48 protein-coding genes and 4 tRNA genes (2 of these 52 only partly in view) are annotated in these 57,671 nt (G+C 63.1%); 7 read left to right on the forward strand and 45 right to left on the reverse strand.

Annotated features, from left to right (window positions below; all coding sequences use genetic code 11):
* From rplC to V6V88_RS27300, 8 genes are all read right to left on the reverse strand, one after another.
* A protein-coding gene (rplC, locus tag V6V88_RS27265; protein ID WP_056327035.1) for a 50S ribosomal protein L3 crosses the window boundary here: on the reverse strand, nt 1-641 show its 5' portion. Its footprint begins 49 nt before the window's first position; 641 of the gene's 690 nt are visible here — the first part of the coding sequence; it begins with the start codon at nt 639-641; its stop codon lies off the left edge, out of view.
* A gap of 417 nt (nt 642-1,058) precedes the next feature.
* On the reverse strand, nt 1,059-1,370 hold the full coding sequence (rpsJ, locus tag V6V88_RS27270; protein ID WP_003806903.1) for a 30S ribosomal protein S10: 312 nt from the start codon (nt 1,368-1,370) through the stop codon (nt 1,059-1,061).
* Between the two features lie 74 nt (nt 1,371-1,444).
* Complete coding sequence (tuf, locus tag V6V88_RS27275) at nt 1,445-2,635, reverse strand: elongation factor Tu (protein WP_062839263.1); 1,191 nt, start codon at nt 2,633-2,635, stop codon at nt 1,445-1,447.
* 77 nt (nt 2,636-2,712) lie between these two features.
* Nucleotides 2,713-4,815: an elongation factor G gene (fusA, locus tag V6V88_RS27280; RefSeq protein WP_056320702.1), complete on the reverse strand. Its 2,103-nt coding sequence runs from the start codon at nt 4,813-4,815 to the stop codon at nt 2,713-2,715.
* 18 nt (nt 4,816-4,833) lie between these two features.
* Nucleotides 4,834-5,304 (reverse strand): 30S ribosomal protein S7, encoded by a 471-nt coding sequence (rpsG, locus tag V6V88_RS27285; protein ID WP_006389600.1) that lies wholly within the window; start codon nt 5,302-5,304, stop codon nt 4,834-4,836.
* 166 nt (nt 5,305-5,470) lie between these two features.
* On the reverse strand, nt 5,471-5,848 hold the full coding sequence (gene rpsL / locus V6V88_RS27290) for a 30S ribosomal protein S12 (protein ID WP_005017264.1): 378 nt from the start codon (nt 5,846-5,848) through the stop codon (nt 5,471-5,473).
* A 107-nt stretch (nt 5,849-5,955) separates the two neighbouring features.
* The gene (locus V6V88_RS27295) at nt 5,956-6,252 is read right to left on the reverse strand and encodes a hypothetical protein (protein ID WP_223573694.1); all 297 of its coding nucleotides are present in this window, start codon (nt 6,250-6,252) and stop codon (nt 5,956-5,958) included.
* 142 nt (nt 6,253-6,394) lie between these two features.
* The gene (locus V6V88_RS27300) at nt 6,395-7,096 is read right to left on the reverse strand and encodes a response regulator transcription factor (RefSeq protein ID WP_062839264.1); all 702 of its coding nucleotides are present in this window, start codon (nt 7,094-7,096) and stop codon (nt 6,395-6,397) included.
* A gap of 260 nt (nt 7,097-7,356) precedes the next feature.
* On the opposite strand from V6V88_RS27300, the gene V6V88_RS27305 reads away from it, so the two are divergent.
* The 3 genes from V6V88_RS27305 to V6V88_RS27315 are packed head-to-tail and all read left to right on the forward strand — an operon-like array spanning nt 7,357 to nt 11,528.
* Nucleotides 7,357-8,073: a response regulator transcription factor gene (locus tag V6V88_RS27305; protein WP_223573695.1), complete on the forward strand. Its 717-nt coding sequence runs from the start codon at nt 7,357-7,359 to the stop codon at nt 8,071-8,073.
* A 34-nt stretch (nt 8,074-8,107) separates the two neighbouring features.
* The gene (locus V6V88_RS27310) at nt 8,108-9,214 is read left to right on the forward strand and encodes a FecR domain-containing protein (RefSeq protein ID WP_223573696.1); all 1,107 of its coding nucleotides are present in this window, start codon (nt 8,108-8,110) and stop codon (nt 9,212-9,214) included.
* Between the two features lie 10 nt (nt 9,215-9,224).
* Entirely contained in the window at nt 9,225-11,528 is a 2,304-nt protein-coding gene (locus V6V88_RS27315) for a CHASE2 domain-containing protein (protein ID WP_223573703.1), read from the forward strand.
* Between the two features lie 9 nt (nt 11,529-11,537).
* On the opposite strand, the gene V6V88_RS27320 is transcribed toward V6V88_RS27315, so the two are convergent.
* Nucleotides 11,538-12,839, reverse strand: a complete 1,302-nt coding sequence (locus tag V6V88_RS27320; protein WP_223573705.1) for a serine/threonine protein kinase — start codon at nt 12,837-12,839, stop codon at nt 11,538-11,540.
* A gap of 156 nt (nt 12,840-12,995) precedes the next feature.
* Between V6V88_RS27320 and V6V88_RS27325 the strand changes: the two genes are divergently transcribed.
* Complete coding sequence (locus tag V6V88_RS27325; protein WP_056320715.1) at nt 12,996-13,391, forward strand: TssQ family T6SS-associated lipoprotein; 396 nt, start codon at nt 12,996-12,998, stop codon at nt 13,389-13,391.
* A gap of 114 nt (nt 13,392-13,505) precedes the next feature.
* On the opposite strand, the gene rpoC is transcribed toward V6V88_RS27325, so the two are convergent.
* The 21 genes from rpoC to V6V88_RS27430 form a co-directional block, all read right to left on the reverse strand.
* Nucleotides 13,506-17,750, reverse strand: a complete 4,245-nt coding sequence (gene rpoC, locus V6V88_RS27330) for a DNA-directed RNA polymerase subunit beta' (RefSeq protein WP_056320718.1) — start codon at nt 17,748-17,750, stop codon at nt 13,506-13,508.
* Complete coding sequence (gene rpoB, locus V6V88_RS27335) at nt 17,750-21,862, reverse strand: DNA-directed RNA polymerase subunit beta (protein ID WP_062839269.1); 4,113 nt, start codon at nt 21,860-21,862, stop codon at nt 17,750-17,752. The genes rpoC and rpoB overlap by 1 nt, the downstream gene beginning before the upstream one ends.
* Before the next feature lie 161 nt (nt 21,863-22,023).
* Entirely contained in the window at nt 22,024-22,404 is a 381-nt protein-coding gene (rplL, locus tag V6V88_RS27340; protein WP_008157777.1) for a 50S ribosomal protein L7/L12, read from the reverse strand.
* Nucleotides 22,405-22,485: 81 nt separating this feature from the next.
* Entirely contained in the window at nt 22,486-23,010 is a 525-nt protein-coding gene (gene rplJ, locus V6V88_RS27345; protein WP_056320723.1) for a 50S ribosomal protein L10, read from the reverse strand.
* A gap of 274 nt (nt 23,011-23,284) precedes the next feature.
* Nucleotides 23,285-23,986, reverse strand: a complete 702-nt coding sequence (gene rplA / locus V6V88_RS27350) for a 50S ribosomal protein L1 (RefSeq protein WP_056320726.1) — start codon at nt 23,984-23,986, stop codon at nt 23,285-23,287.
* A 2-nt stretch (nt 23,987-23,988) separates the two neighbouring features.
* Nucleotides 23,989-24,420 (reverse strand): 50S ribosomal protein L11, encoded by a 432-nt coding sequence (gene rplK / locus V6V88_RS27355; RefSeq protein WP_056320728.1) that lies wholly within the window; start codon nt 24,418-24,420, stop codon nt 23,989-23,991.
* Between the two features lie 63 nt (nt 24,421-24,483).
* The gene (nusG, locus tag V6V88_RS27360; RefSeq protein ID WP_006389586.1) at nt 24,484-25,017 is read right to left on the reverse strand and encodes a transcription termination/antitermination protein NusG; all 534 of its coding nucleotides are present in this window, start codon (nt 25,015-25,017) and stop codon (nt 24,484-24,486) included.
* A gap of 9 nt (nt 25,018-25,026) precedes the next feature.
* Nucleotides 25,027-25,407: a preprotein translocase subunit SecE gene (secE, locus tag V6V88_RS27365; protein ID WP_046806052.1), complete on the reverse strand. Its 381-nt coding sequence runs from the start codon at nt 25,405-25,407 to the stop codon at nt 25,027-25,029.
* A 64-nt stretch (nt 25,408-25,471) separates the two neighbouring features.
* Nucleotides 25,472-25,547: transfer RNA gene (locus V6V88_RS27370), tRNA-Trp, on the reverse strand.
* A gap of 117 nt (nt 25,548-25,664) precedes the next feature.
* A complete protein-coding gene (gene tuf, locus V6V88_RS27375; protein WP_062839263.1) occupies nt 25,665-26,855 on the reverse strand; it encodes an elongation factor Tu in 1,191 nt (396 codons plus the stop codon).
* A gap of 55 nt (nt 26,856-26,910) precedes the next feature.
* Nucleotides 26,911-26,985, reverse strand: a tRNA-Thr gene (locus tag V6V88_RS27380).
* 12 nt (nt 26,986-26,997) lie between these two features.
* Nucleotides 26,998-27,071 (reverse strand) — tRNA-Gly (locus V6V88_RS27385).
* 147 nt (nt 27,072-27,218) lie between these two features.
* A tRNA-Tyr gene (locus V6V88_RS27390) sits at nt 27,219-27,305 on the reverse strand.
* A 113-nt stretch (nt 27,306-27,418) separates the two neighbouring features.
* On the reverse strand, nt 27,419-28,582 hold the full coding sequence (locus V6V88_RS27395) for an iron-containing alcohol dehydrogenase (protein ID WP_223573707.1): 1,164 nt from the start codon (nt 28,580-28,582) through the stop codon (nt 27,419-27,421).
* 25 nt (nt 28,583-28,607) lie between these two features.
* Entirely contained in the window at nt 28,608-30,017 is a 1,410-nt protein-coding gene (locus V6V88_RS27400; protein WP_338617094.1) for an aldehyde dehydrogenase family protein, read from the reverse strand.
* Between the two features lie 26 nt (nt 30,018-30,043).
* A complete protein-coding gene (locus V6V88_RS27405; RefSeq protein WP_223573711.1) occupies nt 30,044-31,429 on the reverse strand; it encodes a glutamine synthetase family protein in 1,386 nt (461 codons plus the stop codon).
* Between the two features lie 57 nt (nt 31,430-31,486).
* Entirely contained in the window at nt 31,487-32,293 is an 807-nt protein-coding gene (gene hisN / locus V6V88_RS27410) for a histidinol-phosphatase (protein ID WP_223573716.1), read from the reverse strand.
* Nucleotides 32,294-32,399: 106 nt separating this feature from the next.
* A complete protein-coding gene (locus V6V88_RS27415; protein WP_223573718.1) occupies nt 32,400-33,401 on the reverse strand; it encodes a tripartite tricarboxylate transporter substrate binding protein in 1,002 nt (333 codons plus the stop codon).
* Between the two features lie 150 nt (nt 33,402-33,551).
* Nucleotides 33,552-35,153, reverse strand: coding sequence for a rhodanese-like domain-containing protein (locus V6V88_RS27420; RefSeq protein WP_223576576.1), 1,602 nt, complete (start codon nt 35,151-35,153; stop codon nt 33,552-33,554).
* Nucleotides 35,153-36,346, reverse strand: a complete 1,194-nt coding sequence (metC, locus tag V6V88_RS27425; RefSeq protein WP_223573720.1) for a cystathionine beta-lyase — start codon at nt 36,344-36,346, stop codon at nt 35,153-35,155. The genes V6V88_RS27420 and metC overlap by 1 nt, the downstream gene beginning before the upstream one ends.
* A 2-nt stretch (nt 36,347-36,348) precedes the next feature.
* Nucleotides 36,349-36,936 (reverse strand): cysteine dioxygenase family protein, encoded by a 588-nt coding sequence (locus V6V88_RS27430; RefSeq protein ID WP_056320567.1) that lies wholly within the window; start codon nt 36,934-36,936, stop codon nt 36,349-36,351.
* A 140-nt stretch (nt 36,937-37,076) separates the two neighbouring features.
* On the opposite strand from V6V88_RS27430, the gene V6V88_RS27435 reads away from it, so the two are divergent.
* On the forward strand, nt 37,077-37,970 hold the full coding sequence (locus tag V6V88_RS27435; protein ID WP_338617096.1) for a LysR substrate-binding domain-containing protein: 894 nt from the start codon (nt 37,077-37,079) through the stop codon (nt 37,968-37,970).
* On the opposite strand, the gene V6V88_RS27440 is transcribed toward V6V88_RS27435, so the two are convergent.
* From V6V88_RS27440 to V6V88_RS27480, 9 genes are all read right to left on the reverse strand, one after another.
* The gene (locus tag V6V88_RS27440; RefSeq protein WP_223573722.1) at nt 37,964-38,968 is read right to left on the reverse strand and encodes an asparaginase; all 1,005 of its coding nucleotides are present in this window, start codon (nt 38,966-38,968) and stop codon (nt 37,964-37,966) included. The two genes, V6V88_RS27435 and V6V88_RS27440, sit on opposite strands and share 7 nt — an antisense overlap.
* Nucleotides 38,961-39,878, reverse strand: coding sequence for a ParB/RepB/Spo0J family partition protein (locus V6V88_RS27445; RefSeq protein ID WP_062839279.1), 918 nt, complete (start codon nt 39,876-39,878; stop codon nt 38,961-38,963). The genes V6V88_RS27440 and V6V88_RS27445 overlap by 8 nt, the downstream gene beginning before the upstream one ends.
* Before the next feature lie 45 nt (nt 39,879-39,923).
* Nucleotides 39,924-40,745: a GNAT family N-acetyltransferase gene (locus tag V6V88_RS27450; protein WP_338617097.1), complete on the reverse strand. Its 822-nt coding sequence runs from the start codon at nt 40,743-40,745 to the stop codon at nt 39,924-39,926.
* 9 nt (nt 40,746-40,754) lie between these two features.
* Complete coding sequence (locus V6V88_RS27455) at nt 40,755-41,555, reverse strand: AAA family ATPase (RefSeq protein ID WP_062839281.1); 801 nt, start codon at nt 41,553-41,555, stop codon at nt 40,755-40,757.
* Nucleotides 41,552-42,241, reverse strand: coding sequence for a 16S rRNA (guanine(527)-N(7))-methyltransferase RsmG (gene rsmG, locus V6V88_RS27460; RefSeq protein WP_062839282.1), 690 nt, complete (start codon nt 42,239-42,241; stop codon nt 41,552-41,554). Before rsmG ends, V6V88_RS27455 begins: the two co-directional genes overlap by 4 nt.
* Nucleotides 42,238-44,157 carry a tRNA uridine-5-carboxymethylaminomethyl(34) synthesis enzyme MnmG gene (gene mnmG, locus V6V88_RS27465; protein ID WP_062839283.1) on the reverse strand — a complete coding sequence of 640 codons (1,920 nt, stop codon included), beginning with the start codon at nt 44,155-44,157 and terminating at the stop codon, nt 42,238-42,240. Before mnmG ends, rsmG begins: the two co-directional genes overlap by 4 nt.
* Before the next feature lie 1,989 nt (nt 44,158-46,146).
* Entirely contained in the window at nt 46,147-46,293 is a 147-nt protein-coding gene (locus V6V88_RS27470; protein ID WP_175156988.1) for a hypothetical protein, read from the reverse strand.
* Between the two features lie 869 nt (nt 46,294-47,162).
* Nucleotides 47,163-47,369: a cold-shock protein gene (locus V6V88_RS27475; RefSeq protein WP_056320589.1), complete on the reverse strand. Its 207-nt coding sequence runs from the start codon at nt 47,367-47,369 to the stop codon at nt 47,163-47,165.
* A 233-nt stretch (nt 47,370-47,602) separates the two neighbouring features.
* The gene (locus tag V6V88_RS27480; protein WP_338617100.1) at nt 47,603-48,625 is read right to left on the reverse strand and encodes an AbrB family transcriptional regulator; all 1,023 of its coding nucleotides are present in this window, start codon (nt 48,623-48,625) and stop codon (nt 47,603-47,605) included.
* 115 nt (nt 48,626-48,740) lie between these two features.
* On the opposite strand from V6V88_RS27480, the gene V6V88_RS27485 reads away from it, so the two are divergent.
* Nucleotides 48,741-49,907, forward strand: coding sequence for a pyridoxal phosphate-dependent aminotransferase (locus V6V88_RS27485; RefSeq protein WP_175235703.1), 1,167 nt, complete (start codon nt 48,741-48,743; stop codon nt 49,905-49,907).
* Nucleotides 49,908-50,058: 151 nt separating this feature from the next.
* On the opposite strand, the gene V6V88_RS27490 is transcribed toward V6V88_RS27485, so the two are convergent.
* From V6V88_RS27490 to V6V88_RS27510, 5 genes are all read right to left on the reverse strand, one after another.
* Nucleotides 50,059-51,585: a tripartite tricarboxylate transporter permease gene (locus tag V6V88_RS27490; protein WP_338617102.1), complete on the reverse strand. Its 1,527-nt coding sequence runs from the start codon at nt 51,583-51,585 to the stop codon at nt 50,059-50,061.
* Nucleotides 51,582-52,019 (reverse strand): tripartite tricarboxylate transporter TctB family protein, encoded by a 438-nt coding sequence (locus V6V88_RS27495; protein ID WP_062839287.1) that lies wholly within the window; start codon nt 52,017-52,019, stop codon nt 51,582-51,584. Before V6V88_RS27495 ends, V6V88_RS27490 begins: the two co-directional genes overlap by 4 nt.
* Nucleotides 52,020-52,134: 115 nt before the next feature.
* Nucleotides 52,135-53,133 carry a tripartite tricarboxylate transporter substrate binding protein gene (locus tag V6V88_RS27500; RefSeq protein ID WP_062839288.1) on the reverse strand — a complete coding sequence of 333 codons (999 nt, stop codon included), beginning with the start codon at nt 53,131-53,133 and terminating at the stop codon, nt 52,135-52,137.
* Nucleotides 53,134-53,251: 118 nt separating this feature from the next.
* Nucleotides 53,252-54,628 (reverse strand): sensor histidine kinase N-terminal domain-containing protein, encoded by a 1,377-nt coding sequence (locus V6V88_RS27505; protein WP_338619739.1) that lies wholly within the window; start codon nt 54,626-54,628, stop codon nt 53,252-53,254.
* A 97-nt stretch (nt 54,629-54,725) separates the two neighbouring features.
* Nucleotides 54,726-55,403, reverse strand: a complete 678-nt coding sequence (locus tag V6V88_RS27510; RefSeq protein ID WP_338617103.1) for a response regulator — start codon at nt 55,401-55,403, stop codon at nt 54,726-54,728.
* Between the two features lie 489 nt (nt 55,404-55,892).
* Between V6V88_RS27510 and V6V88_RS27515 the strand changes: the two genes are divergently transcribed.
* The gene (locus tag V6V88_RS27515; RefSeq protein ID WP_338617105.1) at nt 55,893-57,272 is read left to right on the forward strand and encodes a ClcB-like voltage-gated chloride channel protein; all 1,380 of its coding nucleotides are present in this window, start codon (nt 55,893-55,895) and stop codon (nt 57,270-57,272) included.
* Nucleotides 57,273-57,329: 57 nt separating this feature from the next.
* Here the strand turns inward: V6V88_RS27515 and V6V88_RS27520 are convergent, their stop codons facing one another.
* Nucleotides 57,330-57,671, reverse strand: the 3' portion of a protein-coding gene (locus V6V88_RS27520; RefSeq protein WP_223573732.1) for a GNAT family N-acetyltransferase. 132 nt of this gene lie beyond the right edge of the window; the window shows 342 of its 474 coding nt (coding positions 133-474); its start codon lies beyond the right edge, outside the window; its stop codon occupies nt 57,330-57,332.

Here is a 57,671-nt window from a genome sequence, read left to right on the forward strand (position 1 = left end):
TCGGCGCCAGCGTGGCCGGGGACAGCGCCCTTGACCAGCAGCAGGCCGCGCTCAACGTCAACGCGAACGACGTCGAGGTTTTGAACGGTGCGGGTGACGTCACCCAGGTGACCAGCCATGCGCTTACCCGGGAAAATACGACCCGGATCCTGAGCTTGACCAATCGAGCCGGGAACGCGGTGCGAACGGGAGTTACCGTGCGACGCGCGCTGCGAACCGAAGTTGTGACGCTTGATGGTACCGGCAAAGCCCTTACCAATGGTCGTGCCCGTGACGTCGACCTGTTGGCCGGCTTCGAACACGGATTCCACGGCGATCACGGAACCGGCCGAAAATTCAGCGGCGCGAGCGGGATCAAGGCGGAATTCTTTGAGGATGCTACCGGCTTCAGCGCCGGCTTTGGCGTAGTGGCCCGTTTGCGGCTGAGCCACACGCGAGGCACGACGAGTGCCATAAGCCACCTGGATAGCGGCGTAGCCGTCAGTTTCCAGCGACTTAACTTGGGTCACGCGGTTGTTGGACACGTCCAGCACGGTCACCGGGATGGATTCACCTTCCTCGGTAAAAATGCGGGTCATGCCGACCTTGCGACCCACCAGCCCCAGCCGGTGAGCGGCGGGCGTGGGTGTCGAATTCGACATCGTTTTCTCCATTCCCGACTGCGATTGGTCGGGGCTAATCAGGCAAAAGGTAACGGCCTTTGCCCTACGACTATGTTCAACCTGGACTTGGCGCGCCGACCTCGAACTGCAGGGCGGTTTTCGCTTTATCCATAGTTAGACTTGCCACAAAATGGCAAGCTTCGCATATTAGCATGTTTTTTCTAAGCGGCACAAGCACTTAGCGGATTCAGGGCATGCCGCGGTGGGCATTTTTGCCACGGTTTGCGTACCCGGATCTGCGGCCAGGTACGCGCATGGCCTGGCGGCGCACATTGCACGAGAGTGAGCGCCTGCTCACCTCTGCCACAGCAGCCGCAAAACAAAATGGCCGCCATCCCGAGGGAGTGCGGCCATTCTTGACGAACCTGCCGGCGAAGGTGGCAGGTTCGGAGCGTCTTACTGCAACGCGATTTCGACGTCGACGCCGGCCGGCAGGTCCAGACGCATCAGGGCGTCAACGGTCTTGTCGGTGGGATCAACGATGTCCATCAGGCGCTGATGGGTACGGATTTCGAACTGGTCACGCGACGTCTTGTTGACGTGCGGCGAACGCAGGACGTCATAGCGACGGATACGCGTGGGCAGCGGCACCGGACCGCGGACGACAGCGCCCGTGCGCTTGGCGGTGTCGACGATTTCGGCGGCCGATTGATCGATCAGCTTGTAATCGAAGGCTTTCAAGCGGATGCGGATCTTTTGGTTTTTCATGGCGTTTCCTAAAGAACGAGATGCGAGGGCGGGATCACGCCCTCGCTGGTTGGGTGCTGCTTAGTAGATCCGAATTACTTCAGGATCTTGGCGACGACGCCGGCGCCGACGGTACGACCGCCTTCACGGATGGCGAAACGCAGACCTTCTTCCATGGCGATCGGGGCCAGCAGCTTGACGGTCATCGTCACGTTGTCGCCCGGCAGAACCATTTCCTTGTCGGCCGGCAGGTCGATCGTGCCCGTCACGTCCGTCGTGCGGAAGTAGAACTGGGGACGATAGCCGTTGAAGAACGGGGTGTGGCGGCCGCCTTCTTCCTTGGACAGGATGTACACCTCGGACGTGAAGTCCGTGTGCGGGGTGATCGAGCCCGGCTTGGCCAGAACTTGGCCGCGCTGGACGTCTTCACGCTTGGTGCCGCGCAGCAGGATGCCCACGTTGTCGCCAGCTTGACCTTGGTCCAGCAGCTTGCGGAACATTTCCACGCCCGTGCAGGTCGTCTTGACCGTCGGAACGATACCGACGATTTCGATTTCTTCGCCGACCTTGATGATGCCGCGTTCGATACGGCCGGTCACCACGGTGCCGCGACCCGAGATCGAGAACACGTCTTCAACCGGCATCAGGAACGCGCCGTCGATGGCACGCTCAGGCGTCGGGATGTACGAATCCAGCGCGGCAGCCAGAGCCAGAATGGCCTGTTCGCCCAGTTCGCCCTTGTCGCCTTCCAGCGCCAGCTTGGCCGAACCCTTGACGATCGGGGTGTCGTCGCCCGGGAAGTCGTACTTGGACAGCAGTTCGCGAACTTCCATTTCCACCAGCTCGAGCAGCTCGGCGTCGTCAACCATGTCAGCCTTGTTCAGGAAGACGATGATGTACGGCACGCCAACCTGGCGGCTCAGCAGGATGTGCTCGCGCGTTTGCGGCATGGGGCCGTCAGCGGCCGACACGACCAGGATCGCGCCGTCCATCTGGGCAGCGCCCGTGATCATGTTCTTGACGTAGTCGGCGTGGCCCGGGCAGTCAACGTGCGCGTAGTGACGCGTTTCCGTTTCGTACTCGACGTGAGCCGTGTTGATGGTAATGCCGCGTGCCTTTTCTTCAGGAGCTGCATCGATCTGGTCGTAGCCCTTGGCTTCGCCGCCGAACTTGGTCGACAGAACGGTCGTGATCGCCGCCGTCAACGTCGTTTTGCCGTGGTCAACGTGACCAATCGTACCCACGTTCACGTGCGGCTTGGTACGTTCAAACTTGCCTTTTGCCATGATCTCTATCCTTTGACTTTCAAGGAAACTTGATATCTGCCGGGGCCGTCCGGTTGGACGGACCCGGCAAGGGTTATTTACTTGGCCCGAGCGGCGATGACTTCGTCAGCGACGTTCTTGGGGGCCTCGGAGTAATGCTTGAATTCCATCGTGTACGTGGCACGGCCTTGCGTCAGCGAACGCAGGTTCGTGGCGTAACCGAACATCTCGGCCAGGGGCACTTCGGCCTTGATGGTCTTGCCACCGCCGACCATGTCATCCATGCCTTGGACCATGCCGCGACGCGAGGACAGATCGCCCATCACGGTGCCAGCGTAGTCTTCCGGCGTTTCGACTTCGACGGCCATCATCGGTTCCAGCAGCACGGGGCTAGCCTTGCGCATGCCTTCCTTGAATGCCATCGAACCAGCCATCTTGAACGCGTTTTCGTTCGAGTCCACATCGTGGTACGAACCGAAGAACAGGGTGACCTTGACGTCCACGACCGGGTAGCCGGCCAGGATGCCCGAAGGCAGCGTTTCCTGGATGCCCTTGTCCACCGCGGGGATGTATTCGCGAGGAACCACACCGCCCTTGATGGCGTCGACGAATTCGTAGCCGCCGCCAGGAGCGAGGGGCTCGACCTTCAGGACCACGTGGCCGTACTGGCCGCGACCGCCCGACTGCTTGACGAACTTGCCTTCGACTTCTTCGCAGACCTTGCGGATCGTTTCGCGGTAGGCCACCTGCGGCTTGCCGACGTTGGCTTCCACGCCGAATTCGCGCTTCATGCGGTCGACCAGAATTTCCAGGTGCAGCTCGCCCATGCCGGAAATGATGGTTTGGCCGGATTCTTCGTCGCTGCGCACGCGGAACGACGGATCTTCCTGAGCCAGACGCGACAGCGCCAGACCCATCTTTTCCTGGTCGGCCTTCGACTTCGGCTCGACGGCCTGCGAAATCACGGGCTCCGGGAAAATCATGCGTTCGAGCAGGATGTGGGAGTCGATGTCGCACAGCGTTTCGCCGGTGGTCACGTCCTTCAGGCCGACCACGGCGGCGATGTCGCCAGCCAACACTTCCTTGATTTCTTCGCGGTTGTTCGCGTGCATCTGCAGAATGCGGCCGATACGTTCCTTCTTGCCCTTGATGGGGTTGTAGACCGTATCGCCCGACTTCAGGACGCCCGAGTACACACGCACGAAGGTCAATTGACCCACGAACGGATCGCTCATCAGCTTGAATGCCAGGGCCGAGAACTTCTCGGAGTCGTCGGCATTGCGCTGGATGGCGTTGCCATCGTCGTCCTGACCGTCGACCGGGGGAATGTCCACGGGCGAAGGCAGGTAGTCGATGACCGCGTCCAGCATGCGCTGCACGCCCTTGTTCTTGAAGGCGGTGCCGCACAGCATCGGCTGGATTTCGCCAGCGATGGTGCGTTGACGGATGGCCAGGTTGATTTCGGCTTCTTCCAAGGAACCCGTTTCCAGGTACTTGTTCATCAGCTCTTCCGACGACTCGGCAGCGGCCTCAACCAGCTTTTCGCGCCATTCGTTCGCCAGACCTTCCAGCTCGGCCGGAACGTCCTTGTAGTCGAACTTCGTGCCTTGGCTGGCTTCGTCCCAAATGATCGCCTTCATCTTGACCAGGTCGACCACGCCTTGGAACGTGTCTTCGGCGCCGATGGGAATGACGATCGGCACGGGATTGGCGCGCAGGCGGTTCTTCAGCTGGTCATAGACCTTGAAGAAGTTGGCGCCGGTGCGGTCCATCTTGTTGACGAAGGCCAGACGCGGCACGCCGTACTTGTTGGCTTGGCGCCACACGGTTTCGGACTGGGGCTGAACACCGCCCACCGCGCAGTAGACCATGCAAGCACCGTCCAGGACGCGCATGGAACGTTCCACCTCGATGGTGAAGTCCACGTGTCCCGGGGTGTCGATGATGTTGATGCGGTGCTCGGGGTAGTTGCCGGCCATGCCACGCCAAAACGCCGTCGTAGCAGCCGACGTAATGGTGATGCCACGCTCTTGCTCCTGCTCCATCCAGTCCATGGTGGCTGCGCCATCATGCACTTCGCCAATCTTGTGATTGACGCCGGTGTAGAACAGGATACGTTCGGTCGTGGTGGTCTTCCCTGCATCGATGTGCGCAGAGATACCAATGTTGCGATAGCGCTCGATCGGGGTTTTGCGGGCCATGGTGGATTAATCCTTAAATTACCAGCGGAAATGGCTGAAGGCCTTGTTGGCCTCTGCCATCTTGTGCGTGTCTTCGCGCTTCTTCATCGCGGCGCCACGACCTTCGGAGGCGTCGATCAGTTCGCCAGCAAGACGCAGATCCATCGACTTCTCGCCACGCTTCTTGGCGGCTTCACGGAGCCAACGCATAGCCAGGGCCAGGCGGCGCACGGGGCGCACTTCAACCGGCACTTGGTAGTTGGCACCGCCAACGCGGCGGCTCTTCACTTCGACGATCGGCTTGATGTTGTTGATCGCCAGGCTGAACACCTCGATCGGCTCCTTGCCGGTCTTGGTGGCGACTTGCTCGAGGGCGCCGTAAACGATGCGCTCGGCGACGGCCTTCTTGCCGTCCAGCATGACGACGTTCATGAACTTGGCGAGCTCGACGCTGCCGAACTTGGGATCGGGCAGAATCTCGCGCTTGGGTACTTCGCGACGACGGGGCATTGTTGCTTCCTTGTGTCTGTTCAGTTGAACCGTGTTTCATTACACGGCCATGGCCGCCCATTGGGACGACCCCTTACGTGCCGCGCACCTTCCCATCATCTGGATGGCGCGGTCGCACTTCCCGGGTGACGGACTTCCGTCACGTGGGGGTACTGCTGACTTGTAATTAAGCCTTCTTCGGGCGCTTGGCGCCGTACTTCGAGCGGGCTTGCTTACGGTCCTTGACGCCTTGCAGGTCAAGGGAACCGCGCACGATGTGGTAACGCACACCGGGCAAGTCCTTCACACGGCCGCCACGCACCAGAACCACCGAGTGCTCTTGCAGGTTGTGGCCTTCACCGCCGATGTACGAAATGACTTCGTAACCGTTGGTCAGACGCACTTTGGCAACCTTACGCAGAGCGGAGTTCGGCTTCTTGGGGGTGGTGGTGTACACGCGGGTGCACACGCCGCGGCGTTGCGGGCAGTTTTCGAGCGCGGGGCTCTTGCTTTTGATGATGCTGACTTCGCGCGGCTTGCGCACGAGTTGGCTAATGGTAGGCATGACCTTTGAAATCCCTTTTACGTACCACTGGTAAGTACTTACGTACTCGTCTCCTGGAGCGGGTGAGCTTTCGGAGAAGGCAGTTCGCGCAAAACCGCCTCAAACGTTCAAATACGTAAAAGAGCGGGCTTGCCAACAAACCATGACAAACGCACAAAATCGGGGGCAGCCAGAAAAACAGTTGCTACTAACTGGAGAAGGACAAAAGGCTCGTGACGCACCTTCGACCATGACCCTGAACTGTCTGCCTGAGCGTGCTGATTTTGCGCGCGAAATAAAGCAGTAAGCCCTTTAGCATAACTGAGATGAAGGGCTACTGTCAAAGTTTTTTGTAAGTGTCGCCAAGCCGCGCGTTGCTCGCAAAAGCCGGGCAGTTGGCGGCGGCTGACGAAAAATGGGGCCATGTAAGGGACAAACCCGGCATACAAACCCGGCGGACAGACCTAGCGGCCAACGCCGGTGCTTGATACCACGGTGCTCGCGGCGCGGCCTGCGAGCAATCCCTGCCACACGTCCTGGATTGGAGGAGTGTACCCCTTTGCCCGCTCAGCGATCCGTAAATAGATAGCCGCTGCCGTAGACGGTGCGGATCGGCAACACCACGCCTGCTTGCTCGGCCTTGCGCCGCAACCGGCTGACGATGACGTCGATGCTGCGCGCGCTGCTGGCGCGCGCTCCGCCCCCTTCCGCCTGCAATTCGCTGCCCAGCACGTCGCGGCCCACGGCCTTGCCGGCCACGTTCAGCAACGCCCGCACGATAAGACGTTCGTTGGCAGACAGGGATAGCGTCACGCCAGTCGGCGCCACCAGCGTCCAACCCTGGTCGCGCAGCTCCCATCGCCCGCTGCCCGTCTCGTGCGCGTCGGCCGGCTCCGCGGTGGCGGGCAGTCGGCGCGCGAGGGCGAGAAGGATGCAGACGAGTTCGCGTGGATCCTGGGGGTCTGGCAGACACGCATCGGCGCCGCTCTGAAGACAGCGCAGGCGGTTATCCACCGACATGTTCTTGCCAACGACCACAATGCCTAGCGGCGCGGAGCCATGCAAGCGGGCGACAAGGGCGTAGCCGATTTCACCGGATGCGCCGATGTCCAGGACCACGGCGTCGAAATGCCCGCCGCTGAGCAGGCCGAACAATTCCAGCGTAGTGGAGCACCCGCGGGCCGAGATACCGGCCTGCAGCAGCGTGGATACGGAAGAACCCCGTAAGGCTTCGTCCGGAGACATCACAAGTATGCGCAATTGATTCATATCTGTCCCGATCTGCGTTCCCTCCCCTTGCACCGCCTGCTGTGTCGCGGCTGGTGACATCGTTGGAACAGTGTGGCGCTCGTTAACGCAACAACTCCAGTCAAGATTCGTCAACTTTGCAATGTTTGACAGTTCTTGCCATAACGTAGCCGCTGAAGGGTTTTCCCGAGTTATCATTCGTTTACATAAATCCGCCCTCTTCGTTTTGCTAGGTCGCCACACGCGCGCCTGCGCAGCCAACTTTCGCGAGAACTCGTCTAATGAAAATCGCGTCGCTGGAAGACGACCTGGATCAGGCTCGGCGCATCCAGCAGGTTCTGACCGCCGCCGGCTATGCTTGCACCAGTTATCACCAGAGCCGCGATCTGCTCGCGGCTTTGCGTACCGAAGCGTTCGACCTGGTGCTGCTGGACTGGCACCTGCCCGATATCGACGGCGACGACGTGGTCCGCTGGTTGCGCACCCATATCGGCGCGCGCATCCCTGTGATTTTCCTGACCAACCGATCGGCCGAAGATGACCTGGTCGAGGGCTTGCGCGCGGGCGCGGACGACTACATCGTCAAACCGATGCGTCCCCTGGAACTGCTGGCCCGGGTCGCGGCGCTGCTGCGCCGCAGCCAGATCGCCGAGCCCGTGGACCAGACCATCGAAGTCGCGAGATACCGTGTCGATCCCGCCGCACGCGTCATTACGCTGGACGACGTTGCCATCACGCTGGCGCCGAAGGAATTCGAACTGGCGCTGCTGTTCTTTCGCAACATCGGGCGGCTGATGTCGCGCGATGTGCTGGCCGAGTGCGTCTGGAACCGGGAAATCCCCGCCACCTCGCGCACGCTGGACACCCACCTGTCGAACATCCGGCAAAAGCTCCAGCTTCGTCCGCAGCACGGTGTGCGGCTGACTTCCTCTTATGCACTTGGCTACCGGCTTGAACTGGTCAGCCCGACCGACGACGGCCAGACCCTTTCGCTGTAGCTGCGTTGCCCGACTCCCTGGAGAATCGTTTGCCATGAGCCGCTTCCGCGCGCTTTGTTTGCTTGTCCTGGTTTCCTGCATCACGCTCGCCGCCCCCGCGCGCAGTCAGCCGGCGGGCGCATTGGGCGACGACTTCATCCACCGGGTCCGTCCCGGCGATACGCTGATTGATTTGGCCTCGCGGTACACGCGCAGCCCGGCCAACTGGAACCGGCTGCAGACGCTGAACAGGATCGTCACGCCCGAAACGCTGCCCATCGGGTTGGAGCTGCATATCCCGCTGGCCATGATTCCAGTGCGCGACGCGCAGGCGCAGGTGGTGCACGTGAGCGGCCGCGCAGTCCTGAATGGCAAGCCCGTGCAGCCCGGCGCGCCCGTGACCGAAGGCAGCACGCTGGAGACCGCCCCCGACGGCTTCGTCACGCTGCAACTTGCCGACGGATCCCGCCTCACGCTGCCGTCCAGCGGCGCCGTTGACCTTACCCGCCTGCGGCAGTTCGAAGGCACCGCGCTGACGGATTCGGTGATCAACGTGCGCCGCGGCAGCGTGGAATCCAGCGTCGCGCCCGCGGGTCAGGGGGTTGGCCGTTTCGAGATCCGCACGCCGGTCGCAGTGACGGGTGTGCGCGGAACGCGCTTTCGCGTGCAGCGCAGCGCGCAGGGCGTGCATAGCGAAGTTTTGCAAGGCAGTGTGCGCCTGCAGGCGCATGCGCCCGGCGACGCGCCCGCCAAGCCGGTTGCGGTGGCGCAAGGGTTCGGCGCCGCGGTGGGCGCCGATGGCGCCATGTCGGGCGTACGTCCGCTGCTGGCTGCGCCGCAATTGGGCGAGCCGGTTCGCGTAGGCGGCACGTGGTCGATCCCCTTCGCCCCCGTCGAAGGCGCGCAAAGCTATCTGGTGCGCGTCTCGCGCGATGCCGAAGGCCTGCTGCCCGTTTCTTCCGCCAGCTTTCCGACCCCCGACATCCGCTTTTCCGCCCCCGGCCCCGGCACGTTCTACGTGTCGGTGCGCGCCGTCGATGCCATCGGCCTTCACGGAACGGATTCGGTCCAGTCGTTCGAGGGCGCGAACATGCTGATGACGTCGTACGGGCTTGGCGTGGCCAGTGGCTCCGGCGGTCTTGTGACGCTGACCGCGTACTAAGGCAACCGCCATGCCCGACGCCGCCGACTCGCTCGACCGGTCCTGGCGGTCCGGCCTGTGGCTGACATTGGCGCTGGCGGCGCTGGCGGCGTTTCTGGGCGCGTTCAACGGCCTGGGCCGTCTGGACCAGGTCTTCTATGACCGCGCGGTCATGCTGACGGGCAGGCCCGCCGACCCGGATATCCTGATCGTGGCGATCGACGACGCCAGCATCGACGCGCTGGGCCGCTGGCCGTGGCGGCGCGCCATCCACGCCGCCCTGCTCGACCGGCTGACCGGCGCGCGCGCCGTGGGATTGGATCTCATCTTTGCGGAACCCGACAAGATCAATGCCGACGACGATGCAATCCTTGCGGACAGCATCCGTCGCAATGGGCATACGGTGCTGCCGGTGGTGCTGGACCGCCTGAAGAACCCGACGGCCATCGGATTGCCCATTGCGGAACTGGCGCAAGCGTCCGCTTCCACAGGCTTCATCAATGCGGTCATCGACCCGGACGGCGTCGTGCGCGAAGCCGCCCTCACCGCGCAATTTGCCGGAGATCGCCGCAACCACCTGGCCATCTCGATGCTGGAAGTTGGCGGCCAAGCCGACCGGGCGCAACGTCTGCTCAAGCGCGCCGATGCCGACGGCCGCATCCTGATTCCGTATGCGGGTCCTCCCGGCCATGTGCGGACGGTGTCGTACCTTTCCGTGCTGCGCGGCGACTTGCGGCCGGAAGACCTGCGCGGCAAGTATGTGCTTGTGGGTGCGTGGGCCACCGGCCTGGGCGACGATTACCCGACGCCGGTGTCGCACGACGCCATCGGCATATCGGGCGTGGAGATCGTCGCCAACGTCCTGCAGGCCGCGCGCGACGACATCGCATTCCAGCGGCCGCCGGCTGCGTGGAGCGCGCTGTTCGCGGCGTTGCCGGTGTTGCTGGCCTGCCTGGCCTTGTGGCGTCTGGCGCCCAAGAAGGCGCTGCTCGTCACCCTTGCGCTGCTTGCCGTCATCCCCGCGGCCGCGTGGCTATTACTGGCCCACGCCTATCTCTGGTTCGCGCCCACCGCGGCGCTGGCGGGCGTGGCGCTGTGCTATCCGCTCTGGAGCTGGCGTAACCAGGAAGCCGCGCTGCGCTATATGGACACGGAGCTGCAGCGTTTGCAGCGCGAGTACCCGCCGATCCTGAACGAAGCCCGCGTGCAGCTTGCCAATCCCAGCGCCTCGCTGGAGAGCCGGGTGGGCGAACTTCGGCGCGCGCTGGCGCGGGTCCGCAACCTGCGGCGGTTCCTGGCTGACGGGCTCGACGGCATGCCCGATGCGACGCTGGTGTTCGACCAGGAAGGCCGCGTGCGATTTCGCAACCAGGCCGCCATCATGTTCTTCCAGCAACTTGGCATTCGTCCGCCGCGCATCGGCCGGCCGGCGGCGCATCTGCTTGAACACACCCTTGCCGACGACGCTGCGCGGGCGCGCGTGGCCGACGCGCTGAGCGGCCGTCACCCGGCCGATGCGGCTTCGCCCTGGAGCGCGGACCTGGAAGTGCGCGACCGGGCGGGCCGCGACCTGATCCTGAAATGCGCCCCCATCCACACGGCCGAGGGCCAGTTCGCGGGCACGGTGACCACGCTGACCGACATTTCCAACATCCGTCAGGCCGAGCGGCAGCGCGAAGAGACGTTGCGCTTCATCTCGCATGACATGCGCGCGCCGCAAAGCTCGATCCTCGCATTGGTTGAACTGGCGCAGGAAGGCGGGCAGCAGGAAGTTCGGCACGACACGCTCGCGCGCATTGCGCTGCTGGCCAACCGCACGCTCAGGCTGGTCGACGACTTCGTGCATCTGACCCGCGCCGAATCGATGCCGATCAGCACCATCGAACTGGATCTGGGCGGGTTGCTGCAGGACGCCGTCGACGATCTCTGGCCGTCCGCCAGCAAGCGCGGCATCGCATTGGAAGCCAGCACGCCGCTACCGGTCGCCTACACGCGCGGCGAGCAGACGCTTCTGATGCGCGCGCTGTGCAATCTGGTGGACAACGCCATCAAATACAGCGCGAGCGGCACGCGTGTCGATTGCAGCATCGATGAGCAGCACGGCTTCTGGTGCGTGCGCATCAAGGACCAGGGTCAGGGCATCGCGGCGCAGGACGTGGCCCGGCTGTTCGAGCCCTTTGCCCGTGTCGGCGCCGACAATCGCGACGACGTTGGCGGTGCGGGGCTGGGACTGGCATTCGTGCATACCGTGGCCGGACGGCACGGCGGGCGAATCGAAGTGCAGAGCGAGCTCGGCGCAGGCTCCGAATTCATCCTGCACCTGCCAAAGGCGTAGGTCGCGATCCTATTGGAAGGTGTGCGAGATGACCGCGGGCTTGCCCGGTCTGACCTCGAGCGTCATGCGAAAGGGCGGCAGGTCTGCGTTGCGCACGACCACCTGATACTTGCCCGGAATCAGCTTGAGCTCCTTCACGGGCGGACTGATTCCCCGCGCCACGCCGTTGATCCAGACCTCGCCCCAGGGGCGGATGTCCACCCGCACGGGGACTGGCACCGGTTTGGGCTTGGGCGCCTCTTCGGCAACCGAAGCTGCCGGCGCGGTTTCCTGCGCCGTGGGCGCGGGCGGCGGCTCCGCGGAACTTGGCGTATCCGCCTGCGTGCGCGCAGACGGCGAACCCGGTCCGGCGGCCGGGCCAGTCGCGGTTGCTTGGCCTCCAGCGGCGGCGCCGGCCGTCAAGGGCGGCAGGTCGGCGGGCGCTTGCGATGCCGCCGGCGCGGGTTTAGGCGTGGGCGTTGGCGCGGACACTGGCGCGGCAGGCTGCGGCAAGGGATGCACGACGGGCGGATTTGGCTGTACGACTTCCGAGCGGGTAATGAGCGCATTGGGACTGCCCTTGCCCCAATGGAACCACGCATAGATGCCCGCGCCGATCAGCGCGAGGATCAGCAGCCAGAACGGCAGCGGACCGCGTCGGCGGGCGGGCTCGCGCCGTTGTGCGAAACCGGCCACGGGAGGCGGCTTGGCCGTCTCGACCGATTCGTCTTCCGGCTCGGCCGGTTCGTCGTAGGCCGCGACGCCAAGCAGGCTGGCCAACTCCGCCAACGACTGCGGGCGAGCCCTGGTGTCCATCGCCAGGCCGGCATCGATGACCCGCAGGAAGTCCTGTCCGTACTTGGGCAGTCCCATGTCGGCCAGCGCTTCGTATTCGTCGTGGGCGCGGCGCTCGGGCGCCGGCGGCGGCCGGCTGCCGATCACGAGCGCGTACGCCACGGCGCACAAGGAATAGATGTCGGTCCACGGTCCGCGCGGCCATTCCACGGAATCCGTGTACAGCTCGAACGGCGCGAAGCCGGCTGCCGGCGTCCTGCTGGCCCGGCGCGAGCGCGCCACCACCAGTTCGGGCAGCAGATGCGCCCGCGCGCCTTCATCCATGCCCACGGTTTCGAGCGAGATGTCGCCGCAGATTTCCCCTTGCGCATGCAAAGCGATAAGCGAAGGCAGAAGATCGGACAGGAGCCGCTTGATGCGTGATTCCGGCACCCCGCCCGCCGCGCTGGCGGCAATGGCGCTCAATGGACGAAGCGCCAACGGCGCAGCGCCTGAAAAGGGGCCACGCGGCGTCAACAAGCCGGCGGGAGTAGACATCATCGAAGCTGCGCAGACGCGCCAATAACAGGTTCAGGGGCTATTTAGGCGGAATATTATCCAATCCGCAACGGCAGGACATTGCCGAAAATGTCCGAGCGCATCAGGCTGTGGCACGATAGCGTACCGCGTCACCATCCTACATCTTTGGAAGCCATGAAAATTCGCATCCTGAGCAGTCTGCTTGGCGTATCGGCCCTGTTGGCCGGTTGCACGGGCATCTCCAAATTGCAACCCGAGAGCCCTCCAACGGCCGAAGCCCTGGCCGAGCTGCAGCAGGTGCGCGACCAGTACAGCGCCGGGCGCTACGGAGAAGTCATCCGCGGCGTCGCCCGTTCCGACACCCTGGCCACCTCATCCAAAGCGGTACGCATCGAGGCCTACAAGCTTCAGGCGTTCAGCTACTGCGTCACGCAATATACGCAGCTCTGCGAGGACAGCTTCGCGCGCATCCTGGTCCTGGATCCGGCCTTCGAACTGGCGCCCAACGAAGCTGGCCACCCCGTCTGGGGACCGGCCTTCCAGCGCGCCCGCGCCCAGACGGCCAAATAGTCCTGCCGCACCCTTTCTTTCGCAAGTAAAAAGGCCGCTGATTCTCATCAGCGGCCTTTTGATTTTCAGGCTTGCCCGCGATCCTCGCGGGGCAAGCCTGCCGGAGAATTCCGCTTATTCGGCGGAATCCTCGGTACCCACGTCGGAAGCAGGCGTCTCGGCGTCCGAGCCCACCGTGACCGGCGCGTCCTCGAACGGGTTGGCCTGCTGGCGGGCGGCTTCGCGTTCCGCAGCCTCCAGCAGTTCCTTGTCGCGGCGTGCGTGGTGGTAAGCCAGGCCGGTACCCGCCGGGATGAGGCGGCCGACGATGACGTTTTCCTTCAAGCCGCGCAGGTCGTCGCGCTTGCCCATGATGGCAGCTTCGGTCAGGACCCGGGTGGTTTCCTGGAACGAGGCGGCCGAGATGAACGAGTCGGTCGACAGCGAGGCCTTCGTGATACCCAGCAGCACGTTGTCGTACGTGGCAGGACGCAGGTCGGCAGCCGTGACGCGGTCGTTCTCGTTGAGCAGCTCGGAGCGCTCGACCTGCTCGCCCGGGATGAACTCGGTATCGCCCGCATCGACGATGTTCACACGGCGCAGCATCTGACGAACAATCACTTCGATGTGCTTGTCGTTGATCTTCACGCCCTGCAGACGGTAAACGTCCTGCACTTCGTCGACGATGTACGTCGCCAGCTTCTCGATGCCTTGCAGGCGCAGGATGTCGTGGGGATCGGCCGGGCCGTCCACGATCATTTCGCCCTTGTTCACCACCTGGCCGTCGTGCACCAGAACCTGCTTTTCCTTCGGAATCAGGAACTCGTGGCTCACGCCTTCCAGGTCGGTGATGACCAGACGCTGCTTGCCCTTGGTGTCCTTGCCGAACGAAACCGTACCGGTGACGTCGGCGAGCATGCCGGCGTCCTTCGGCGAACGGGCTTCGAACAGTTCGGCCACACGCGGCAGACCGCCGGTAATGTCGCGGGTCTTTTGCGATTCTTGCGGAATACGCGCCAGAACTTCACCCACGGCAACCTGCTGGCCGTCGCGCACCGTGATCAGGGCGCCGACCGGGAACGAGATGTTCACCGAGTGATCGGTGCCGGCGATCTTGACGTCTTCGCCGTTCTCGTTGACCAGCTTGATCTGCGGACGCATGACGATCTTGCCGCCACGGGTCTTCGGCGTGATGACGACGAGCGTCGACAGGCCGGTGACTTCGTCCACCTGCTTGGCAACGGTCACGCCTTCTTCGATGTTCTCGAAGCGGACGGCGCCGCCGTATTCCGACACGATCGGACGGGTCAGCGGATCCCACGTCGCCAGACGCGCGCCGGCCTTCACGGCCTCGCCATCGCCCACCAGCACGGTCGCGCCGTACGGGATCTTGTGGCGTTCGCGTTCGCGGCCGTTGTCGTCGAAGATCGCCAGTTCGCCCGAGCGCGAGATCGCGACACGTTCGCCCTTGGCGTTCGTGACGTAACGCATCGTGCTGGCAAAGCCGACCGTACCAGTCGACTTCGTTTCCACCGCGCTGGCCAGAGCCGAACGCGACGCCGCGCCACCGATGTGGAACGTACGCATCGTGAGCTGCGTGCCCGGTTCACCGATGGACTGCGCCGCGATGACACCGACGGCCTCGCCCTGGTTGACGGACGAACCGCGGCCCAGGTCACGGCCATAGCAATGCGCGCACAAACCATGACGCGTTTCGCAGGTCAGCGGCGTGCGGACCTTGACTTCGTCCACGCCGATGCGGTCGATGGTGTCGACCAGGTCTTCGTCCAGCAGGGTGCCGGCGACGATGGCCGTTTCCTGCGTGTCCGGATTGACGATGTCCACGGCAGCCACGCGGCCCAGGATACGGTCGCGCAACGGTTCGATGACTTCACCGCCTTCGACCAGGGCCTTCATGTTGTAGCCCTGCGAAGTGCCGCAGTCGTCTTCCGTAATGACCAGATCCTGCGTCACGTCGACCAGACGGCGGGTCAGGTAACCCGAGTTCGCGGTCTTCAGTGCCGTGTCGGCCAGACCCTTACGCGCACCGTGAGTGGAGATGAAGTACTGAAGTACGTTCAGGCCTTCACGGAAGTTCGCGGTAATGGGCGTTTCGATAATCGAGCCGTCCGGCTTGGCCATCAGGCCGCGCATGCCGGCCAGCTGGCGGATCTGGGCGGCCGAACCGCGGGCGCCCGAGTCAGCCATCATGTAGATGGAGTTGAACGATTCCTGGCGCACTTCCTCGCCGTGACGGTTGGTCACGGGCTCGGTGGCCAGTTGTTCCATCATCGCCTTGCCGACCTTGTCGCCAGCCTTGCCCCAGATGTCCACAACGTTGTTGTAGCGCTCTTGGGACGTGACCAGACCCGACGAGTACTGCTTGTCGATTTCCTTCACTTCGCGGCTGGCTTCGGCCAGGATGCCTTCCTTGGCGGTCGGGATCAGCATGTCGCCCATGGCGATCGAGATACCGCCGCGCGTGGCCAGGCGGAAGCCCGACTGCATCAGCTTGTCGGCGAAGATCACCGTGTCGCGCAGGCCGCAGCGGCGGAACGACTGGTTGATCAGACGCGAAATTTCCTTCTTCTTCAGCGCCTTGTTCAGGACGGTGAAGGGCAGGCCCTTGGGCAGGATCTCGGACAGCAGCGCGCGGCCGACCGTCGTCTCGTGACGGCGGATGACCGGTTGCCATTCGCCGTTCTCGTCGCGCTCGTGTTCCTTCAGGCGCACGGTGATGCGGCTTTGCAGCTCGACTTCGTTGTTGTCGTAGGCGCGCTGGACTTCAGCGACGTCCATGAAGAAGATGCCTTCGCCACGGCCGTTGATGCGCTCGCGGGTCGTGTAGTACAGACCCAGCACGATGTCCTGCGACGGCACGATCGACGGTTCGCCGTTGGCGGGGAACAGCACGTTGTTCGAGGCCAGCATCAGCGTACGCGCTTCCAGCTGGGCTTCCAGCGACAGCGGCACGTGAACAGCCATCTGGTCGCCGTCGAAGTCGGCGTTGAACGCCGCGCAAACCAGCGGGTGCAGCTGGATCGCCTTGCCTTCGATCAGCACCGGCTCGAACGCCTGGATGCCCAGACGGTGCAGCGTCGGCGCACGGTTCAGCATGACCGGGTGTTCGCGGATGACTTCTTCCAGGATGTCCCAGACCACCGGTTCCTGGCTTTCGACCAGTTTCTTGGCAGCCTTGATGGTCGTGGCCAGGCCCATCATCTCCAGACGATTGAAGATGAACGGCTTGAACAGTTCCAGGGCCATCAGCTTGGGCAGGCCGCACTGATGCAGCTTGAGCTGCGGACCCACCACGATGACCGAACGGCCCGAGTAGTCGACGCGCTTGCCCAGCAGGTTCTGACGGAAACGACCGCTCTTGCCCTTGATCATGTCGGCCAGCGACTTCAACTGGCGCTTGTTGGCGCCCGTCATGGCCTTGCCACGGCGGCCGTTGTCCAGCAGCGAGTCGACAGCTTCCTGCAGCATGCGCTTTTCGTTGCGCAGGATGATCTCAGGCGCCTTGAGCTCCAAGAGGCGCTTCAGGCGGTTGTTGCGGTTGATGACGCGGCGGTACAGGTCGTTCAGGTCGGAGGTCGCGAAGCGGCCGCCGTCCAGCGGCACCAGCGGACGCAGGTCCGGCGGCAGCACGGGCAGCACTTCCATGACCATCCACTCGGCCTTGATGCCGGACTTCTGGAAGCCTTCCAGCACCTTCAGGCGCTTGGAGATCTTCTTGATCTTGGCTTCCGAGCTGGTGGCCTTCAGTTCGCCGCGCAGCGTTTCCACTTCGCGATCGATGTCGATGGTGCGCAGCAGTTCACGCACGGCTTCGGCGCCCATCAGAGCACGGAAGTCGTCGCCGTATTCCTCGGTCTTGGCCAGGAAATCGTCGTCCGACATGATCTGGCCGCGCTTGAGCGGCGTCATGCCGGGTTCGATCACGCACCAGGCTTCGAAGTACAGCACGCGTTCGATGTCGCGCAGGGTCATGTCGAGCACCATGCCCAGACGCGACGGCAGGCTCTTCAGGAACCAGATGTGCGCGACGGGGCTGGCCAGCTCGATGTGGCCCATGCGTTCACGGCGAACCTTGGCGACGGTGACTTCAACGCCGCACTTTTCGCAGATCACGCCACGGTGCTTCAGGCGCTTGTACTTGCCGCACAGGCACTCGTAGTCCTTGATCGGGCCAAAGATCTTGGAGCAGAACAGACCGTCACGCTCAGGCTTGAACGTGCGGTAGTTGATGGTCTCGGGCTTGCGAACTTCGCCGTAGGACCACGAACGGATCTTCTCGGGCGAGGCGATGCCGATCTTGATGGCATCGAACTGCTCGTCTTGCGAGACTTGCTTAAAGAGGTCGAGTAGCGCTTTCATTAGTTACGCTCCAAATCCATGTCCAGGGCCAACGAGCGGATTTCCTTGACCAGAACGTTGAACGATTCCGGCATGCCGGCATCGATCACGTGGTCGCCCTTGACGATGTTCTCGTAAACCTTGGTACGACCGTTGATGTCGTCCGACTTCACCGTCAGCATTTCCTGCAGGGTGTAGGCGGCGCCGTATGCTTCCAGCGCCCACACTTCCATTTCCCCGAAACGCTGGCCGCCGAACTGCGCCTTGCCGCCCAGCGGCTGCTGCGTGACCAGCGAGTACGGGCCGGTGGAACGGGCGTGCATCTTGTCGTCGACCAAGTGGTGCAGCTTCAGGTAGTGCATGTAGCCGACCGTCACGGGGCGTTCGAACTGCTCGCCCGTGCGGCCGTCGAACAGCCATGCCTGCGTACGCGAAGGCGTCAGCGCCATGCGTTCGGCGACGTCGTCCGGATAGGCCAGTTCCAGCATCTTGGTGATTTCCTCTTCGGTCGCGCCGTCGAAGACGGGCGTCGCGAACGGCACGCCGTTCTTGAGGTTCTGGGCCATTTCCATGACTTCGTCATCGGTCAGCTCGTCGATGCGCGCGCCGGTGCCGGTCGTGTTGTAGACCTTGTCCAGGTAGGCGCGGACGTTCTTGACCTGCGCCGTGCGCTCGTCACGCAGCATGTCGGCGATACGATGGCCAACACCCTTGGCAGCCCAGCCCAAGTGAACTTCCAGCACCTGGCCGACGTTCATCCGCGAGGGCACGCCCAGCGGGTTCAGAACGATGTCGGCCGGCGTGCCATCAGCCATGTGAGGCATGTCTTCGACCGGGGTGATGCGCGACACGACACCCTTGTTGCCGTGACGGCCTGCCATCTTGTCGCCAGGCTGCAGACGACGCTTCACGGCCAGGTAGACCTTGATCATCTTCAGCACGCCCGGGGGCAGCTCGTCGCCCTGCGTCAGCTTCTTGCGCTTCTCTTCGAAGGCCAGATCGAACTGATGACGCTTCTGCTCGAGCGATTCCTTGGCCTGTTCCAGCACGACGGCGTGCGGCTCGTCGGCCAGACGGATGTCGAACCACTGCCAGCGATCCAGATCGGCCAGGTAGGCCTTGGTGATCGTCGCGCCCTTGGCCAGCTTGCGCGGGCCGCCGTTGACGGTCTTGTTGATCAGCATCTTTTCGATACGATCGAACTGGTCGTTTTCAACGATGCGCAGCTGGTCGTTCAGGTCCTGGCGATAGCGGCGCAGTTCATCGTCGATGATGGACTGGGCGCGCTTGTCGCGCACGATGCCTTCACGCGTGAACACCTGCACGTCGATCACGGTGCCGGTCATGCCCGAGGGCACGCGCAGCGAGGTGTCCTTAACGTCGGACGCCTTTTCACCGAAGATGGCGCGCAGCAGCTTCTCTTCCGGCGTCAGCTGGGTTTCGCCCTTGGGCGTGACCTTGCCGACCAGCACGTCGTCGGCGCTGACTTCGGCGCCGATGTAGGTGATGCCGGAATCGTCCAGACGGTTCAACTGCGTTTCAGCCAGGTTGCTGATGTCGCGGGTGATTTCTTCCGGTCCGAGCTTCGTATCGCGGGCGACAACGGTCAGTTCCTCGATGTGCACCGAGGTGTAGCGGTCATCCGCCACGACCTTTTCGGAGATCAGGATCGAGTCTTCGAAGTTGTAGCCGTTCCAGGGCATGAACGCGATCAGCATGTTCTGACCCAGGGCGAGTTCGCCCAGGTCGGTCGATGCGCCGTCAGCCAGCACGTCGCCCTTGGCAACGCGGTCGCCACGCTTGACGATCGGACGCTGGTTGATGTTCGTGTTCTGGTTGGAACGCGTGTACTTGATCAGGTTGTAGATGTCGACGCCCACTTCGCCGGCGACGTTTTCTTCGTCGTTCACCCGAATCACGACGCGCTCGGCGTCGACGTGGTCGACCAGACCGCCACGCAGCGCCTGCACGGTGGTGCCCGAGTCAACGGCCACGGTGCGCTCGATACCCGTACCCACGACCGGCTTTTCCGGACGCAGGCAAGGCACGGCCTGACGTTGCATGTTGGCGCCCATCAGTGCGCGGTTCGCGTCGTCGTGTTCCAGGAACGGAATCAGCGAGGCAGCAACCGACACGATCTGCGACGGAGCAACGTCCATGTAGTGCACGTTGGCCGGGGCGGTCAGCATCGTTTCGCCAGCTTCACGGCAGGCGACCAGGTCGTCCACGAAACGGCCTTCTTCGTCGAGCGCGGCGTTGGCCTGCGCGATGACGTAGTGGCTTTCTTCGATGGCCGACAGGTAATCGATCTGCTCGCTGACGCGGCCGTCGATGATCTTGCGGTAAGGCGTTTCCAGGAAGCCGTACTCGTTCAAGCGAGCGTACAGCGCCATGGAGTTGATCAGACCGATGTTCGGGCCTTCCGGCGTTTCGATCGGGCAGACGCGGCCGTAGTGGGTCGGGTGCACGTCGCGGACTTCAAAGCCGGCGCGCTCGCGGGTCAGACCGCCCGGGCCCAGTGCGGAAACGCGACGCTTGTGCGTGATTTCCGACAGCGGGTTGGTCTGGTCCATGAACTGCGAGAGCTGGCTCGAACCGAAGAACTCCTTGATGGCAGCCGAGATCGGCTTGGAGTTGATCAGGTCGTGCGGCATCAGGTTTTCGGTCTCGGCCTGGCCCAGACGTTCCTTGACGGCGCGCTCGACGCGCACGAGGCCGGCGCGGAACTGGTTTTCGGCCAGTTCGCCCACGCAACGCACGCGGCGGTTGCCCAAGTGATCGATGTCGTCGATCTGGCCACGGCCGTTACGCAGCTCAACCAGCACCTTGATGGTTTCAAGGATGTCTTCGTTGGTCAGCGTCATCGGGCCGGTGATGTCCTCACCACGGCCCAGACGGCTGTTGACCTTCATGCGGCCGACGCGCGACAGGTCGTACGTCTCTTCGCTGTAGAACAGACGCTGGAACAGCGCTTCCACCGCTTCTTCGGTGGGCGGCTCGCCAGGACGCATCATGCGATAGATGGCAACGCGCGCGGCCATCTGGTCGGCGGTTTCATCGGTGCGCAGCGTTTGCGAGATGTACGGACCGCGGTCCAGGTCGTTCGTGTAGAGCGCCTGGAACTCGTGCACGTTTGCGGCGCGCAGGGCGCCGAGCACGCTTTCCGTGATCTCGTCGTTGGCGTTGGCGATGACTTCGCCGGTTTCTTCGTCAACGATGTTCTTGGCCAGCACACGGCCGTACAGGAAATCTTCCGGCACGGAGATGCGCTGGATGCCGCCGGCAGCCAGGTCGCGCAGGTGCTTGGCGTTGATGCGCTTGTCCTTCTCGACGATCACCTTGCCCGAACGGTCGGCGATGTCGAAACGGGCCATTTCGCCCTTCCAACGCTCAGGCACGAATTCCATCATCGCGCCTTCGCTCTTCAGTTCGAAGTTGTCGAAGTCGAAGAAGTTGGCCAGGATGGTTTCCGGCGTCATGCCGATGGCCTTGCACAGGATCGTGACAGGCATCTTGCGGCGACGGTCGACGCGGAAGAACAGGACGTCCTTCGGGTCGAACTCGAAGTCCAGCCACGAGCCGCGGTAAGGGATCACGCGGGCCGAGAACAGGAGCTTGCCGGAGCTGTGCGTCTTGCCGCGGTCGTGTTCGAAGAACACGCCAGGCGAGCGGTGCAGCTGCGAAACAATGACACGCTCCGTGCCGTTGATGACGAAGGAACCCGTGCCCGTCATGAGCGGAATTTCGCCCATGTAGACTTCCTGTTCCTTCACTTCCTTCACGGTGGGCTTGCTGACTTCGCGGTCAAGCAGCACCAGGCGGACCTTGGCTCGCAGGGGCGAGGCATAGGTCAGGCCACGTTGCTGACATTCCTTGACATCGAACACCGGTTCGCCGAGCACATAGCTCACGAACTCCAAGCGCGCCATACCGTTGTGACTAACGATCGGGAAAATCGACGTAAACGCCGCCTGCAAACCGTCGGCTACGCGTTCGGACGGGGCGGTATCCGCCTGCAGGAAAGTTAGGTAGGATTGAAGCTGTGTCGCCAAAAGGAAAGGAACGTTTTGAACGTCTTCACGCTTGGCGAAGCTTTTGCGGATGCGCTTTTTTTCGGTGTACGAGTAAGGCATGAGCACTCCGACTCGAGGTTGCATGGGCCGTCAACCACGGCCCCAGGTGATACGACTCCAGGAAACCCCACTGAATGGGCATACCCCCAGTAGGGGTTTCCTGGAAACGCAAAAGCCCGGGGACTGCAAACTGTGCTGTCCCCGGGCAGTTGACGCAGGTCTTACTTGACTTCGACCTTGGCGCCAGCTTCTTCCAGCTTCTTCTTGGCGGCTTCGGCGTCAGCCTTGGCCACAGCTTCCTTGACGGGCTTCGGAGCGCCGTCGACCAGGTCCTTGGCTTCCTTCAGACCCAGACCGGTCAGCTCGCGCACGGCCTTGATGACGCTGACCTTGTTCGCGCCGGCTTCTTGCAGGACGACGGTGAACTCGGTTTGCTCTTCAGCAGCGGCAGCAGCGCCACCAGCGGCGGGAGCAGCGACAGCGACGGCAGCGGCAGCAGCCGACACGCCGAACTTCTCTTCCATTTCCTTGATCAGCTCGGACAGCTCGAGCACGGTCATGCCAGCGATGGCGTCAAGGATTTCAGCTTTGTTAAGTGCCATTTTTCAGAACTCCAAATATTTTGGTAATGCCAGGGTTTGGGTGTCGCTTCGTCGTTCAGCGAATTCCGGACAACAGGGCGATTAGGCCGCTGCCTTCTGGTCGCGCACGGCAGCGAGGCCACGGGCGAACTTGGTCGGAACTTCGTTGAGCGTACGCACGAATTGCGCGATGGGGGCTTGCATGGTGCCAAGCAGTTTCGACAGCAACTCTTCGCGCGAGGGCATGGTGGCCAGGGCCTTCACGCCTTCTTGGTTCAGCAAGTTGTTGGGCAGAGCGCCCGCCTTGATGACCAGCTTATCGTTGCTCTTCGCGAAACCAGCAATGACCTTGGCCGCCGCTACCGGATCAGTGCTGATGCCATAGATCAGCGGACCGGTCAGTTGCTCGGCCAACGGCTCGAAAGCCGTGCCAGCAACAGCACGACGGGCCAGCGAGTTCTTCAGAACACGCAGATACACGCCCGATTCACGCGCAGTTTTGCGCAGTACGGTGACAGAGGCGACGTCCAGACCACGGTACTCAGCGATAACAATCGATTGGGCCTTGGCGACTTCCGCCGAGACTTCCTCGATTACCACCGCTTTCTCTTGACGATTGAGACTCACGGTTTGAACACTCCATCAAAAGACGCCTGGGGCCGGAGCCTTGCGCGTCAACCGAATGCGGCGCCTGGACGAGTTCTTCGGGTAAAGAATTCTTCCTGGGGACGCCGTCTACGCTGGATCCGGACTAGGTGAGCTCCGGGATTAAGCGGGGCAGCGGCGGTGCTGCTTTCCTTGCGGAAGGAACAATCCCTTCCACTGCCCTGCTCCAGCGGTCTTTGACAGCAACATCCGGAGGGGTCCGGATGCAGCCCAAAGTACGTTTACAGCTGTTGGCTTAGTTGGAAGCCGACAGCGAGGCAATTTCCACACGCGCTCCGCCGCCCATCGTGGACGAAACGGCGAGCTTGCGCAGGTAAATGCCCTTGGCAGCTGCGGGACGAGCCTTTTGCAGGGCGTCGACCAGAGCGGCCAGGTTGGTTTGCAGCTGTTCCACGCCGAACGACGCGCGGCCGATCGTTGCGTGGATGATGCCGGCCTTGTCGGTACGGTACTGAACCTGACCGGCCTTGGCGTTCTTCACAGCGGTTGCGACGTCGGGGGTCACGGTGCCGACCTTCGGGTTCGGCATCAGGCCGCGCGGGCCCAGGATCTGACCCAGGGCGCCGACGACACGCATCGTGTCGGGCGAGGCGATGACGACGTCAAAGTCCATTTGACCGGCCTTGATGCTGTCGGCCAGGTCGTCCAGACCAACGATGTCGGCGCCAGCGGCCTTGGCGGCTTCAGCCTTGTCGCCTTGGGCGAACACGGCGACGCGGACCGACTTGCCGGTGCCGGCGGGCAGCACGACCGAACCGCGGACCAGTTGGTCCGACTTCTTCGGGTCGATGCCGAGCTGCACGGCCACGTCAATGGATTCATTGAACTTGGCGACGGCGGTTTCCTTGACCAGGGTCAGGGCTTCAGCGACCGGGTACAGCTTGGTGCGGTCGATCTTTTGTGCAATAGCGGCGGCGCGCTTGGACAACTTAGCCATGATTAGATCCCCTCAACCGTGATGCCCATGCTGCGGGCGCTGCCAGCGATCGTGCGCACTGCGGCTTCCAGATCGGCGGCGGTCAGGTCGGGACCCTTGGCCTTGGCGATTTCTTCAGCTTGCGCGCGGGTCAGCGTGCCGACCTTGTCGGTATGCGGCTTGGGCGAACCCTTTTGCACGCCGGCGGCCTTCTTGATGAGGACCGTCGCGGGCGGGGTCTTCATGATGAAGGTGAAGCTCTTGTCGGCGAAAGCGGTGATCACCACCGGAATCGGCAGACCAGGCTCCATGCCTTGGGTCTTGGCGTTGAACGCCTTGCAGAATTCCATGATGTTCAGGCCACGCTGACCCAGGGCCGGGCCAATCGGGGGGGAGGGGTTAGCCTTACCAGCCGGTACTTGCAGCTTGATAAAGCCGACGATCTTCTTCGCCATGCTTTGCTCCTTGCGGGTGATATCGCCCTGGCCAATAAGGACAGGGCTCCCCGGGGGTTAGATTCAGGTCTTTTCGACCTGGCTGAAATCGAGCTCGACGGGCGTGGCGCGACCAAAAATGGTGACGGACACACGCACCTTGCTCTTTTCGTAGTTGACTTCTTCGACGTTGCCGTTGAAGTCCGCAAACGGACCTTCCTTGACCCGAACCATCTCGCCCACTTCGAACAGGATCTTGGGGCGGGGTTTCTCGACGCCCTCTTCCATCTGGGAGAGGATCTTTTCGACTTCCTTTTCGGAAATCGGGGTCGGACGATTGCCCGAGCCGCCCAAAAAGCCGGTGACTCGGTTGGTGTTCTTGACCAGGTGCCACGTTTCGTCGGTCAGGTCCATTTCAACCAGGACATAACCGGGGAAAATGCGGCGCTCGGTGATCGACTTCTGACCACCCTTGACCTCGACGACTTCTTCGGAGGGCACAAGGATGCGGCCAAACGACGTTTGCAGGCCCGCGCGCTCGATGCGCTCATTCAGGGCCTTGTGTACGCTTTTTTCCATGCCGGAGTACACATGGACGACATACCAACGCTTACTCATTTGCCGTCCTTATTTCCAGCCCAGCAGCAGGCCGTAGAGAATCCATTCGATGCCCTTGTCGAGCACCCACATGAAAATGCCCATGACCGCCACGAAGGCAAAAACGATACCCGTCATCTGGGTCGTTTCCTTGCGGGTGGGCCATGCGACACGCTTGACTTCGTTGTAGGACTCGCTGGCAAAGCTCAGGGTACGGCGACCGGGTTCGCTGAACCAGGCGATCGCGGCTGCGATCACGAGGCCGCCGACGAACACACCGATCCGAGCGGGCATCGGCTGCGCGCTAAGCACGGAGAACCCGACGATGCCAGCAATAACGACGAGAACCGCCAGCCCGAGCTTGACCCGGTCGGCGGTACTGGTAACGGTTTCTACGCTGGTATTAGACATATTGCGACGCGAGCCGCCGTGAATGCGTAACTCGCGATGATCTCCCGCGGGTTTATCCTGGCGGTGGCAGGGGCAGTAGGAATCGAACCTACAACCTTCGGTTTTGGAGACCGACGCTCTGCCAATTGAGCTATGCCCCTAAACACATCAAACTCTTGTTCCGCCTGCATCGGCTCGCGGAACCATACATAGTACTACTTTTACAGCAAAGATGGATAGAGGGGCATGAATGCCCACCCTACCCATCCGGGTATTGCTTACTTCAGGATCTTGGCGACGACGCCGGCGCCGACGGTACGACCGCCTTCACGGATGGCGAAACGCAGACCTTCTTCCATGGCGATCGGGGCCAGCAGCTTGACGGTCATCGTCACGTTGTCGCCCGGCAGAACCATTTCCTTGTCGGCCGGCAGGTCGATCGTGCCCGTCACGTCCGTCGTGCGGAAGTAGAACTGGGGACGATAGCCGTTGAAGAACGGGGTGTGGCGGCCGCCTTCTTCCTTGGACAGGATGTACACCTCGGACGTGAAGTCCGTGTGCGGGGTGATCGAGCCCGGCTTGGCCAGAACTTGGCCGCGCTGGACGTCTTCACGCTTGGTGCCGCGCAGCAGGATGCCCACGTTGTCGCCAGCTTGACCTTGGTCCAGCAGCTTGCGGAACATTTCCACGCCCGTGCAGGTCGTCTTGACCGTCGGAACGATACCGACGATTTCGATTTCTTCGCCGACCTTGATGATGCCGCGTTCGATACGGCCGGTCACCACGGTGCCGCGACCCGAGATCGAGAACACGTCTTCAACCGGCATCAGGAACGCGCCGTCGATGGCACGCTCAGGCGTCGGGATGTACGAATCCAGCGCGGCAGCCAGAGCCAGAATGGCCTGTTCGCCCAGTTCGCCCTTGTCGCCTTCCAGCGCCAGCTTGGCCGAACCCTTGACGATCGGGGTGTCGTCGCCCGGGAAGTCGTACTTGGACAGCAGTTCGCGAACTTCCATTTCCACCAGCTCGAGCAGCTCGGCGTCGTCAACCATGTCAGCCTTGTTCAGGAAGACGATGATGTACGGCACGCCAACCTGGCGGCTCAGCAGGATGTGCTCGCGCGTTTGCGGCATGGGGCCGTCAGCGGCCGACACGACCAGGATCGCGCCGTCCATCTGGGCAGCGCCCGTGATCATGTTCTTGACGTAGTCGGCGTGGCCCGGGCAGTCAACGTGCGCGTAGTGACGCGTTTCCGTTTCGTACTCGACGTGAGCCGTGTTGATGGTAATGCCGCGTGCCTTTTCTTCAGGAGCTGCATCGATCTGGTCGTAGCCCTTGGCTTCGCCGCCGAACTTGGTCGACAGAACGGTCGTGATCGCCGCCGTCAACGTCGTTTTGCCGTGGTCAACGTGACCAATCGTACCCACGTTCACGTGCGGCTTGGTACGTTCAAACTTGCCTTTTGCCATGGCTGACTCCTGACCTGGATTGCGCTTCTGACTGAAGAAAAGAATTTGGAATTTGTGGTGCCCATGGCGCGGATCGAACGCGCGACCTCTCCCTTACCAAGGGAGTGCTCTACCACTGAGCCACATGGGCATTTAAAAATCTTGGAGCGGGTGAAGGGAATCGAACCCTCGTCGTAAGCTTGGAAGGCTTCTGCTCTACCATTGAGCTACACCCGCGGCAAACCCTTTCACCTTCTCTCGTCCCAACCCTTCGAAATGAAGGCCGGAGGATCCTTGCCACCTTCTTTGCGAAGGCTGCACAAGGCCACCGGGCCTTACATTGCAAATCCAGGCCAACCGCGCCTGGATTTAGGTATGGATCTCTGGTGGAGGAGGTTGGATTCGAACCAACGTAGGCGCAAGGCCAACAGATTTACAGTCTGCCCCCTTTAACCACTCGGGCACCCCTCCAGCGGAGAACTTGAGATTATGAACACTTTCAAATCCGCTGTCAAACCATTCGGATGAAAAATTCATAATTTCAGTTCCACCTCCGCCGCGTTTCCGCGCAGAGGGGGCGAAGCTTACAGGTTTCCGCGAATTGCTGCACGAAAAAGCTGAGAATATTTTTCGGCGGAGAAATTGACGGGGTTCGTGCCGGCGGAGGGATCCTGGCTGGCCATGCGCCCCACCCGCTCGGCCTGGCCGTCATCCAGGCCGATCTCGGCGAGCGTATGCGGGATGCCGACGGCCTCTCGCAGCGCCAGCACCCAGTCGAGCACCGCGCCCGGGCTTTGCCGCGGCAAGCCGAGATAACGCGCAAGCGCTTCAAGCCGGGGCGCCACCGCTTCTTCGTTGGCCTTGAGCACGTAGGGCATCAAGATCGCATTGAGCAGGCCGTGATGCGCGTCATAGAGCGCGCCGAGCGGATGCGCCAGCGCGTGCATGGCGCCCAGGCCGCGCTGGAAGGCGGTGGCGCCCATGCACGATGCCGTCAGCATCTGCTGGCGCGCCTGCAGATCGGCGCCATCGGCAACCGCCTGCGGCAGATACGCCTTGATAAGGCGCATGCCCTCCAGCGCAATGCCAGCCGCCATGGGATGAAAGAACGGCGAACAGTAGGCTTCCAGGTTGTGCGACAGCGCGTCCATGCCCGTGGCCGCCGTGATCTTGGGCGGCAGGCCCACGGTGAGCTCGGCGTCCAGGATCACGATGGACGGCAGCATGCGGGCGTGAAAGATGATGCGCTTGATGTGCGCGGCCTGGTCGGTAATGACGGATGCGCGCCCGACTTCGGAGCCGGTGCCTGCGGTGGTGGGCACGGCCACGACGGGCGCCATACCGGCGGCATTGACGCGCAGGTAGTTGTCGCCGATGTCTTCGAAGTCCCACAGCGGCCGGCTCTGCCCCGCCATCAATGCGATGGCCTTCGCCGCATCGAGCGCCGAACCGCCGCCGAACGCAATGACACCGTCATGGCGCCCGCGCTTGAACGCCGCGACACCGTCGTCGACGTTGCGCCCGGTGGGATTGCCCTTGATGTCGTGAAAGACCGCGCAATCGACACCATCATCGTGGCACATGCCCACGGCATCGCGGACCATGGGCAACGCGGCCAGTCCGGGATCGGTCACGAGCAAAGGTCGGGACATGCCCAGCTCACGGCAGCACGCGGGCAGTTCCTTGATGCGTCCGGGACCCACCTTGATGGCGGTGGGATAGTTCCAGTTGACGTGGGGGACGGTCATGATTCGGTTCCTGGTGATGCCGCGCTCAGAGGCTGCGCATATGGAAGGATTTCGCCTGGGTGAGCGGTTCGTAGCCGAGCTTGGACAAGGACACGCCGCGGCCCGACTCCTTGACGCCCGTCCACGCGAGCGCCGGGTCGAGGTAGTCGCATCGGTTCATGAAGAACGTGCCGGCGCGCACCTGCCCGCCGATACGCAATGCGGCCGCTTCGTCCTGCGTGAAAACGGCAGCCGTCAATCCGTACGGACTGTCGTTCATCAGCGCGATGGCCTGTTCGTCACTGTCGACCGGCATGATGCCGGCGACCGGACCGAAACACTCCTCGCTCATGATGCGCATGCGGTGGTCGACCTGCGTGAGCAACGCGGGCGCTACATAACACGAGCTTTCGCTCGCTTTAAGTGAGCTTTCACTCGCTTTTTTGAAATGCGAGTTATCGATCACGTTTACAGCGCCGGCGCCGACGGCTTGCGCGATCACTTCCCGGATCTCGGCCGCCGCGCGGGCGCGCACGACAGGGCCAAGCGTCGTGTCCAGCTGCAACGGATTGCCCAGCACGTAGCGGTGCGTTAACGCAGCGGCGCGCTCGACGAAGGCGTCGTGCACGCCACGCGCCACGTAGATGCGCTGAATGCCGCAACACGACTGGCCGGCGTTGAAGAACGCGCCATCGACGAGCGTCTCTGCCGCGGCGTCCAGGTTGGCGTCCTCACGCACGTAGGCTGGGTCGTTGCCGCCCAGTTCCAGTCCGACGCCGATAAAGCGACCCGCCGCGCTTTCCTCGACAATGCGCCCTCCCCGGACCGAGCCCGTGAAGGACACATAGCCGATCTCCGGCGCGCGGATCAGCCGTTGCGTGATGTCGTGGCTGGCGTGCAGGTATTGAAAGACGCCTCTTGGCGCCCCCGCGTCTCGGAATGCGCGATCGATGAGCTCGGCGCACAGCGGCGTCTGGTCGGAATGCTTGAGAATGACGGTGTTGCCCGCCATCAGTGCGGGCACGATGCTGTTCACCGCGGTCAGCAGCGGATAGTTCCAAGGCGCGATGGTGAGCACCACGCCGACGGGCGCGCGGCTGATGAAACGCGTAAAGCCTGGCTGCGCGGGAACGGCAATGGGAGCGAGGGCATCGTCGGCGATGGCGATCATGTGGCGCGCGCGGGTGGCGAAGCCATCGACTTCGCCGGGTGCGTCGCGTAGCGGACGGCCCATCTGAATGGTGATCGCGCGCGCAATTTCATCCTTGGCCGCCACGACATGGTCCACCGCAGCCGTCACGATGCGCCCCCGCGCCTGGATGCCGAGCGCATGCCACGCCGGCTGCGCGCCCTGGGCGTTGGCCAGCGCCTGCGAGATCTGCGCTTCGCTGGCGTAGGCACGGCGCACGACCGGACGTCCGTCGATGGGGCTGATGGTGATGAGTTCGTGGGTCATGGCTACTCTGATGGCAATGGACGGGTTCAGATGATTTCGAAGTAGCGCGCAAGCTCCCAGTCGGTCACATGACGCCGGAACTGCCGCTCTTCCCATTCGCGCGTCGCAGCGTAATGCTCGACGAATGCGTCGCCGAACAGCACGCGCGCGGCGTCGGAGCCGCGAAGACGCTGCGCGGCTTCCCACAAGGTCGTGGGCAGATGCAGATGCGCGGGAAACTCCTGCGTATAGGCATTGCCCTGTACCATGGGCTCGGGCGACAGCCCTTGCTCGATGCCGTACAACCCGGAGGCGAGCGCCGCGGCCAGCGCCAGATAGGGATTGGCATCGGCCGATCCGATGCGCACTTCGACACGCTGCGATTTGTCGCTGCCCGGGATGAGCCGCAGTGCCGTCGTCCTGTTTTCCATCCCCCACGTGGCGTCCAGCGGCGCCCAATAGCCGGGCACCAGGCGCGAATAGCTGTTGATGGTTTGCGCGTACAAGGCCATGAACTCGGGCAGGTATCGCTGCACGCCCGCCATGAAGGCGGCCTGCAGGCTGCCGACGCCATGTGGCTGCGACTCATCGTAGAAGGACGAACGCCCCGTCTTGCGGTCGCGCAGAGACAGGTGAATGTGGCCGCTTTGACCCGGGTGGTCGTGCGACCATTTCGCCATGAAGGTGGCCATCAGGCCGTTCTGTTGCGCAAGCGCCTTGGCGAACGTCTTGAACAGAAACGCCTTGTCGCCGGCCGCCGCCGCATGGTCCACGGCAAGCGCGGCCTCCAGCACGCCCGGCCCGGTCTCGGTGTGCAGGCCTTCGATGGGCATGTCCATGCGCTCGCACATGTCGAGCAGCTTGCGATAGAAGTCGCCCTCGACCGTGCTGCGCAGAACCGAATACCCGAAATTGCCGGGCGTCCAGTTCTCCATGTTGCGGTAGTGCTTGGCGCGCACGGAGTGCGGCGTCTCGCGGAACATGAAGAATTCGTACTCCAGCGCGGCATAGGCATCGAATCCCATGTCCGCCGCGCGATCGATCACGCGGTGCAGCAGGCGGCGCGGACAGATGGCGGCGGCATCGCCCTCGAATTCCGCCAGGAACAGCAGCATGTCTTCGCCGCCGGGGCCTTGTTCCAGCGTGAGACGGCGCGCGCTTTGCGGCACGATGCGCATTTTTGCGTCGGGGTATGCGGTGTGCCAGCCGGTGTACCGGGTGTTGTCGTAGAGCTGATCGTCCAGATCCCACCCCAGCACCACGTCGCAGAACGCGAGCCCGGAACGCAGCGCGCCCAGGAATTTGTCGCGCCTCAGGTACTTGCCCAGCATGACGCCGTCCACATCGGACAGGCCGATCTTGATATGCGAGAGCGGGCTGGCCTGCACCAGCCGCTCTGCGTCTTCCACCGTTGCTACCCCTAGTGCATGCATGCTCGTTCACCTTATGGCTGAAGCGTTGCGTGGAACTGCGGGCGGGCGGCGCGCCGGTCAGGCCATGGCCGCCCCCAGCACCTGCATCGCCTGGCGATGCAGCGCAGGTGTGGCGGCCGCGATCACGCGGCCCTTTGAGGCGAGGCCGAGCGGCTGCCCTGTCCAATCCGTCATGACGCCGCCCGCGCCTTCGATCACGGGCGCAAGGGCAAGATAATCGTAGGGCTGCAGCCCCGCCTCCACGACGAGGTCGACGTGACCGCTGGCGAGAAGCCCATAGCTGTAGCAGTCGCCTCCATAACGGCGCATGCGTGTCTTGGCTGCCAAGTGGTCGAAAGCGGCCAGCTCGGCGCCCGTGAAGATGTCGGGCGCGGTGGCATACAGGATGGCGCTGTCGAGGTCGGTGCATGCGCGCGTCGCGCACGGCTCGCCGTTCAATCGCGACGGCGCGTGCGCCACGCCGATCCAGCGTTCGTCGAGCATGGGAATGTCGATCAGCCCCAACACCGGCCTGCCGCGGTGCAGCAGCGCAAGCAGCGTGCCCCACAGCGGATTGCCCGAGATGAAGGCGCGGGTGCCATCGATGGGGTCGAGCGACCACACGAATTCGGCATCGGCATGAGAGGCGCCGAATTCTTCACCGAATATGCCGTGGCCGGGATGATGCGCGGCGATGGCCTCGCGCAGCGCCGCCTCGACCTGCCTGTCTGCCTGCGTGACGGGACTGTCATCGGCCTTGGTGTCGACGTCAAGCGGATGCCGGAACCACTTGCACGACAAGGGCCGGGCGCGGTCCGCCAGCGACTGCGCGAACGCGGCATACGCCGCGAGTTGCGGCGCCGACAAGGCCGAGGAAGTCTGCATCGATGCCCTCCAGGAGGGGCGCGCGGAGGATCAGTGCGCCGACGGAACGCCTGCACGCAGGCGTTTCCAGTCTAGACACCTTGCTCCGCGTTGGCAAACATGCCGTTCAATCGAGCGACACGCCCGCCGTCTTCACCATGTCGGCCCAATACGTGGTGTCCTGCTGCAGCCGGCTCTTGAAGGCCGCGGGCGCGCTGCCCACAGGTTGGCTGCCGCCGCTGTTGATCTTGGCGATCACGGCGGGCGACTTCATGGCCTGCTCCACGGCCTGAGCCAGATAAGCGATGCGCTCGGGCGGCGTTCCCGCGGGCGCGAACAAGCCGTACCAGTCATCCGCGGTGATGCCTTCCAGACCGGCCTGCTTCAACGTGGGCGCGCGCTTGAAGATGCCCACGCCATCGCCGTGACTCATCGCAAGAATCAGCAGTTTTCCGGCCGCGACCATGGGTTCGGCCGATGCCGGCGAGGTGATCAGCATGTCGACGGTGCCGCCCAGCAGGTCCGTGACCGCCGGCGCCGCGCCGCGATACGGCACATGCACCAGCTTGACGTTGGCCTTCTGGGAAACCAGCGCGCCCATCAGATGGCTCATCGTACCGTTGCCCGGCGTCGCGTAGGTGATGACCCCAGGCTGCTTGCGTGCGGCCGCAAGATAATCGTCCAGCGTCTTGTACGGGCCATCCGCGCGCGAGACGAGCACCAGGGGCGCCGAGGTGATCTGCGAAATGGGCACGAAGTCCTTCAGCGGATCGAAGCCCACGTTCTTGTACAGGCGCGGATTGACGGCCATGACGCTGGTCTGCGACATCACGAGGGTGTAGCCGTCAGGCTTGGCGCGGGACACCTGTGCGGTCCCGACGTTGCCGCCCGCCCCCGAGCGGTTTTCGACAACCACGCTTTGACCCGTGATGGCGCCCAACTCCTGCGCGATCAGGCGTGCGACGCCGTCGTTGCCGCCGCCCGGCGGGAACGGCGAGACAACGGTGATGGCCTGCTTCGGATAGTCCGCCAGCGGCGCCGGCGTCTGGGCATGGGCGGCGAACCCCCACGCGAGGGCTGCCGCTGCCACCGCGGCCGTCTTGCAAGCTTGCAATGCGTGTTGCTTCATCTGGATTTCCCCTTGAGATGGCGGCCGGATACTCGGCCGTCCTTTGCATTCCGGTTCGCCATGAACCGTCCGCACCCCGGCGGCAATTGCCGCCGGGGCGTCCTGATCAGGTTGAAGCGGGTGGCGCCGCGCAAACGCGCGGCGGCGGTGTCAGCTGGCCGGGAACCGGTACGCGGCGCGTTCCCGGTCGTCGATCTGCTTGACGAGATTGGTTTCCCAGGCGAGGTACTGCCGCGCGGCGGCCTTGTTCCCGTCGTGGCGGTCGTGCACAAAAAACAGGTAGTCGATGCAATCGCTATCGGGCGGATCGGCGGGCGTCGTCTCCAGCGAAATGCCTTGAGCCGACCAGCTGTTCGGCGTGCCCGTATTGGCCTTGACATCATCGATGCCCAAGGCAGCCAGATCGCGTGCCGCCCACGCCGCCAGTGCGGCGTCTTCGGCCAGCAACACGACTGGACGCGCGGGACCGAGCGCCAGACGATGCAGCCGCGGACGGATGGACCAGCGGGCGCCGGCCACGTGGCTCGCGCGGTACCGCATGCTGGGCCGAATGTCGACAATCTGGGCGCCCTGCTTCAGCACATTGGCCAAGGCCGCATCGGACAGCAGGGCAAGCTCAGGCGCGGGCGCCTCGGGCTGGGCCGGCGTGTGGGCCAGCACGGCGCCAGTGCCTTCTTCGAGCGTGCAGGCGTCCCATCCCATCTGCCGGAGCCAGCTGGCGACGACCGGCGCGCGCACGCCTTCGCCATCGAACACGACGATGCGGGCGCCGCGCACGGCGATGTACTGGTCCGTCGCCTGAATGAGTTGCCCGCCAGGCGCATGCTGCGCGCCGGGCAACGACCCCTTCGCGAACTCTTCGGCGCTGCGCACATCGCACAGGAACGTGGTGCGCTGCGGGTCTCGCAGCCAGTCCTGCACCTGCCCGGCGTTGGCCGACGGCACGCCGTGACGCTGGGCGAGCTGCGCGGAACGCTGCGCCAGCGCCGGCACGTCTTCAGGCGTGACGTCATCCGGATACCGGCGGCGCGCGCCATGCTCGAGCTGCAGGTCTTCCAAGTACCAGCCCTGGGTGCCGTTCTCCAGGGCGTAGACCGGATTGGGCACACCCAGGTTGATGAGCGTCTGCGCGCCGATGATGCTGCGCGTGCGGCCCGCGCAGTTCACCACGATGGTGGTGTCCGGCCGCGCAGCCAGCGTGTGGGCGCGCAGCGCCAGTTCGCCGTTGGGGCAGCAGATGCCGCCGGGAATGCTCATCTTCTGGTATTCGGCGAAGGGCCGGCCGTCCAGCACGATAAGGTCGTCGCCCCGGCGCTGGCGTTCGGCCAGTTCGCGGGCGCCGATGCGCGGGGTGTGGAAAACCTCTTCGGCGAGTTCACCAAACGTTTTGCTGGGAACGTTCACGCCTGCGAATGCGGCATAACCGTCGCGCTGCCATTGCGCGATGCCGCCGGCCAGGCGGTGCACATCCGTGTAGCCCAGCACGCCAAGGGCGCGCGCGGCGCGGGCCGCGGTGTCGTCCTCGCCCCCCTCGTCGTAGACCACGACGCGCACGCCGCGGCGAGGCGCGAGGCGGACGATGTCGACTTCAAGGCGGCTGTACGGGACCGGCGCGGCGTAGAACAGATGCGACTCGCCATACTGGCCATGCTCGCGCACGTCCAGAAGCGCGATCTCGCGGCCGTCGTGCAACCACTGCTTGAGCGTGTGCGAATCGACGTCGGCGAAGGTGGGGTCGTTATACGGCTGCATCATGAGATTCGGAGGGTACGGATGGGTTGAGTCAGTGCGGCCAGGCCGCGGTCAAGGTCGGCGATCAGGTCGTCAGGATCTTCCAGGCCGATGTGCAGGCGCAGCATGGGACCGCGAGCATCAAGGCCCGGCAGCGAGCGCGCAGCCTGCAAGTTCACCGGAATCACCAGGCTTTCAAAGCCGCCCCACGAGGCGCCGATGCCGAATAGCTGCAGGCTGTCGATGAAGCGCTCGGCGTCGGCCTCGGTGTAGGCGCCCGACAGTTCCAGCGTCAGCAGGCCGTTGGCGCCGGTGCAATCGCGCCGCCAGATTGCATGGGAGGGATCGCCAGGCAGCGCAGGATTCAAAACGCGCGCGACTTCCGGACGCGCCTTGAGCCACTGGGAGATCAGGAGCGCGCTGCGGGCGTGCTGCGCCATGCGCAGGGGCAGCGTGCGCATGCCGCGCAACACCAGGAAGGCATCGTCGGCGCCGACCGTCTGGCCGAAATCGATGGTTGCGCGTTCCAGCGCCCGCCATGCGCGCTCGTTCGTGACGACGGCGCCCATCATCACGTCGGCATGGCCGCCCAGATATTTGGTCGCGGCAAGGATGGAGATGTCGGCGCCCAATGCGAGCGGTTTTTGCACCAGACCGGACGCCCACGTGTTGTCCACAGCCAGCCAGCAATCGTGTTTTCGCGCGGTTGTGGATAACTCGATGAGGTCCGGCATCTCGTAGGTCAGCGACCCCGGCGACTCCGCGTAGATCATGCGGGTATTGGGCCGGATCAGCGCCTCGATGCCGGCGGCATCGGGGCGGTAGTACGTGAATTCGATCCCCAGGCGCGTCAGGTGTTCGGCGCAGAACCGGCGCACCGGCTCATACACGGCGTCTGTCACCAGCACATGATCGCCGGCGCGCAGATAGGCAAGCAGCACGGTGGCGATTGCGGCCTGACCCGTGGGATAAAGCTTGGCGCGATAGCCCGCTTCCAGTTCGACGAGCGCGTCTTCCAGGGCGTGCGTGCTGTCGGTGCCGCGCGCGCCATAGGACGGCAGACGCTCCTGTTCGCGGCGTGCCCGCGTGTCGCGCCACGCTTCTACGCTATCAAAGACATACGTGCTGGCGCGCGTGACCGGCGTGTTGACCCAGCCTTGGTGAGGACGTCCTGCGCGCAGCAGGCGCGTTGCGGACCGGAAGGGCTTGCTCATGATCAGCGCCGCGTCTGTACGCCAATCGGCATGATCTTGCAGGTGCCGGTCTCCAGGTCGAAGCCCAGGCGTTGGTCCAGCGTTTCCAGCGCGCGTCCGTACATGTGCAGATGGCGGATGACGCTGTCGCCCTGGATTTCCACTGCGTGGATATCGTCGGGCATCAGCGCAATGCCGGTGCCGGGGCCCACCACCACGGTGTCGATCTGCGCCAGCTTGCCGACGCCCGGCTGCGAACCGTCGTCCAGGCGGTCGTACACGTAGTTGTATTCGACGCCTTCGACCGCCGCGATACACGCCCAGGTGGTGTGGTTGTGCGGCACGATCTTCTTGCCCGGGCGCATGACGTTCAGGTACAGCGCATAGCTCTTGTCGGCGTCTTCGGCGATCAGATAGCGGGCCTGGCGTTCGTCGCCCTCGGGCGGCGGGTAGCGGTCGGCGCCCCACCAGGCGGTATTGCCGGCCAACGCCACCAGCTCATCCAGGACGAGCTGAAGGCTGTCGCGGTTCAGGCCCTTATTTCCTACAGTTTTTTTAATATTTTCGACCGCGCTGTCGATGCCGGCCTGTTGGGGATGTGCAGTGCTCACGTCGTTGTTCCCTCTTGTTTCATGAGTTATTGCACTTACTGTATCGCCGGCCGTGAGCACCAACAATTTAAATTGCTTGAACATTCCATTAGGACTGCTAATGTATCGGGTTATCCCTGAACCCATTTCCCGCTGAACGGATGCGCAACCTAGACCTGGACCTGCTTCGCACGCTGACGGCCATCGCGCAGCATGAAACGTTTTCCGAGGCCGCCAACCGGCTGCACAAGACGCAGTCCGCCATCACGCAGCAGATGCAGCGGCTCGAGGCGATGATCGGTCTGCCCCTGTTTGAAAAGCAGGGCCGCAACAAGGTGCTGTCCTCGCATGGCCGGCGGCTGGTCGAATACGCCCGGCACATGCTGGCCATCAACGATGAGGCGCTGCGGGCCTTGCAGGACGGGCCGCTGGAAGGCGAGCTGCGGCTGGGTGCGCCCCTGGACGTGGCGGACACGATCCTGCCCACCCTGCTCACGCACATCGCGCGCGTGGCGCCCCGCGTGAAGCTGGAGATCCGGGTCGATCGCAGTCCGTTCCTGATGGATGCCCTGCGCGCGGGCGAGATCGACCTGACGATCTCCACGCGCTTTGATCAGGACTTCGAGGGCGTGGCATTGCGTACGTCGCCGACGGTCTGGCTGGCATCCGCCGATTACGTGCACGATTCCCATGCGCCCGTGCCGCTTGTGCTGGCGGACGAACCCAGCATCTTTCGCCGCCTGGCGCTCAATGCGCTGGAGCAGGCGCAGGTGCGCTGGCACACGAACTACGTGGCGCCGAATCTGGTGGGGATCAAGGCCGCGCTGCGCGCGGGCCTGGGCGTGACGGCGCGCAGCGTGGAACTGCTGGGGCCGGAGATGCGGGTGCTGGGAGAAAAGGAAGGGCTGCCGCCCCTGCCGGACGTGACCTACTTCCTGTGGATAAGGCGTGATCTCATCAATCCGCTGACGCGGCAGGTGTACGACATGCTGCGGACCAACCTGGGTCTTGCGCAGCAAGGCGCGGCGACGGAGCCGCCGCCCACGGTTCAATAACGGTCGAACACCTGCTGCAACGCATCCGGATCGCGAGTGATCGTCAGCGCGAGCATCAGAAGGATGCGCGCCTTCTGCGGATTCAGGTCGCGCGCGGCCACAAAGCCCAAGCTGGCGTCGTCGACTTCGACATCGCGCGCCACGAAACCGCTGCCCGTGCGGCTGGACCGAACGACGGCCACGCCGTCGTCGGCTGCACGCCGCAGGCCTTCGATGGCCAGGTCGGTGGCGTTGCCGTCGCCCACGCCCGCCAGCACGATGCCGTCGGCGGCGCTGGCCAGGAAATCGATCAGGTCGGCCTGCAGGTTGGCATACGCATAGACGATGTCCACACGCGGCCAGCCAGCCTTTTCCAACAATGCGAGTGAAAACTCGCTTTGTGCGCCATAGGTGGTGGCATTGCGCGAGTAAAAGCAAGGCACGCCGCCGTGCATGACGCCGGCGCGGCCGCGATTGGGCGATGCAAACGCGCACAGGCCGGCGCTGGCGATCTTCTGGATTTCGCGGGCGTAATGGATGTCTTCGTTCATGACGACGAGCGGGCCGCGGCCCCGCGCATCGGGATGGCGCGCCAGCGCCACCGCGTTGTACAGATTGGCCGGACCTTCTGCGCCCAGCGCCGTGGCCGGGCGCATGGCGCCAACCAGCACGACGGCCTTGTCATGACGGTTCACGAGGCTGAGGAAATAGGCGGTTTCCTCAAGCGTGTCGGTTCCGTGGGTGATCACGATGCCGGCCACGGAGGCGTCCTGGCAAAGCGTGTCCACGCGCTGCGCCAGCGAGCGCCAGACGTCGTGCGTCATGTTCTGGCTGCCGACGTTGGCAACCTGCTCGGCGCGGATCTCTGCGATGTTGGCCAGCTGCGGCACCGCCGCGAGCAGGTCATTCACGGAAAAAGTGCCCGACTTGTAGCCGGCGGACGTGGCGTCAGCCTGGGCCCCCGCAATCGTGCCCCCCGTCGCCAGCACCGCGATGACGGGCAATGCGTTTTCAGGCATCCACCGCTCCGGAAAGGCCCTGGCGCTCGAGGAGCGAATTCAGGTGCTCCCAGCCGTGGAAGTCGATGACGATCTGACCCTTTTCCTTGGCGCCCACTTTCAGCGCCACGCGCGTGCCCAGATGATCGGACAGCGCTTCTTCCAGACGCGTCAGGTCGCGCGACACGCCGTTGGTCTTCTTTTTGGGCGACGCCGAGGCTTCGGCTTCCTTGGCCGTCTTGGCAACGAGCTTTTCGGCCTCGCGCACCGACAGGCGGCGCGCGATGATGAGATTGGCAAGCTGGATCTGCGTGGCCGCATCGACGGCGAGCAGCGCGCGGGCGTGGCCCATGTCGACGTCGCCGGCCAGCAGCATGGTCTGCACGGGTGCGGCCAGATTCAAGAGGCGCAGCAGGTTGCTGGTGGCGGAACGCGAGCGGCCGATGGCCTGCGCGGCCTGTTCGTGCGTCAGGCCGAACTCATCGAGCAGGCGGCGCACGCCGTGCGCTTCTTCGAGCGGATTCAGGTCTTCGCGCTGGATGTTTTCGATGAGCGCCATGACGGCGGCGTTTTCATCGGCGACCTCGCGCACCAGGACCGGCACTTCTTTCAGGCCGGCAAGCTGCGCGGCGCGAAAGCGGCGTTCGCCTGCGATGATCTCGTAGTGGCCGGGCGCATCGCCCAGCGCGCGCACGAGAATCGGCTGCATGATCCCTTGCGTGCGAATCGACTCGGCCAGCTCGCCCAGGGCCCCCTCGTCCATGCGCGTGCGCGGCTGGTACTTGCCGGCGCGCATCTTCGAGATGGGCAGGGTGGACGGCGGACCCTCGGGCTTGGCGACAGCCTTGCCGATGTTGTCGATGGCGGGCGCATCGGCGCCGAGCAAGGCGTCCAGTCCGCGACCCAATCCCTTGGGTTTCTTGGTGGCCATAATTAAATCCTCTTTCCTTCTGTCTTTGTATCCTGAGCGCCGGGCTCAGGCGTCCGCCTGCTCGGCGGGCAGGCGGTACCAATACGCGTAACAGTCTTTGAATCCGTAGCGGTCATACAGGGTCCGCGCGGCGATGTTTTCCGGCTCGACCTGCAGATAGGCCGTCCTGGCGCCGCCGGCAGCCCCTTCGGCCAGCAAATGCCCCACCAGGACAGCGGCGTAACCTTTGCGCCGATGTCCCGGGTGGGTAACGATGTCGAACAGGCCGAGCAGGTCGCCTTCACGCACGGCCATTCCCGCAGCGACCACCTGCCCCACCGCGTCGGTGGCGAGCACCGGCTGCTTATCCACAGCCAGACCGGCAAGGCGCGCGTGGTGTTCGGCGATATGCGCGGCCGATGAGCCGCGCAGCGCCTCGACCGCCGCCGCAAAGCGCTCGGCATCGACCTTGCTGAAATGCAGATCGCTCCTGACACTTGCGCGGGGAGCGAGCGGCGTGCTCATGACGCGAGTCTCACCGGTGTAGAGATAACCGCGGGCCTCCAGCTCGGCGTCGAGGGAAAAATCGGGGCCGATGGAGGTGATGCGCAGCACCATGGGCAAACCCTGGCGCGCATACAACGATGAACAATACGCCAGCCGCTCATCCAAAGGACGTGTGGATAACCCCAGCACATTGACGCTTCGGACCCGCTTGGCCGGCGATTGGGCAAAACGCACAAGCCAGCCATCATAGATCACCTGCGCGCCCACGGCAGTGGCGTTCAGCGCCGCGTCTTCCAGCCGCACGCGCAGCGCATCGCGCACGTCGGCGGGCGGCGTGGAGAGGGTTGGCTGTGGCGGGAAAAAGAGCGCGGCGTCAGGCATCGGGGACGGCTAGTTCAGGTCTTTCCTGACGCGTTCGATCATTTCGGCACCGAACGAGATGTACGCCTGCGCGCCGCGTGACGCGCGGTCATACACAACACCCGGCATGCCGTAACTGGGTGCTTCGGCCAGGCGCACGTTGCGCGGCACGACGGTCTTGAAGACCTTGTCGCCGAAGTGCGATTCCAACTGCGCGGACACCTGCTGTTGCAGCGTCATGCGCGGATCGAACATGACCCGCAGCAAACCGATGACGCGCAGGTCGTCGTTGATGTTGCGATGCACGCGCTTGATGGTGTTGACGAGGTCCGACAGGCCTTCGAGCGCGAAATATTCGCACTGCATGGGAATGATGACGCCATGCGCGGCCGCCAGGCCGTTCAAGGTAAGCAGGGACAGCGTGGGCGGGCAGTCGATGAGCACGAAGTCGTACTGGGTCGCGACGGTGTCGATGGCGGCCTTCAGTTGGCGCTCGCGCTGGTCCATCTGCACCAGATCGATCTCGGCGCCGGACAGTTCGCGGTTGGCCGGCAGCACGTCGTAGCCACCGGACTCGGACTTCACGCGCGCCTGCTCGATGGTGGTCTCGCCGATCAGCACCTGGTACAGATTGGACTCCAGCGAGTTCTTGTCGATGCCGCTACCCATCGTGGCATTGCCCTGCGGATCCAGATCCACCAGCAGCACGCGCTGATTGTGCGTGGCAAGACCCGCCGCCAGGTTGATGGCGGTCGTCGTCTTGCCCACGCCGCCCTTCTGATTGGCAATGCAGAAGACGCGGGCGGATGTGCTGGGGGGTATGTTCTTCATAGGGTTCCTTGACTGCGGCGCATCCAGATCAGGCAGCGTTCTGCTTGCAGCTCCGGCACCTGGAGCGGCTGAATATGGTCGACTTGCCATTCCCCGCGCGCGTGCAGCGCCTGGATTTCTTCTTCGGGGACCTTGCCCTTCATGGCGACGAGGGTACCATTCTTGGCTACATGGCGACCCGCGAGTTGCGCAAAATCATCCAATGATGCAAACGCTCGCGAGGTGACGATGTCGCACTCGGCGGGATCCAGCGTTTCAATGCGCGCGTGCCGCGATTGCAGGTTGGGCAAACCCAGCGCGCCGCTCATCTGGCGCACGAACGCGGTCTTCTTTTCGACGGCGTCGACGCACGTCACGGACCAATGGGGCTGCATGATCGCCAGAACGACGCCAGGCAGGCCGCCACCCGATCCGACGTCGAACACCTTGGCAGGCGCGTCGGGCGCGGCCAGCGCCTCGCTGAAGGGCTTTACGGCCGCGAGACTGTCGAACAGATGCTGCACGAGCATCTGCTGCGGATCTCGAATGGCGGTCAGGTTGTAGGTGCGATTCCAGCGCTGCATCTGCGCCAGGTAATTGAGCAGTTTGGCGACGGCGTCATCGTCGGGGCGCAGGCCGAGCTGCTCGCATGCACGAGTGAGTCGGCCGGCCATGTCGATGCCGGCCTGATTGGCGGGCGCGCTCATGCCGCTTGCTTGCGCGAGCCGTAATGCAGGCGCTTCAGATGAATGAGCAGGAGCGAGATGGCAGCTGGCGTGACGCCGGAAATGCGCGCGGCCTGGCCGATCGTTTCCGGACGATGCGTCTTGAGCTTCTGGCGCACTTCAAAGGACAGGCTGGTCACGGCGTCGTAATCCACGTCCGCCGGAATCGGCTGTTGTTCATGGGCGATGTGCTTTTGCACTTCGTCCTGCTGCCGTGCGATGTAGCCGGCGTACTTGACCTGGATCTCGACCTGTTCCGACAGCACGTCGTCTTCAACGACCCCCGGGCCGGCGAGCAACGAGCCATCGGCGTTTTGGGCGCCCATCAAGGCTTCGTAGGACACGTTCGGCCGTTTCAGCAGGTCAGCGAGTGAGTACTCACGTTCAATTGCCTTGCCAAGCAGCGGTTCGGCGACCTCGGCCGGCAGCAGGCGCGGATTTACCCACGACGACTTCAGGCGCTCGACTTCGGCCGCAACCGCGTCACGCTTGCGGTTGAATGCGTCCCACCGTGCATTGTCGACAATTCCGAGCTGCCGGCCGATTTCGGTCAGGCGCAGATCGGCATTGTCCTCGCGCAGGCTAAGACGATATTCGGCGCGCGAAGTGAACATGCGATAGGGTTCGGTCACGCCACGGGTGACCAGGTCATCGACCAGCACGCCCAGGTAAGCCTCATCGCGGCGCGGGGTCCACTGTTCGCGTTCCTGCGCCTTCAGGGCCGCATTCACGCCAGCCAGCAATCCCTGCGCGGCGGCTTCTTCGTAGCCGGTGGTGCCGTTGATCTGGCCGGCGAAGTACAGACCTTCGATGGCCTTGGTCTCGAGCGTGCTCTTGAGTCCACGTGGATCGAAGTAGTCGTACTCGATGGCGTAGCCGGGCCGCATGATGTGCGCATTTTCCAGACCGGGCAACGAGTGGATCAGATCCAGCTGCACGTCGAACGGCAAGCTGGTGGAGACGCCGTTGGGATACACCTCGTGCGTGTCCAACCCTTCCGGTTCAAGAAACACTTGGTGGGACTGCTTGTCTGCGAAGCGGTGGATCTTGTCTTCGATGGACGGGCAATATCGCGGACCCACCCCTTCGATGACGCCGCTGTACATCGGCGAGCGATCCAGACCGCCGCGAATGATGTCGTGCGTGCGCGCGTTGGTGTGGGTGATCCAGCACGGCAGCTGGCGCGGATGCATGGCCACGTTGCCCATGTACGAAAACACGGGAATCGGGTCCAGGTCACCGGGCTGCTCTTCCAGGATGGCGTAGTTGATGGTGCGCCCGTCAATGCGCGGCGGCGTACCAGTCTTGAGGCGGCCTTGGGGAAGCTTCAGTTCCTTCAGGCGCTGCCCCAGCGAAATAGCCGGCGGATCGCCGGCGCGTCCGCCCGAATAGTTCTGCAGACCTACGTGAATCAGCCCGTTGAGGAATGTGCCGGCGGTCAACACGACTGTCTTGGCCCGGAACTTCAGGCCCACCTGCGTCACGGCGCCAACGACGCGATCGCCCTCCACCATCAGGTCCTCAACCGCCTGCTGGAACAGCCACAAGTTCGGCTGGTTCTCGAGGCGGCCCCGGATGGCCTTGCGATACAGCACACGATCCGCCTGCGCGCGCGTGGCACGGACAGCCGGCCCCTTCGAGCCGTTCAGGATTCGGAACTGGATGCCGGACTCATCCGTGGCCAGTGCCATGGCCCCGCCGAGGGCGTCCACCTCTTTGACGAGGTGCCCCTTGCCGATTCCGCCGATGGACGGATTGCAAGACATTTGGCCAAGGGTCTCGATGTTGTGCGTGAGCAGCAGCGTCTGCGCACCAGTACGGGCTGCAGCCAGAGCCGCTTCGGTGCCGGCGTGGCCGCCGCCGACGACGATGACATCGAATTCGCGGGGATAGTCCATGATGGGGGAAGGTAAAGAAGAGAGCGTTCGGCGCTCATTATAGAGGCAGGGGTTGCATGTTTCACGTGAAACATTTTGGGGAGTGTGTTTTGCGCCAAAGGGCCTTTATCGGGTAGCGCGAGAACCCGTGGGCCGCGGACGGACGGGTCTGAAAGTATCGGCATCTGCCGGTGTCATGGGCTGATGTTCCACGTGAAACATACCCGTCGCTTGTCGACTGAGTACGCCGCCGCAACGCTCTTGCGTTGTTTCACGTGGAACATTCATTTATTGAGGACCTGGTGGTTCGTGTAGGTGGCCAGATGCATCCGCGCGAGGACTCAAGTCCGCACCTATAGCGCCTGCTCCGCCATCCCCCAGGTGAAGTCCGGGCCTGTGGGTCGAGGCGGCAGGCGAGTCTTGGAAGAACTGGGCAATGGGCATGGGAGTGTTTCACGTGGAACATTACGCGGGACATCATCGACTCGCCAGCGAGCCACGATTCGTCCATCGTTGGACCCTACGGCTGGCTCCATACTTATCTCCCCTCGCCCACCGTCAGCATCGTTGCGCATAGGACGTGTAGCCAGTTTGAGACCTCCCAAAGGCGCGCGGGGACAGCACAGATTGCCGTCAGCTATGTAGAGGTCAGGTAAGTCCGTCCACCGCCCGAGCATTCGGACTAGAGGCAATCATTCCTCGCTTCATAGTGCGCCTATTCGGGCCGCGGACCAACGGGTGTTTCACGTGAAACAAGCGCTTAGCGCGAGGCGGTTGCCAATGGGGCACATCGCTAAGTGGCAGTAATGCGGGCCAATCGGTGCGACATGGAGAGGTGAGATGGATGCCGAGATATACCTCGAGTACCGAAGTCCAGAACCGCCTTCACCAGCCGAAGCCCGATGCGCACCAGTGTTGTTCAACACCATCTAGTGTTTCACGTGGAACACTGTGCGCCAATGGACGTCCGTGGTTATCGTCGATGTACTCGATGCTAGCTAGCCTTCGATTGTTCGATCCAGCGTTCGATCGTCCCAACTAATTTTCGGTGTTCTGTCGGTGATTGATATGGCTGTGGTATTCGACGATGCTCCCGCCCAACACCAGCACGGCTAAAGCAACGCGGTCGTCGCTCTTTTGGGCACAAACCGCCCACCCGCCCGACAACCTGAATTCGTGGTCCCGAAAGGCTGCCGAATCCACCGCCACTCGTACCCCGCAAAAGACGGCCGATGTTTCACGTGGAACATCCAAGACATAGATTCCGCGGCTGGTCGGCAGCTATGTTCCACGTGAAACACCCAAAGCAGCCGGCGTCTACCCGCCGCAACATCTCACTCTCCGTGGGACGGCCCACATCAATAAGCAACGCATCGACCAGCAGCGTGTGCCCCAGGAAAAGTAAGAAAGCAGAAAAATATCGATTTATTCCACCCTACCCTACCCCTAGCCCGAAAAAATGAATTTTTTGGACCACAGCGGCTGGACAAAACCTCAGCGGATGATTCGAAAGCCGCATTAAAGTTCCCCAGCGTAGCCAACCAGGCAGCCGAATGCGGCAAGCGAAACGGTTCTCACATTCCGTTCCGACGGCCGGCAGCATGAAACGCAAACACAGGTTGATGCCAAGCGAACGACAAGCGGGAACCACGAAGCATGCGTTCCCAGCGTAAGACCTAGGGCTTATCCACAGACAGCGGTTAACCGCAGCGCAGTATGAAAAGGTTCGAATTGCTCAACGCCAGACTCGGGTTACGCACATTCTTATCAACAGGCCGTCAACGGTGCAAGCCGGTACACGCCATGCATTGAAGACCCGTGCGTACCATCGACAACAGCAAAAGCCACCGAAGGCCTAACTCCAGCGGGATCCCGCAACACCAGCAGACATGGCTGGCTTCAACGGCTGTTTTATCCACAGCACCAGCAGCACGTTCTACTGACGTCGGCCTCATACCAACATCTCTTTGATGGGCATGCTCATGCCAGCGCGGACTGCGGCTACGCTGATCAAAATCGGCGGCGTACATCGGCATGTTGCTGCCGGCCGCCTTGAGCAAACTCGCCGCGCAGATTACTGGGGGGCACGTTATTCACAAAATTATCCCCACCCCAGAAATCCACTGAAACGCACATGCCCAGGGCATCGATCTTCATTGGCCCGACAATCATCTTGCTCGGTCTCTGACGCCCACGCCATCATCCATATGGCCGAGACGACAACACTTCATGTGAAACGCTGTGGAAAAGTCGGCGGAAGAAGTTCTATAAGCAATTCTCCGCGCGACTAGTGCGCGCAGGCATCGTTGGGACAATCCAGTGCCCGGCTCCTGTCCGACCCTCTCGAATCAGCAACGCAACGTGCCGCGCCAACCACTTGGTGAAGCTCGTCGTGCGCACGCCAGGCATCGGAGTACTTCCGCAATTTCCGTTCCCGGACCCTAACCCATTCGGCGATATCCCCACTTCTATCCACAGGCGCAGACCGCCAATTTGGACTCCAGAAGGCGTAATTCTGTGCATAACCGGGATGGGGATATCTTTGTGAACAACAGTCAGGATTCAGGCCCGGACGCGTCAACCCAAACCCGAAAAGCGCGCCTGTCTGCGCAAGAAAGATCGGGCAGGTCAGCGGAAAATAATGCGCAGATCCCCGAGTTTCCCTATGAGAACGCGGATTAAACCCTCTCTCCAGCGCTCGGACGCAGGCAAACTGATTATTCACGGGGAACCCAATCGGGTCGCCGTTATTGATGCAGATATCTGTGCAAAACCGGATTGCCCACGGTCCGATTGCTTCATTACTGCGCATCAAAATGAACGACACCGGGAATAATTATCCACAGAGTTATCCAGTGGTCGAGAATATGTTAGTGAACACTAACAGTGCCTGTCTTTAATGGGCACGACCAGACTGCCCGGTGCCGCAAAACGGGAGGCCAAATGAAACAACGCCCCAGACCGGGAGGTCTTGGGGCGTTGTAGCCAGGCCGGGCCTGGCGGACGGGAAATTGGGATTTCCCGATTTAGAGCGGGCGAATGTCGGCCGCTTGAGGTCCTTTCGGACCATCCTTAACTTCGTATTCGACTTCCTGGCCTTCGTTCAGGCTGCGATAGCCGCGACCCTGGATGGCGGAAAAGTGTGCGAACACATCGGTGCCGCCCACGTCCGGCGTGATGAAACCGAAACCCTTGTCAGCGTTGAACCACTTGACTTTGCCCTTCTGAGCCATTTTCTCTAGCGTCCTGTAATTAAATCGAAATGCAATGAATCAAGGACGCCGTGCGAACTGAACGATCGGTGCAAAACCAGTGTTCCCGCTTGTCGCCAGAGCGGCAGACCGAGTCCGCGCGCTGCTTGAATCAACTGCGGAATCAGCATACTCATCCGGCATTACCGAGTCATATAGTTGTTTACCCCAATGTCGCTTTTTTTTCACTGGAACGGCAATACCGCCTGGCGGAATTAGCCTTGCCGACGCGCCAGAATCGCGTAAATGGGACCGGTCACGATCACCACGAAAACCATGCGCGTGACGTGAAAAGCGGTCACCACCGGAACGCCCAATTGCAGCACTTTGGCAGTGATGGCCATCTCTGCAATGCCGCCGGGTGTCGTGCCCAGAATCAGCGTGGGAATTGGTGCGGCGGACCATAGCGAAAGCAAGGCGCCCACGCCAAATGCAAGCGCCAGCGCAAGGATCGTGAAGCCCGCCACCGCAGCCATGAATCGCGGTGCGGCACGAAAGAAGTCGGGGCGATAACGATCGCCCAGCGACCAGCCGATAAGGAGTTGCCCCGCCTTGGGCACAAAGTCCGGCAACGCGGATAGCTCTATGCTCGACGCAGTGATAATCATCGCGACAAGCATGGGCCCCAGCACCCAGGGATTGGGCAGCCGAAATTTCGTGAAGGCAGCGCCGCCCACGATGGTCAGGGCCACCAGCGCCGCAAGCCCCACCGCATGCACATCGCGCGGCCCCGGCACGGTCGGATCCAGCCCCGCCACGCCCCACCACTGAAAGATGAAAGGCACGGTGACCACCACCAGCAAGACGCGCACGCTGTGCGCGGTGGCCACGCGATCGATCCTCGCACCGTGGCGCTCGGCCAGATTGGCCATTTCGCTTGCACCGCCGATGGCCGATGAAAACCACGCGGTTTTGAAGTCCACATCGGTATAACGACGCAGAATCGCGGTGCCCAGAAATGCGAGCGCCAGCGCAAACAACATGCCGGCAATGATGGGGCCGGCGTTGCTGCCGATATGTCCGATGACCTGCGGCGTGAAGTACAGCCCCAGCGAGGCGCCGATGACCCACTGGCCCGCATTGCGAGCTGGCCTCGGGCATGCGGTTGGCAATCCTGCGATCCGGGTGGCCGCGGTCAAAAGCAGCGCGCCCAACATCCACGGCAGCGGCATGTGCGCCCACACCGCCAACAACGCGCCGATCAGCGCAATACAAAATCCGGCCAGCACTCGGGCCATCCTGTTCTGAACCACAATCCCGTCCGCGTTGGAAAACTCTTGAAAATGGAATTATGAGTTAGTGGGATACTTACGAGAAATTTCCTCGGCTACCCGTGTTTACTTCGCGTCCAACATGATCCGCTCCAAACTCCCCGACGTCGGCACCACCATCTTCACCGTGATGAGCCGCCTGGCCATCGAGCACAAGGCCATCAACCTGGGCCAGGGCTTTCCTGACTTCGATCCGGATCCCGCGCTCTGCGCGCTCGTCACCAAGGCAATGGCCGACGGGCACAACCAGTACCCGTACATGCCTGGCGTCGCGCCGCTGCGCGAGGCCATCGCGGCCAAGACGCGGGAACTGTATGGACACGCCTACGATCCCGAAACCGAGATCACCGTGACCAGCGGCGCAACTGAAGCGCTGATGGCTACCGTGCTGGCGGCTGTGGGCAGCGGCGACGAAGTCGTGGTGATCGAACCGTGTTATGACTCGTATCTGCCGGCGATTCGCCTGGCCGGCGGCACCGCGGTTCCCGTGCCGTTGCGCGCGCCCACCGAAGCCGATCCGTACTACCGCATCGACTGGCAGCGCGTGCGCGACGCCATCACGTCCAAGACCCGTCTGTTGATGCTGAACTTTCCGCATAATCCCACCGGTGCGGTGCTGGACGACAGCGACCTGGATGCGCTGGAAGCCATCGTCCGCGACACGGGTGTGCTGCTGGTGTCGGACGAGGTCTACGAACACATTGTGTTCGATGGCAAGCCGCATGCCAGCGTGGCGCGGCGCCCCCTGCTTGCCGAACATGCGTTCGTGATCTCTTCGTTTGGCAAGACGTACCACACCACCGGATGGAAGATCGGTTATTGCTGCGCGCCGCGGCACCTGAGCGCCGAACTGCGCAAGGTGCATCAGTTCATGGTGTTCACCGTGCCCTCGCCCATGCAGTTTGCGCTGGCCGAGTTCATGCGCGATCCCAAGCCCTACCTCGATCTGCCGGCGTTCTACCAGGCCAAGCGCGACCGTCTTTCGCAAGGCCTGGCCAAGACGCGCTTCCGGCCGCTGCCCAGCCCCGGCACGTTCTTCCTGCTGGCTGACTACAGCCAGATCTCGAAGCAGAACGAAGCGGACTTCGCGCGCGACCTGACCGTCAATCATGGCGTGACCGTGATTCCCGTGTCGGCGTTCTACCGCCAACCCGACGCGCCCGAATCCAATCATCGGATCGTGCGCTTCTGCTTTGCCAAGAAGGACACGACGCTGGATGCAGCGCTGGAGCGCCTGAAGCAGGTTTGACTTAAAAACTGAGCAAAAGCTCATATATGAATGGGTGTGTCCGCGTTATGCGGCACACCTGAAAAAAAGGGGCGCCGAAAGGCGCCCCTCAACATTTGCCGGCCTGAATCCGCGCCAGCCCGCGCACCGTCAAGTGCGCGCCACCGCGCCATCAGGCCGGTCCAGCGGCAACCTTTCTTGCGGCCCGCACACGGCGCAGGACCTGCGGCACGATGACGACCGCCGCGGCGCCCGTCCACAGCGCAATGGAGACCGGGCTGGCGAACAGCACACCCACGTCGCCATCCGTCATCGACAAGGCGCGGCGCAGGTTCTGCTCCATCATGTTGCCCAGCACGACGCCCAGCACCAGCGGCGCCATCGGCACGCCGAACTTACGCAGGAAGTACCCAAGCGTGCCGATGCCCGCCACCAGCAGCAGATCGAACGTGCCGGCGTTGATGGCATACACGCCGATGTAGCTGATGCACAGAATGCCCGGCACCATCAGCCAACCCGGCACCGACAGCACTTTGGAGAACAAGCGGACCAGCGGCACATTCATCACGAAAAGCAACACGTTCGCCACGAACAGCGAGGCGATCAGCCCCCACACCAGCTCAGGCTTAGTGTCGAACAGCACCGGTCCCGGCGTGATGTTGTAGAGCGTCAGCGCCCCCATCATCACGGCGGTGGTGCCGGAGCCCGGCACACCCAGCGTCAGCATCGGCACGAACGAGCCGATGGCCGAGGACGTCGCGGCGGCTTCCGGCGCGACCAGACCGCGCATGTCGCCCTTGCCGAATTTGGCGTCGGGATCCTTGGCCTCGATGATGCGCTTTTCCTGCGAATAGGCGACCGCCGCGGCCACGCTGGCGCCAGCGCCAGGCAGCACGCCCACGCCGAAGCCGACCAGCGCGCTGCGCACGACGCTCCACCACGTGAATGCCATCTCTTTCAGGTTGAACAGCTTGCGCCCGCTGGGCTTGACCTCGACGCTGTGGCCAGCCACTACCTTTTCAAGCATTTCCAGCATCTCGCTGACCGCGAACAGCGCAATGACGACCACGACGAAATCGACGCCGTCGGCCAGGTGGACGGATTCGAACGTATAGCGATACACGCCCGAGTTCGCGTCCACGCCCACCACCGAAATGGACAGGCCGATCATCGCGGCCAGCACGCCCTTGACCGGTTGCTTGCCAAGCAGGCTGGTCAAGCAGCAGAACGCGAAAATCATCAGCACGAAGTATTCGGCGGGGCCAAATGCGAGCGCCCATTTCGCCAGCATCGGCGCAAGCAGGATGATGCCCACTACCGACACGATCGCCCCAAAGAAAGCCGACCACGCGGAAAGCGTCAACGCCACGTTGGCCAAACCTTGCCGCGCCAGCGGGTAGCCGTCCAGCGTCGTCATGATGGCGCTGGCTTCGCCCGGCACGTTCAGCAGGATCGCCGTGATACGGCCACCATACTCAGCGCCCACATACACGGCGGCAAGCAGGATCAGCGCCGTTTCGGGCGGTAGATTCATCGCGAAGGCGATGGGGATCAGCATGGCCACGCCGTTGACCGGCCCCAGCCCTGGCAGCACGCCCACCATGGTGCCGATGAAGGAGCCGATGGCCGCGACCAGCAGGTTCGTGAGGGAAAAGGCAACGCCAAAGCCTATCGACAGATGATCGAGAATGTCGCTCATATCAGGTTCTCCAGCAGTCCGCCGGGCAGGACGACGTCCAGCACCTTGTCGAACAGCACGAAAAAGAAAAGACTCATCACCACACCGCCGATCGCGCACTTGATCCAGCTGCCGCCAAAGAGGCGTCCCACGAAGATCGTCATGAGCGAGGTCGCGATCACGAAGCCCAGCCACTGGAAGAGAAAGGCGTAGGCGGTGGCAAATACCACCATCAGCGCGATACGTCCGTTGGCACCTGCCGGATTGCGCTCGACAGCGGGGCCGCCCTTGTAGACGAGCCACAATCCGCACAGGCCGATGATCAGCGCCACGAGCAGGGGAAAGGCGCGCGGGCCGACGGGTTCGTAGGCGAAGGGCGCCTCGATGCTCCAGCCGGCAGCCGTCATGAAGACGGCCAGCGCCAGGGCGGCAATGCCCAGGATTCGATCATTCATGGTCCAGGTTTCCGTTCAAGTCGGATTGCGCGGCGCAGCGGGCCCTGCCGCCGCCCAAGGCGGGCGGCAGGTGTGCCCCTTGCGGGCGCGCTCGGGAATCAGCCTGGCGGCTGGCTTACTTTTTGATCAGGCCAAAGGTGTCGGCGAGCTCGCCGTACTGCTTGACCTGGTTCTTCACGTAGGCGTCCAGTTCGGGGCCGGTCTTGTTGAAGGGGAACAGACCCTGCTGCTGGCGCAGCTTCTCGAACTCGGGCGCGGCCGTGGTCTTGTTGAATGCGTCGACCCAGAACTGGTAATCGCTATCGGACACCTTGGGACCGACGTAGAAGCCGCGGATGATGGGCCAGACGATGTCGTAGCCCTGCTCCTTGGCGGTGGGCACCGAACCCAGCTTGCCCGGCAGGCGCTGGTCGTTGAAGACGGCCAGCACGCGGATGGGGGCGCCGCCCTCAAGCATGGTGAAAGCTTCGGCGGCATCGCCCATGTAGGCCTGGATATGACCGCCGCGCAGCGCCGTCACCGCCTCGCCACCGCCTTCGAACGCGACAAAGCGCATCTTCTTGAAGTCCACGCCCGCCGCCTTGGCGGTCAGCGCCGCCTTCATCCAGTCCTGGCTGCCGACGGTGCCGCCCGCGCCCAGCACGATCTTGGTCGGATCCTGCTTGAAGGCTTCCATCAGGCCCTTCAGGTCGGTGTACGGCGAGTCGTTGCGGACCACGGCCACGCCGTAGTCGGTGCCGATCGCGGCCAGCCAGCGCACGTCGTTGACGTTGTACTTGCCGAACTTGCCCTGCGCCAGGTTGAGCAGCGAGCCGCCGGAGAACGCGACGATGGTGCCCGGCTCGTTCGGATGCTGGGCAACGATGTTGTTGTACGCCACGGCGCCGATGCCGCCGGGCATGTAGACGATGCGCATCGCGGTCTTGAGCGCGCCGCTCTGCTTCAGGCCTTCGGTGGCCAGGCGGCACGTCAGGTCGAAGCCGCCGCCGGGCTGTGCCGGGGCGATGCATTCCGGACGGCGGGGCTCGTCGGCGGCATGCGCCGCGCCGAGGGACAGGGTAATGGCGCCAAGCGCCGCCAGGGCTGCGATGCGCAGCTTCAGACTCGTCTGCATTCTTGCGTCTCCAGGATTTATAGGTCTAGGTATGGCTGGCAGCGGCGCGGCGGCGGTTGATCGCATCCCACGGCTCCAGTGGACGCCACCGTACAAAATCGAACCTTTCCGTAACCTTTCAATTTCGGCCGAAATCGTGACGCGGTGCAGCATCCGGGCCGGATTCAAGGGAAAACACCAAGGCCGCACGCAATCCCGGCTGACCGTTCCGGTTCTCCAGCACGAGGCGCGCGCCGAGGATTTCGGCAATCGTACCCACGATGGCCAGGCCCAGGCCGGCGCCCGACGTGTTCTTGCCCGCCGCGCCCCGCCGGAATCGCACGCAGGCACGGGCAATGTCCTCGTCCGACATGCCGGGACCGTCGTCTTCCACCGCAAGCCGTGCCTGGCTGGCGTCCGCTTCGATCCGTACGGTGACCATGCCGCCGGCGCAGGCATACCGGATGGCGTTGTCGACCAAGTTGCTGACCGCCTCGCGCAACAGCCACTCCGCCCCGCTGACCACGACGGGCCTGCGGTCCGCCTCAAGGCCGATGTCCAGTTGCCGGGCGCGGGCGTTGGGTAATTGGGTCCGGATCACCGCGTCCGCCAGCTCGACCAGGTCCACCGATTCGGGCGCCGAACCGCTTTCCGCCAGCGAGGCGTCTTTAGCGCGCGCCAGAGCGAGCATCTGGTTGGTGGTGCGTACGGCCCTGTCCAACCCCTCCTGCATCGCCAGAAGGGCTGTACGGACCTCCTGGGGGTCTGTTTCGCGCAGGGCATAGGCCATCTGGGTCCGCAACACCGACAAAGGCGTGCGCAACTGATGCGATGCGTCGTCCAGGAACTGCGCCTGCACCCTCCCCAAGGCCGCAAAACGGGCCATGTGGAGATTTATGGCCGCCACCAGGGGCAGGACCTCACCCGGCATCTCGGACGCGCTGACGGGGCTTAAATCGTCTGCAGACCGGCCTTTGACTTCCTGACGCAGACGCTCCAGGGGACGCAAGGCCATGAAAACGCCCAAAACGATCACCAGGACGCTGATGAGGATCACGGCAAGGTCCCGCTCCACCGAGCGCACCAAAACCTTGTGAAGGAACGCCTGGCGGCTTTCCAGGCCCTCAGCGACCTGCACGATGACCCGCCCGCCCTGATTGGCGTACAGCGGCGGATCCATGGGCCGCGCCAGCGCCGCCACCCGGACGGGCTGCCCCTGGTAGGTTGCATAAAAAAACCGCGGCTCGCCCGACACGAGGGGCTGGTCCGGCAGGGGCAGCCCGGGATGGCCGATTTCGGCCAGCCCGTCTTCGGTCGCCACCCGGTAGAACACGCTGCCATTGGCCGTCAGCTCGAAAAATTCAAGCATCAGGTAGGGCTGCTCCATGGCTAATCCACCGCTGGCTGTGGATATGTTGTGGTCGATCGCGCGCAGCGCGCCGGCAAGTGACCGGTCATAGGCAATGTCGACCTGGTTGCGCAACTGGTGGTTGGACAGCCAGAGCGCGCCCATCATCACGAACACCAGGGTCGGGATCAGCCACCAGAGCAGTTGCGTCTTGAGGGTTCGGGCGCGTTTTTTTGCTGAAAAATCAACGCCGTTTTGCGGACTTCTAGTTGTCAACAAGGTTCTCCAGGCAATACCCCATGCCGCGCATGGTCACGATTTGCACACCGGTATCCGCCAATTTCTTGCGCAACCGGTGAACCAGAACCTCGATGGCTTCCAGGTTGACGTCCGCATCGTCGGTGAGGATGCGGTCAAGGATCTGCTGTTTGTTGATGGGTTCACCGCTTTTCTGGATCAACACCCGCAGTACCGCGTGTTCACGTGGGGATAACTGCAAAGGCTGTCCGCTCACGGTGAATTTTTGCGCGGAAGTTTCAAAAACCAGGTTTCCCAGCGTCAGGCGGGGATGTTCGCGCCCGCGGCTTCGGCGAATCAGGGCAATCAGGCGCGCCTCCAACTCTCCCACAACAAAGGGTTTCGGCAGGAAATCGTCCGCTCCCTCGTGAAGTGTTCCGATCCGCTCGGCCAAGGAATCGCGCGCGGTCAAGACCAGAACCGGCGTACGGTCGTCCCGCGCGCGAATCTTCGCCAGCAAAGCATGGCCATCCATGCCGGGAAGTCCCAGATCCAGGATGACCGCATCGAAATCTTCCATGGCCAGCCTTCTTTCGGCGACCAATCCGTCATCAGCCCACTCCACGACGAAGCCGGCATGTCTGGCCAGGCTTCTGGACAGCCAGCGGGCAAGTTCAGCTTCATCTTCGATCAAGAGGATACGCATGGACGCAGTCCGGGGGGCGGTGGATGGGCGGAATGGGAAAGCATGTTTGGCTTTTCCTTTTTTTTTCTTTATATAAAGACTAATGATTAATAAGGGCTGTGGATAACTACCTTAACCTTGAAAACCTCTTTGCTTTCATTGCCTTGCGTCCGTTTTTGCCTGTGCAAGAACTCTGTGTGGGAAAAAAGCTGAAGTTGGACAAGATTTTGGAGCTCGTCCGAAACCCCTGCTTGTTCAACTTGCCTCCACAACATGTGCACAACAGCGCTACTTAGGAGTTATCCACAGGCCTCTTCTGGCAACCGAGCCTTGAAAAGGGCCCTTTTACCCCGGAAAACCGCCCTTCGCCTACCCTGATTTTTGCCCTGGCAGCGCCTCAAAACGGGCCGCTAAGCGACGTTCGGAATCGGGGATTCGAGGGGAGACGCGTACGGATCGCTGACCGTGAACTGAACAAAAAGTGAGCAGAATCCGCCGTAGAATCCGGCCATGGATAGCGACTTGAAACTGCGTCGACCGGCCTGGGCCAGACGGTTGAGACGCGGACTTTTGGCAGAAAATCTGGCCTTGACGTTGTGTGCGGCCGCGTTGGTTGGCGCCCTGGGTGCGCTGTCAACGGTGGTGTTTCGCGAACTGCTGGGCTGGATGCAATTGTTGGTGGGAGGCGGCGAGGTTCCCCATGGCATGGTGTCGCTGGCGCGGGGACTGGATCCCTGGCAGCGGTTTCTGATGCCAGCGGCCGGGGGCGCGATAGCCGGCCTGATCCTGCAGGCGGCCACCCGATGGCTGCCCCGGCGCGGGGCCGCCGACTATATGGAAGCCATTTCCATCGGACGTGGCGTCATCGGCTTTCGTCAGACGGTCGCGCGCAGCCTGTCCTCCATTTTTTCGATCGGATCCGGCGCATCCATCGGCCGCGAGGGGCCGATGGTGCAACTGGCAGCAATGTGCGCCTCGTTGACGGGCCGCTATCTGGTGCTGCCGCCCCGCCATCTCAGGCTGCTGGTGGCCTGCGGCGCCACCGCAGGCATCACCGCGGCGTACAACGCGCCGATCGCGGGCGCGGTGTTCATTTCCGAAATCGTGTACGGCGTGATTTCAACGGCGACGCTGGTGCCGCTGGCCGTCGCTTCTGTTGTCGCCAACATCGTGACGCGGCAGGTGCTGCACTACGACGCGGTCTTTCAGATGCCGCATTTCGAGTTCGTGTCGGGCTGGGAAGTGATCAATTACCTGGGACTTGGCCTCATCGCCGGCCTGGCCGCACCCCAATTCCTGCGGTTCCTGGACTTTTCCCGCGCGGCGTTTCGCCGGTTGCCGTTTCCGATCTGGGCCAGGATGGCGGCAGGCGGGCTGGTCGTGGGGGCGCTGTCTGTGATCGATCCCGCGGTGTGGGGCAACGGCTACAGTGTGGTGAACAGCATGCTGCATACGGATTGGGCATGGCAGGCGGTGGCCGCCCTGCTGCTGCTCAAGACATTGGCCACGGCGGCCAGCGTCGGGTCCGGCGCCCTGGGCGGCGTCTTCACGCCGACCTTGTTCGTGGGGGCGGCGCTGGGCGCCCTGTATGGGACTGCGCTGCAGGGCCTGTTTCCAGCCGGCAGCCTGTCGGCCGTGTCCAGTTATGCGGTCGTGGGAATGGGGGCGCTGTTGGCGGCCACCACGCATGCGCCGCTGATGTCGATCTTGATGATCTTCGAGATGACGCTGAGCTATGAAGTCATGTTGCCGCTGATGCTGGCGTGCATGACGGGATACGTGATTGCGCAGGGCATCCGGCCGGCGTCTGTCTATGCGAAATCGCTGGCGAACAACCGGATTCCGGCTCACCTGATGGCAAAAAAGGGTAGACCGATAAATTACGAGTAAAAGCTCATATATTCGGTTTGTCCGTTCTTGTGCGGCAAAGAGCGCTGCAAAAACCCCTTATATAAGGGGTTTTTGCATGAAAACGCGGTTCAGTCCGATCTCCGTGGCGCGGTGCGTTTCCGCATAGCCGCGCCGCGTGTAGATGGCGATGTTCTCGGTCATTGCTTCCTGCGTGTAAAGCCGGATCCGTGAAAAACCGGCGCGGCGCGCGGCGTCTTCGGCCCATTGCAGCAGTGTCCGGCCGTGCCCTTTTCCTTGCGCGGTTGGCGACACGGCGATGTTGTCCAGCAGCATGCACCCGTCGTCGGGTTCTGGAATCAGCACGATGAGGCCTTCGATGCCAGCGTCCGATTCCAGCACATGAACCACGCCTTGCGCGACGCGCGCCGGATAGTCGTC

Source organism: Achromobacter sp. E1, from assembly GCF_037039475.1.
GTDB lineage: Bacteria > Pseudomonadota > Gammaproteobacteria > Burkholderiales > Burkholderiaceae_B > Achromobacter > Achromobacter mucicolens.

What these genes read in the sequence shown, in the direction of transcription:
- V6V88_RS27500 (WP_062839288.1), bottom strand. Translation starts at nt 53,133, where the DNA reads ATGCAGACGAGTCTGAAGCTGCGCATCGCAGCCCTGGCGGCGCTTGGC.
- V6V88_RS27475 (WP_056320589.1), bottom strand. Translation starts at nt 47,369, where the DNA reads ATGGCTCAGAAGGGCAAAGTCAAGTGGTTCAACGCTGACAAGGGTTTC.
- V6V88_RS27490 (WP_338617102.1), bottom strand. Translation starts at nt 51,585, where the DNA reads ATGAGCGACATTCTCGATCATCTGTCGATAGGCTTTGGCGTTGCCTTT.
- V6V88_RS27300 (WP_062839264.1), bottom strand. Translation starts at nt 7,096, where the DNA reads ATGAATCAATTGCGCATACTTGTGATGTCTCCGGACGAAGCCTTACGG.
- V6V88_RS27305 (WP_223573695.1), top strand. Translation starts at nt 7,357, where the DNA reads ATGAAAATCGCGTCGCTGGAAGACGACCTGGATCAGGCTCGGCGCATC.
- V6V88_RS27435 (WP_338617096.1), top strand. Translation starts at nt 37,077, where the DNA reads ATGCGCAACCTAGACCTGGACCTGCTTCGCACGCTGACGGCCATCGCG.
- V6V88_RS27420 (WP_223576576.1), bottom strand. Translation starts at nt 35,153, where the DNA reads ATGCAGCCGTATAACGACCCCACCTTCGCCGACGTCGATTCGCACACG.
- tuf (WP_062839263.1), bottom strand. Translation starts at nt 26,855, where the DNA reads ATGGCAAAAGGCAAGTTTGAACGTACCAAGCCGCACGTGAACGTGGGT.
- V6V88_RS27485 (WP_175235703.1), top strand. Translation starts at nt 48,741, where the DNA reads ATGATCCGCTCCAAACTCCCCGACGTCGGCACCACCATCTTCACCGTG.
- V6V88_RS27505 (WP_338619739.1), bottom strand. Translation starts at nt 54,628, where the DNA reads ATGATGGGCGCGCTCTGGCTGTCCAACCACCAGTTGCGCAACCAGGTC.
- V6V88_RS27445 (WP_062839279.1), bottom strand. Translation starts at nt 39,878, where the DNA reads ATGGCCACCAAGAAACCCAAGGGATTGGGTCGCGGACTGGACGCCTTG.
- rsmG (WP_062839282.1), bottom strand. Translation starts at nt 42,241, where the DNA reads ATGAGCGCGCCCGCCAATCAGGCCGGCATCGACATGGCCGGCCGACTC.
- V6V88_RS27325 (WP_056320715.1), top strand. Translation starts at nt 12,996, where the DNA reads ATGAAAATTCGCATCCTGAGCAGTCTGCTTGGCGTATCGGCCCTGTTG.
- rpsG (WP_006389600.1), bottom strand. Translation starts at nt 5,304, where the DNA reads ATGCCCCGTCGTCGCGAAGTACCCAAGCGCGAGATTCTGCCCGATCCC.
- hisN (WP_223573716.1), bottom strand. Translation starts at nt 32,293, where the DNA reads ATGCAGACTTCCTCGGCCTTGTCGGCGCCGCAACTCGCGGCGTATGCC.
- V6V88_RS27295 (WP_223573694.1), bottom strand. Translation starts at nt 6,252, where the DNA reads ATGGCCCCATTTTTCGTCAGCCGCCGCCAACTGCCCGGCTTTTGCGAG.
- rpsJ (WP_003806903.1), bottom strand. Translation starts at nt 1,370, where the DNA reads ATGAAAAACCAAAAGATCCGCATCCGCTTGAAAGCCTTCGATTACAAG.
- V6V88_RS27395 (WP_223573707.1), bottom strand. Translation starts at nt 28,582, where the DNA reads ATGACCGTCCCCCACGTCAACTGGAACTATCCCACCGCCATCAAGGTG.
- rpoC (WP_056320718.1), bottom strand. Translation starts at nt 17,750, where the DNA reads ATGAAAGCGCTACTCGACCTCTTTAAGCAAGTCTCGCAAGACGAGCAG.
- fusA (WP_056320702.1), bottom strand. Translation starts at nt 4,815, where the DNA reads ATGGCCCGCAAAACCCCGATCGAGCGCTATCGCAACATTGGTATCTCT.
- V6V88_RS27515 (WP_338617105.1), top strand. Translation starts at nt 55,893, where the DNA reads ATGGATAGCGACTTGAAACTGCGTCGACCGGCCTGGGCCAGACGGTTG.
- nusG (WP_006389586.1), bottom strand. Translation starts at nt 25,017, where the DNA reads ATGAGTAAGCGTTGGTATGTCGTCCATGTGTACTCCGGCATGGAAAAA.
- rplK (WP_056320728.1), bottom strand. Translation starts at nt 24,420, where the DNA reads ATGGCGAAGAAGATCGTCGGCTTTATCAAGCTGCAAGTACCGGCTGGT.
- V6V88_RS27315 (WP_223573703.1), top strand. Translation starts at nt 9,225, where the DNA reads ATGCCCGACGCCGCCGACTCGCTCGACCGGTCCTGGCGGTCCGGCCTG.
- V6V88_RS27405 (WP_223573711.1), bottom strand. Translation starts at nt 31,429, where the DNA reads ATGCATGCACTAGGGGTAGCAACGGTGGAAGACGCAGAGCGGCTGGTG.
- V6V88_RS27310 (WP_223573696.1), top strand. Translation starts at nt 8,108, where the DNA reads ATGAGCCGCTTCCGCGCGCTTTGTTTGCTTGTCCTGGTTTCCTGCATC.
- V6V88_RS27440 (WP_223573722.1), bottom strand. Translation starts at nt 38,968, where the DNA reads ATGCCTGAAAACGCATTGCCCGTCATCGCGGTGCTGGCGACGGGGGGC.
- rplL (WP_008157777.1), bottom strand. Translation starts at nt 22,404, where the DNA reads ATGGCACTTAACAAAGCTGAAATCCTTGACGCCATCGCTGGCATGACC.
- secE (WP_046806052.1), bottom strand. Translation starts at nt 25,407, where the DNA reads ATGTCTAATACCAGCGTAGAAACCGTTACCAGTACCGCCGACCGGGTC.
- rplA (WP_056320726.1), bottom strand. Translation starts at nt 23,986, where the DNA reads ATGGCTAAGTTGTCCAAGCGCGCCGCCGCTATTGCACAAAAGATCGAC.
- V6V88_RS27480 (WP_338617100.1), bottom strand. Translation starts at nt 48,625, where the DNA reads ATGGCCCGAGTGCTGGCCGGATTTTGTATTGCGCTGATCGGCGCGTTG.
- rpsL (WP_005017264.1), bottom strand. Translation starts at nt 5,848, where the DNA reads ATGCCTACCATTAGCCAACTCGTGCGCAAGCCGCGCGAAGTCAGCATC.
- V6V88_RS27415 (WP_223573718.1), bottom strand. Translation starts at nt 33,401, where the DNA reads ATGAAGCAACACGCATTGCAAGCTTGCAAGACGGCCGCGGTGGCAGCG.
- metC (WP_223573720.1), bottom strand. Translation starts at nt 36,346, where the DNA reads ATGAGCAAGCCCTTCCGGTCCGCAACGCGCCTGCTGCGCGCAGGACGT.
- V6V88_RS27510 (WP_338617103.1), bottom strand. Translation starts at nt 55,403, where the DNA reads ATGCGTATCCTCTTGATCGAAGATGAAGCTGAACTTGCCCGCTGGCTG.
- mnmG (WP_062839283.1), bottom strand. Translation starts at nt 44,157, where the DNA reads ATGGACTATCCCCGCGAATTCGATGTCATCGTCGTCGGCGGCGGCCAC.
- V6V88_RS27470 (WP_175156988.1), bottom strand. Translation starts at nt 46,293, where the DNA reads ATGAAGATCGATGCCCTGGGCATGTGCGTTTCAGTGGATTTCTGGGGT.
- V6V88_RS27450 (WP_338617097.1), bottom strand. Translation starts at nt 40,745, where the DNA reads ATGCCTGACGCCGCGCTCTTTTTCCCGCCACAGCCAACCCTCTCCACG.
- V6V88_RS27320 (WP_223573705.1), bottom strand. Translation starts at nt 12,839, where the DNA reads ATGTCTACTCCCGCCGGCTTGTTGACGCCGCGTGGCCCCTTTTCAGGC.
- rpoB (WP_062839269.1), bottom strand. Translation starts at nt 21,862, where the DNA reads ATGCCTTACTCGTACACCGAAAAAAAGCGCATCCGCAAAAGCTTCGCC.
- tuf (WP_062839263.1), bottom strand. Translation starts at nt 2,635, where the DNA reads ATGGCAAAAGGCAAGTTTGAACGTACCAAGCCGCACGTGAACGTGGGT.
- V6V88_RS27400 (WP_338617094.1), bottom strand. Translation starts at nt 30,017, where the DNA reads ATGACCCACGAACTCATCACCATCAGCCCCATCGACGGACGTCCGGTC.
- V6V88_RS27455 (WP_062839281.1), bottom strand. Translation starts at nt 41,555, where the DNA reads ATGAAGAACATACCCCCCAGCACATCCGCCCGCGTCTTCTGCATTGCC.
- V6V88_RS27495 (WP_062839287.1), bottom strand. Translation starts at nt 52,019, where the DNA reads ATGAATGATCGAATCCTGGGCATTGCCGCCCTGGCGCTGGCCGTCTTC.